48 protein-coding genes and 2 pseudogenes (1 of these 50 running past the window's edge) are annotated in these 57296 nt (G+C 70.0%); 28 read left to right on the top strand and 22 right to left on the bottom strand.

The annotated features are described in order from the left end of the window. On the bottom strand, window positions 1–63 hold the 5' portion of the coding sequence (locus E0500_RS30830) for an MFS transporter (protein ID WP_131563359.1). The gene continues 1557 nt to the left of window position 1, outside the view; only the first 63 of its 1620 coding nucleotides appear in the window; its start codon is at window positions 61–63; the stop codon falls past the left edge of the window. A 173-nt stretch (window positions 64–236) separates the two neighbouring features. Here E0500_RS30830 and E0500_RS30825 point away from each other — a divergent pair, with 173 nt between their 5' ends. The 5 genes from E0500_RS30825 to E0500_RS30805 all read left to right on the top strand — a co-directional run bounded on the left by E0500_RS30825 (window position 237) and on the right by E0500_RS30805 (window position 5269). Beyond that, window positions 237–878 carry a TetR family transcriptional regulator gene (locus E0500_RS30825; RefSeq protein ID WP_131563360.1) on the top strand — a complete coding sequence of 214 codons (642 nt, stop codon included), beginning with the start codon at window positions 237–239 and terminating at the stop codon, window positions 876–878. A gap of 115 nt (window positions 879–993) precedes the next feature. Beyond that, on the top strand, window positions 994–2211 hold the full coding sequence (locus tag E0500_RS30820; protein WP_131563361.1) for an alpha/beta hydrolase: 1218 nt from the start codon (window positions 994–996) through the stop codon (window positions 2209–2211). A 67-nt stretch (window positions 2212–2278) separates the two neighbouring features. Further along, complete coding sequence (locus E0500_RS30815) at window positions 2279–3142, top strand: DUF4429 domain-containing protein (RefSeq protein ID WP_131563362.1); 864 nt, start codon at window positions 2279–2281, stop codon at window positions 3140–3142. Between the two features lie 100 nt (window positions 3143–3242). Next, window positions 3243–4586: a sensor histidine kinase gene (locus E0500_RS30810; RefSeq protein WP_131563363.1), complete on the top strand. Its 1344-nt coding sequence runs from the start codon at window positions 3243–3245 to the stop codon at window positions 4584–4586. After that, window positions 4583–5269, top strand: a complete 687-nt coding sequence (locus E0500_RS30805; RefSeq protein ID WP_131563364.1) for a response regulator transcription factor — start codon at window positions 4583–4585, stop codon at window positions 5267–5269. The genes E0500_RS30810 and E0500_RS30805 overlap by 4 nt, the downstream gene beginning before the upstream one ends. A 240-nt stretch (window positions 5270–5509) precedes the next feature. Here E0500_RS30805 and E0500_RS30800 read toward each other — a convergent pair whose 3' ends face one another. After that, entirely contained in the window at window positions 5510–6526 is a 1017-nt protein-coding gene (locus E0500_RS30800) for an aldo/keto reductase (RefSeq protein ID WP_131563365.1), read from the bottom strand. After that, on the bottom strand, window positions 6523–6987 hold the full coding sequence (locus E0500_RS30795; RefSeq protein ID WP_131563366.1) for a MerR family transcriptional regulator: 465 nt from the start codon (window positions 6985–6987) through the stop codon (window positions 6523–6525). Before E0500_RS30795 ends, E0500_RS30800 begins: the two co-directional genes overlap by 4 nt. A gap of 108 nt (window positions 6988–7095) precedes the next feature. Between E0500_RS30795 and E0500_RS30790 the strand changes: the two genes are divergently transcribed. Together E0500_RS30790 and E0500_RS30785 are read left to right on the top strand one after the other, a co-directional pair. Beyond that, window positions 7096–7566 (top strand): GNAT family N-acetyltransferase, encoded by a 471-nt coding sequence (locus E0500_RS30790; RefSeq protein ID WP_131563367.1) that lies wholly within the window; start codon window positions 7096–7098, stop codon window positions 7564–7566. A gap of 19 nt (window positions 7567–7585) precedes the next feature. Then, complete coding sequence (locus tag E0500_RS30785; RefSeq protein WP_131563368.1) at window positions 7586–8407, top strand: serine hydrolase; 822 nt, start codon at window positions 7586–7588, stop codon at window positions 8405–8407. A 168-nt stretch (window positions 8408–8575) separates the two neighbouring features. On the opposite strand, the gene E0500_RS30780 is transcribed toward E0500_RS30785, so the two are convergent. The 5 genes from E0500_RS30780 to E0500_RS30760 all read right to left on the bottom strand — a co-directional run bounded on the left by E0500_RS30780 (window position 8576) and on the right by E0500_RS30760 (window position 16825). Next, complete coding sequence (locus tag E0500_RS30780) at window positions 8576–11326, bottom strand: bifunctional YncE family protein/alkaline phosphatase family protein (RefSeq protein WP_131563369.1); 2751 nt, start codon at window positions 11324–11326, stop codon at window positions 8576–8578. Between the two features lie 6 nt (window positions 11327–11332). Further along, a complete protein-coding gene (locus E0500_RS30775; protein ID WP_131563370.1) occupies window positions 11333–12709 on the bottom strand; it encodes an ABC transporter permease in 1377 nt (458 codons plus the stop codon). Continuing rightward, window positions 12706–13647 (bottom strand): ABC transporter ATP-binding protein, encoded by a 942-nt coding sequence (locus E0500_RS30770; protein WP_131563371.1) that lies wholly within the window; start codon window positions 13645–13647, stop codon window positions 12706–12708. The genes E0500_RS30775 and E0500_RS30770 overlap by 4 nt, the downstream gene beginning before the upstream one ends. 1221 nt (window positions 13648–14868) lie before the next feature. Further along, a complete protein-coding gene (locus tag E0500_RS30765) occupies window positions 14869–15525 on the bottom strand; it encodes a pirin family protein (RefSeq protein ID WP_131563383.1) in 657 nt (218 codons plus the stop codon). Further along, window positions 15503–16825 carry an RNA-guided endonuclease TnpB family protein gene (locus tag E0500_RS30760; RefSeq protein ID WP_131563384.1) on the bottom strand — a complete coding sequence of 441 codons (1323 nt, stop codon included), beginning with the start codon at window positions 16823–16825 and terminating at the stop codon, window positions 15503–15505. The genes E0500_RS30765 and E0500_RS30760 overlap by 23 nt, the downstream gene beginning before the upstream one ends. 198 nt (window positions 16826–17023) lie before the next feature. On the opposite strand from E0500_RS30760, the gene E0500_RS30755 reads away from it, so the two are divergent. From E0500_RS30755 to E0500_RS30735, 5 genes are all read left to right on the top strand, one after another. Next, the gene (locus tag E0500_RS30755) at window positions 17024–18226 is read left to right on the top strand and encodes a CdaR family transcriptional regulator (RefSeq protein WP_131563372.1); all 1203 of its coding nucleotides are present in this window, start codon (window positions 17024–17026) and stop codon (window positions 18224–18226) included. Window positions 18227–18315: 89 nt separating this feature from the next. Next, the gene (locus E0500_RS30750; protein WP_131563373.1) at window positions 18316–19278 is read left to right on the top strand and encodes an ACP S-malonyltransferase; all 963 of its coding nucleotides are present in this window, start codon (window positions 18316–18318) and stop codon (window positions 19276–19278) included. Between the two features lie 19 nt (window positions 19279–19297). Then, the gene (locus E0500_RS30745; protein ID WP_131563374.1) at window positions 19298–20365 is read left to right on the top strand and encodes a ketoacyl-ACP synthase III; all 1068 of its coding nucleotides are present in this window, start codon (window positions 19298–19300) and stop codon (window positions 20363–20365) included. A 101-nt stretch (window positions 20366–20466) separates the two neighbouring features. Further along, window positions 20467–20715 carry an acyl carrier protein gene (locus E0500_RS30740; RefSeq protein WP_045557916.1) on the top strand — a complete coding sequence of 83 codons (249 nt, stop codon included), beginning with the start codon at window positions 20467–20469 and terminating at the stop codon, window positions 20713–20715. Window positions 20716–20831: 116 nt separating this feature from the next. Beyond that, window positions 20832–22106: a beta-ketoacyl synthase gene (locus tag E0500_RS30735; protein WP_131563375.1), complete on the top strand. Its 1275-nt coding sequence runs from the start codon at window positions 20832–20834 to the stop codon at window positions 22104–22106. An 86-nt stretch (window positions 22107–22192) separates the two neighbouring features. On the opposite strand, the gene E0500_RS30730 is transcribed toward E0500_RS30735, so the two are convergent. Then, window positions 22193–22687 carry a DUF3145 domain-containing protein gene (locus E0500_RS30730; protein WP_131563376.1) on the bottom strand — a complete coding sequence of 165 codons (495 nt, stop codon included), beginning with the start codon at window positions 22685–22687 and terminating at the stop codon, window positions 22193–22195. Between the two features lie 417 nt (window positions 22688–23104). Between E0500_RS30730 and E0500_RS30725 the strand changes: the two genes are divergently transcribed. After that, window positions 23105–24001, top strand: a complete 897-nt coding sequence (locus tag E0500_RS30725; RefSeq protein WP_131563377.1) for an SGNH/GDSL hydrolase family protein — start codon at window positions 23105–23107, stop codon at window positions 23999–24001. Window positions 24002–24021: 20 nt separating this feature from the next. Here the strand turns inward: E0500_RS30725 and E0500_RS30720 are convergent, their stop codons facing one another. After that, a complete protein-coding gene (locus E0500_RS30720; RefSeq protein WP_131563385.1) occupies window positions 24022–26469 on the bottom strand; it encodes a glycoside hydrolase family 3 protein in 2448 nt (815 codons plus the stop codon). Window positions 26470–26632: 163 nt separating this feature from the next. Here E0500_RS30720 and E0500_RS30715 point away from each other — a divergent pair, with 163 nt between their 5' ends. Continuing rightward, on the top strand, window positions 26633–27217 hold the full coding sequence (locus E0500_RS30715) for a TetR/AcrR family transcriptional regulator (RefSeq protein WP_131563378.1): 585 nt from the start codon (window positions 26633–26635) through the stop codon (window positions 27215–27217). Window positions 27218–27377: 160 nt separating this feature from the next. Beyond that, window positions 27378–28661, top strand: coding sequence for a pyroglutamyl peptidase (locus E0500_RS30710; RefSeq protein ID WP_131563379.1), 1284 nt, complete (start codon window positions 27378–27380; stop codon window positions 28659–28661). Here the strand turns inward: E0500_RS30710 and E0500_RS30705 are convergent. Next, entirely contained in the window at window positions 28637–29443 is an 807-nt protein-coding gene (locus E0500_RS30705) for an EI24 domain-containing protein (RefSeq protein ID WP_131563380.1), read from the bottom strand. The two genes, E0500_RS30710 and E0500_RS30705, sit on opposite strands and share 25 nt — an antisense overlap. A 149-nt stretch (window positions 29444–29592) precedes the next feature. Beyond that, window positions 29593–30030, bottom strand: coding sequence for a MarR family winged helix-turn-helix transcriptional regulator (locus E0500_RS30700; RefSeq protein ID WP_131563381.1), 438 nt, complete (start codon window positions 30028–30030; stop codon window positions 29593–29595). Window positions 30031–30183: 153 nt separating this feature from the next. On the opposite strand from E0500_RS30700, the gene E0500_RS30695 reads away from it, so the two are divergent. Next, complete coding sequence (locus tag E0500_RS30695; RefSeq protein ID WP_131563382.1) at window positions 30184–31206, top strand: NADP-dependent oxidoreductase; 1023 nt, start codon at window positions 30184–30186, stop codon at window positions 31204–31206. A gap of 182 nt (window positions 31207–31388) precedes the next feature. On the opposite strand, the gene E0500_RS30690 is transcribed toward E0500_RS30695, so the two are convergent. Further along, window positions 31389–33965: a M14 family zinc carboxypeptidase gene (locus E0500_RS30690; protein WP_399121017.1), complete on the bottom strand. Its 2577-nt coding sequence runs from the start codon at window positions 33963–33965 to the stop codon at window positions 31389–31391. 867 nt (window positions 33966–34832) lie between these two features. Next, complete coding sequence (locus E0500_RS30685; RefSeq protein ID WP_220141416.1) at window positions 34833–35594, bottom strand: hypothetical protein; 762 nt, start codon at window positions 35592–35594, stop codon at window positions 34833–34835. 307 nt (window positions 35595–35901) lie between these two features. On the opposite strand from E0500_RS30685, the gene E0500_RS30680 reads away from it, so the two are divergent. The 8 genes from E0500_RS30680 (at window position 35902) to E0500_RS30645 (ending at window position 46398) form a co-directional block, all read left to right on the top strand. Then, on the top strand, window positions 35902–37065 hold the full coding sequence (locus E0500_RS30680; RefSeq protein WP_131570559.1) for a mandelate racemase/muconate lactonizing enzyme family protein: 1164 nt from the start codon (window positions 35902–35904) through the stop codon (window positions 37063–37065). A 31-nt stretch (window positions 37066–37096) separates the two neighbouring features. Continuing rightward, window positions 37097–38116: an alcohol dehydrogenase catalytic domain-containing protein gene (locus E0500_RS30675; RefSeq protein ID WP_131570561.1), complete on the top strand. Its 1020-nt coding sequence runs from the start codon at window positions 37097–37099 to the stop codon at window positions 38114–38116. Window positions 38117–38224: 108 nt separating this feature from the next. Beyond that, window positions 38225–39193 (top strand): hypothetical protein, encoded by a 969-nt coding sequence (locus E0500_RS30670; protein WP_131570563.1) that lies wholly within the window; start codon window positions 38225–38227, stop codon window positions 39191–39193. A 143-nt stretch (window positions 39194–39336) separates the two neighbouring features. Beyond that, entirely contained in the window at window positions 39337–40449 is a 1113-nt protein-coding gene (chvE, locus tag E0500_RS30665; protein ID WP_131570565.1) for a multiple monosaccharide ABC transporter substrate-binding protein, read from the top strand. Window positions 40450–40495: 46 nt separating this feature from the next. Continuing rightward, entirely contained in the window at window positions 40496–42046 is a 1551-nt protein-coding gene (mmsA, locus tag E0500_RS30660) for a multiple monosaccharide ABC transporter ATP-binding protein (protein ID WP_131570567.1), read from the top strand. Continuing rightward, window positions 42043–43287, top strand: a complete 1245-nt coding sequence (mmsB, locus tag E0500_RS30655) for a multiple monosaccharide ABC transporter permease (protein WP_131570568.1) — start codon at window positions 42043–42045, stop codon at window positions 43285–43287. The genes mmsA and mmsB overlap by 4 nt, the downstream gene beginning before the upstream one ends. A gap of 166 nt (window positions 43288–43453) precedes the next feature. Next, entirely contained in the window at window positions 43454–44608 is a 1155-nt protein-coding gene (locus tag E0500_RS30650) for an aldose epimerase family protein (RefSeq protein WP_131570570.1), read from the top strand. Window positions 44609–44787: 179 nt separating this feature from the next. Beyond that, a complete protein-coding gene (locus tag E0500_RS30645) occupies window positions 44788–46398 on the top strand; it encodes a histidinol-phosphate transaminase (protein ID WP_181587291.1) in 1611 nt (536 codons plus the stop codon). A gap of 51 nt (window positions 46399–46449) precedes the next feature. On the opposite strand, the pseudogene E0500_RS30640 reads toward E0500_RS30645, so the two are convergent. Further along, window positions 46450–47522, bottom strand: a pseudogene (locus E0500_RS30640) (arabinan endo-1,5-alpha-L-arabinosidase). Between the two features lie 243 nt (window positions 47523–47765). Between E0500_RS30640 and E0500_RS30635 the strand changes: the two are divergent. Further along, entirely contained in the window at window positions 47766–48176 is a 411-nt protein-coding gene (locus tag E0500_RS30635) for an ATP-binding protein (RefSeq protein ID WP_131569961.1), read from the top strand. A 94-nt stretch (window positions 48177–48270) separates the two neighbouring features. On the opposite strand, the gene E0500_RS30630 is transcribed toward E0500_RS30635, so the two are convergent. Further along, complete coding sequence (locus E0500_RS30630; RefSeq protein WP_131569963.1) at window positions 48271–49179, bottom strand: sulfite exporter TauE/SafE family protein; 909 nt, start codon at window positions 49177–49179, stop codon at window positions 48271–48273. Window positions 49180–49381: 202 nt separating this feature from the next. Next, entirely contained in the window at window positions 49382–50896 is a 1515-nt protein-coding gene (locus E0500_RS30625) for an alpha-N-arabinofuranosidase (RefSeq protein WP_131569965.1), read from the bottom strand. A gap of 237 nt (window positions 50897–51133) precedes the next feature. Between E0500_RS30625 and E0500_RS30620 the strand changes: the two genes are divergently transcribed. From E0500_RS30620 to E0500_RS30610, 3 genes are all read left to right on the top strand, one after another. After that, window positions 51134–51310, top strand: a complete 177-nt coding sequence (locus E0500_RS30620; RefSeq protein ID WP_165935189.1) for a hypothetical protein — start codon at window positions 51134–51136, stop codon at window positions 51308–51310. Between the two features lie 119 nt (window positions 51311–51429). After that, a complete protein-coding gene (locus E0500_RS30615; protein WP_131569979.1) occupies window positions 51430–51993 on the top strand; it encodes a toxin-antitoxin system, toxin component family protein in 564 nt (187 codons plus the stop codon). Next, window positions 51990–53264, top strand: a complete 1275-nt coding sequence (locus E0500_RS30610) for an MAB_1171c family putative transporter (RefSeq protein WP_131569967.1) — start codon at window positions 51990–51992, stop codon at window positions 53262–53264. Before E0500_RS30615 ends, E0500_RS30610 begins: the two co-directional genes overlap by 4 nt. Window positions 53265–53346: 82 nt before the next feature. Here E0500_RS30610 and E0500_RS30605 read toward each other — a convergent pair whose 3' ends face one another. From E0500_RS30605 to E0500_RS30590, 5 genes and pseudogenes are all read right to left on the bottom strand, one after another. Next, complete coding sequence (locus E0500_RS30605; protein WP_131569969.1) at window positions 53347–54225, bottom strand: SMP-30/gluconolactonase/LRE family protein; 879 nt, start codon at window positions 54223–54225, stop codon at window positions 53347–53349. Then, window positions 54222–54995 carry an IclR family transcriptional regulator gene (locus tag E0500_RS30600; protein ID WP_131569971.1) on the bottom strand — a complete coding sequence of 258 codons (774 nt, stop codon included), beginning with the start codon at window positions 54993–54995 and terminating at the stop codon, window positions 54222–54224. Before E0500_RS30600 ends, E0500_RS30605 begins: the two co-directional genes overlap by 4 nt. 190 nt (window positions 54996–55185) lie before the next feature. Beyond that, a complete protein-coding gene (locus E0500_RS30595) occupies window positions 55186–55614 on the bottom strand; it encodes a hypothetical protein (RefSeq protein WP_258573825.1) in 429 nt (142 codons plus the stop codon). A 76-nt stretch (window positions 55615–55690) separates the two neighbouring features. Next, entirely contained in the window at window positions 55691–55822 is a 132-nt protein-coding gene (locus E0500_RS44435; protein WP_258573674.1) for a hypothetical protein, read from the bottom strand. Beyond that, window positions 55819–57053: pseudogene (locus E0500_RS30590) on the bottom strand (glycosyltransferase). The gene E0500_RS44435 and the pseudogene E0500_RS30590 overlap by 4 nt, the downstream one beginning before the upstream one ends. Window positions 57054–57296 lie beyond the last annotated feature (243 nt).

Genomic DNA, 57296 nt, shown 5'->3' with positions numbered 1-57296 from the left:
CGACGGGGCGACCGGGATCCCGTCCCCCGGCCCCGTCGTGTCGATGGTGGTCTGACTAGTCATGTGGCCGAGATTAATGACAGCTACTGACATTTGACAAACCAATTCACAATTCGGTAACTGTCACGTCACTTACAAATAGGCTGAGCTCGGGAAACGTCCACCTGAGCCGCCCGGACAGACCGACCGGACAGACCATCCGGACAGACTGACCGAACCGTCGGAGAAGAGGGCTCATGAACACGGTGACCCGACCGGGGCTGCGCGAGCGCAAGAAACAGCGCACCCGGGACGCGCTGCTGCGGGCCGCCCTGGAACTGTTCACCACTCAGGGGTACGAGCACACGACCGTCGACGAGATCACCGAGGCCGTCGACGTCTCGCAGCGCACCTTCTTCCGGTACTTCGCGGGCAAGGAGGACGCGGCGTTCGCCGTCCAGGACCTCGCGCACACACGGTTCGCCGCGGCCGTACGCGAACGCCCGGTCGACGAGGCCCCGTTGGAGGCGCTGCGCAACGCCGTCCTGAAGGACTGGGACACCATCGCCGAGGCCGTCGAACAGGTCGTGCCGATCGAGCTCTACCTGCGCATGTGCCGACTGACCGAGTCGACGCCCGCACTCCTCGCCGCCCATCTGCGCCGTAGCGACGAGGTGGGCGAGGAGGTCGCGCGGGTCATCGCCGAACGCGAGGGACTCGACGTGGACACCGATCCACGGCCACGCGTGGCCGTGGCCGTGTTCGCCGGTGTGATCCGTGTCATGGAGCGGCGCTGGGGGCTGAGCGAGGACCTCGGCCCCACCGAGACCCGCGCGCTGACGGTCAGGTATCTCGACGCGGTGGGGCCCGTGTTGACGGAGAAGTGGCGTACGGACTGAGGAGCGGCCGACACGCCGGTGAACGCAAGGGGTCCGCGAAACACCTGAGTCCGAAACGTGATCCCCCTCACTTGGTTAACGCGAGACCCTTCCGTTCTCCTAGTGTGTCCTTTCAGTGACTTCCTTCGACACCTCTCCCCAACTCAACGTCTGGCGCGCAGTCCTCGCACTCGCCGTCGTGTTCGTCATGCTGGCGACCACCGGCTGGACCGCGATCCGCGACCACCGGGGGGCATCGCCGCTTCAGGCCTCGCTCTCCGCGTGGAACCACGGGCACATCGACGGCCACGCGCTGCCGGACGCCGACTCCTCCCCAGGTCGGCTCGCCCGCTTCTTCGCCTCGCTCACCGAACGGCAGCGCACCGACCTCGCCGACCGCTACCCGCTCGCGGTCGGCAACATGAACGGCGCTCCCGTCGAGCTGCGCTACCGCGCGAACCACGCCGCGCTGGAGAAGCAGCGCGACATCGAGCTCGAACGTACGCACGACAAGCGGCTCTCCTCCCACGGTCAGTACGACGCGGGTCGCCGTATGAACCGCTTCGAGGACCTGATGCAGCCGGGCCGACGGATCCTCGCCTTCGACCCCGAGGGCTCGGGCCGGGTCGCCGAGGTGTTCGGCGACCTCACCACGGCCGAGCGGGTCTCGGTGGTCGTGCCCGGCGTCGACACCGACGTGCTCACCTTCCAGCGCACGGTCCGCAGGTACTCGGCGCCCGCCGGCATGGCGAGCGCCCTGTACACGGCCGAGCGCGCGATCGCCCCCGCGACCCGTACGGCGGTGATCGCCTGGGCCGACTACACGGCACCCAACGGGCTCGGCATGGAGGCGGCCACCGCGCTGCGCGCCGAGCAGGGCGCGGTCCGGCTCAACGCGCTGGTGCGCGCGCTGCCCGGCCGCTCGCCCGTCGCGCTGTACTGCCACAGCTACGGCTCGGTGCTGTGCGGGGTCGCCGCGCGCCGGCTGCCCGCCCGGGTCTCCGACATCGCGGTGGCGGGCAGCCCCGGCATGCGCGTCGAGAAGGCGTCCCAGCTGCGCACCTCGGCCCAGGTCTGGGCGACCCGGGACGCCGACGACTGGATCCAGGACGTGCCGTACCTGGAGGTCGGCGGCCTCGGCCACGGCGCCGACCCGGTGTCCGCGGCGTTCGGGGCACGGGTACTGTCGGCGGACGGCGCGAGGGGCCACGCGGGCTACTTCGAGCCCGGCACCGAGAGCCTGCGCAACTTCGCCGAGATCGGTGTTGGCGCGTATCGCGCGGTGCACTGCGCACAGCAGGGACGCCAGGAAAACGCGTGTCAGGAGGGACTGCCCGCCGCCGTTGCGGCCTGACGCGCGTAGAGGACGAAGGAATCACCGGCTGCCGGAGGAGGGGACGAAGACGCGCCTCACGCATACGATGAGCCGCATGGGTGACGTTCTGGCTGGATTTCATGCCGCCTGGGAGTTCGAGTCGGACTCCGTGCTCATCCGCTTCGAACGGGGGATCCGCACGCCGAAGCTGTTCCAGGCACTCGGCGAGCGGCGCATCCCGCTGGAAGCGATCGCGGCGGTGACGCTGACACCGGGGAAGCGCGGGACCGTCGTCCTGCACGCCGTGCCACGACCGGGCGCCGACCCCCTGATGGAGGCGGCCGCGGGCCAGCTCAAGGAGGCCGGCGATCCGTACCGGCTCGTCCTGCCCGCCGAGCGCGAGACCCTCGCCGAGTACTACGCGGACGAGCTGCGCGCACGGATCACCGAGGACGAGAGCCCGGCGGAACGGCACCTCGTGGCCCCGCCCAAGGCGCCGCTGCAGTTCAAGGCGTACGACGCGAAGGCCTCCTTCGACGGGAAGTCCGTGTCGTTCCGGTGGTTCTGGACGGGGGCCTCCTCGGCGAAGTGGAAGGCCGGCGACCAGAGATTTCCCGTCGCCGATCTGAGCGGGGTCGAGTGGCGCTCCCCCGAGCTCTTCGAGGGGCATCTGCGACTGATCGGCCGCGACGGGGACGGGGCTCCGCCCCTTCAGGCCGACCAGGATCCCGCTTCCGTCGTGTTCGGGCTCGGGTACGGGCCGGTGCACGAGTCGCTGCCGTTCGCGGCCGCGGTCCTGGCGGCGGTGCGCTCCGCGGTACCGGCCGGTGCGGTACCCGCGGCGGGGCCGCGGCGTGACCCCGCCGACATAGCCGACCGCATTCGGCACCTGGGCGAGCTGCACGAGGCGGGGCTGGTGACGGACGAGGAGTTCAGCACGAAGAAGGCGGAGCTGCTGGCGGAGCTCTAGCTGTCGTCGGCTGAGCCTGGGCTCATACCTGGGTATGACATGAAGCCCGGCTCCCAGGTATGACGGCACGGCGAGGACCGCTGCTTAGGCTGTTGAGGTCATGAGCGGCACGACTCCTCCTCCCGGCCGAAAGGTCCTCCGCACTCCGCCTGAGCCCCTGCCCGGGCCACAGCCCCGGCGGGCGCCCAGGCGGTGGGTGCGGCGGCTGCCGTACGTGATCGTGCTGGGGTTCACCGCCAGCCTGATCCCCGTCACCGCTCAGGTCCTCGGGAACGACTACGGCGTGAACGACGGGCTGGCCGGAGCGCTCGGGTTCGCCCAGGCCGGGCCGCTGCTGCTCGCCGTGAGACGCCCGCTGCAGGCGTGGTGGATCGTCATCGTGGCGGATGTCGTCGGGGCGGTTGCCGTGCTGCAGTCCGATGCCGTGGGCCGGCCCTCTCCCTGGACCCCCATGGTCATCGTGGGCTATCTGGTCCTGTGCGTCGCGCTGTCGCTGCGCGAGACGCGCCGTACGGTGCTCGGCGTCTGGCTGGTCACCACGGCCGCGTCTCTCGTGCTGAGCGCGGGCCGGGACCCGGGCACCTCTGACGGCGGCACGGACGGCCCGAACACCGGCATCCTGCTCATCGTCCTCAGCGGTGCCGTGCTGCTGCTCGGCTCGCTGGTGCGGGAGCGCGGCGAGACCCGGCGCCGGCTCGTCGAGCAGGAAGCCATCAGCGAGACCGAGCGGGCCCGGCGCACCCTGCTGGAGGAACGGGCACGGATCGCACGCGAGTTGCACGACGTCGTGGCCCACCACATGACCGTGATCGCGGTCCAGGCGGACTCCGCCCCGTACCGGCTCTCCGGCGTGTCCGACGACGTGCGCGGGGAGTTCGAGTCGATAGCCGCCGGCGCCCGCGACTCGCTCGGGGAGATGCGGCGGCTGCTCCAGGTGCTGCGCAGCGAGGACGCACAACAGGAACGGGCCCCGCAGCCTGGCCTGGACAAGCTGCACCAGCTCGTCGAGGCGACCACACGCGGCGGCGTCCCGGTGGAACTGTCCCTCCCCGAACCCGGCTTCCTCACGGCGCCGCCGAAACTGTCGCCGGCCGTCGACCTGTCCGCGTACCGCATCGTCCAGGAGGCCCTGTCGAACGTCGTACGGCACGCCCCGGGCGCCACCACCCAGGTGTCGCTCTCCGCCGACGAGCACCACTTGACGGTGCTCGTCGTCAACGGGCCCGCCGCGAAGCCCGTTTCGCGGCTGGAGTGGAGCGGCACCGGGCACGGCCTCGTCGGCATGGGCGAGCGCGTACGGTTGGTCGGCGGCACCCTCGATGCCGGGCCGCTGCCCGACGGGGGGTTCCGTGTGGCGGCGCGGCTCCCGATGACCATGCCCGACGAGCCCGACGACCCCGCCGAGCCTGACGAGCCCGACAAAAGGAGTCCGTCCTCCCCATGACCATCCGGGTGATCATCGTCGACGACCAGGCCATGGTGCGCGCCGGATTCGCCGCCCTGCTGGCCGCGCAGAGCGACATCGACGTCGTGGGCGAGGCCCCGGACGGCAGGCAGGGCGTCGAGCTGGCACGCCGAGCGCACCCCGATGTCGTCCTCATGGACGTACGGATGCCCGAGATGGACGGTCTGGCGGCGGCCCGCGAACTGCTCGACCCGCCAGACCCTCAGGAAGCCGAGTCGCACCGCCCGAAGGTGCTGATGCTGACCACCTTCGACGTGGACGACTACGTGTACGAGGCGCTGCGCGCCGGAGCGTCGGGGTTCCTCCTCAAGGACGCGCCCCCGGCCGACCTGATCGCGGCGGTGCGCGTGGTGGCGGCGGGGGACGCGCTGCTCGCCCCGAAGGTGACGCGCCGTCTGATCGCCGACTTCGCGCAGACGCGGCCCGCCCCGCGCAGGAAACGGGCGGTGCGGCTGAAGGGCCTGACCCCGCGCGAGACCGAGGTGCTGGAGCTGATCGCCCGCGGTCTGTCCAACCAGGAGATCGCGGACCATCTGGTGCTGGCCGAGCAGACGGTGAAGACCCACATCGGCCGTGTCCTCGCGAAGCTGGACCTGCGCGACCGCGCCCAGGCCGTGATCTTCGCCTATGAGTCGGGGCTGGTCACGCCCGGCGACCGGTAGCCGCCGGGCGTGGTGGCACGGCCGGGGCGCCCTAGGGCCTGTTCTGAGTTCCCCGCCTGCGCAGCGACGCCCGGCACGCACTCCCCCACTCTCGGCTTCGCTCGACCGGGGGGACCCCCACGCCGCACGGCGCCGCAGGACAGGTGGCTCCGCCACATGACCTGCGACACCGCACGCCGATCGCACGCTCCCCCACCCTCGAACCGCTTCGCACGGACGACGGGGAACTCAGAACAGGCCCTACTCCCGGCCCGCCGAGGTGAACGACATGTCCGGGTAGCGCTCGCCCGCCACCTTGGCCGCGATCGGCTCCAGGAGGGCCAGCTCGTCGTCGGTGAGGACGATGCGCGTCGCGGCCACGTTCTCCTCCACCCTGCTGGCCTTGCGGGTGCCCGGAATGGGGACGACCGGCAGGCCGTGCACCCTCGCCTGCTGCTGGACCCAGGCCAGGGCGATCTGGCCGGGTGGGGCTCCGTGGGACTCGGCGACCGTGCGGACCGGCTCCAGGAGCGCCGCGTTGGCGGCCGCGTTGTCGCCGGTGAAGCGGGGCATGAAACGGCGGAGGTCCTGGTCGGTCAGGTCCTTCTCGGCGTTCGAGAAGGAGCCCGTCAGGAAGCCCCGGCCGAGCGGTGAGTACGGCACGAGGGCCACGCCCAGCTCGCTCGCGGCCGGGACGACGCCCGCCTCGATGTCACGGCTGAAGAGGGACCACTCCGACTGCACGGCCGCGATGGGGTGCACGGCCTGGGCGGCCCGCAACTCGCTGCCGGTGACCTCGCTCAGTCCGAGGTGCTTCACCTTGCCCTCGCGGACCAGCTCGGCCATGGTGCCGACGCTCTCCTCGATCGGCACCTCCTGGTTCAGCCGGTGCATGTAGTAGAGGTCGATCGCCTCGACGTCCAGGCGCTTGAGGCTGGCCTCCACGGCCGCACGGATGTACGGCGGGTCGTTGCGGATGATCCGCCGCGTGGGGTCGTCCGCCGGGATCGACAGGGCGAACTTCGTGGCGATGACCACCTCGTCCCGGTGCGCCTTGAAGAAGGGGGACAGGAACTTCTCGTTCTCCCCCGCGCCGTACGCATCGGCCGTGTCGTAGAGCGTGACACCCAGTTCCAGCGCCCGTTCCAGGGTGGCCCGCGACTCCCCGGCGTCCGAGGGGCCGTAGGCGAAACTCATGCCCATGCAGCCGAGGCCCTGTACGCCGACCTGGGGCCCGCCGTCGCCGAGCGCCACCTTCATGATCCTGTCGTTCGTCATCGGGAACCCTCCAACGCCAAGGCACGCTCGGCGTCCGCGTAGAAATCGATCTTCCGGTCGAGCACCGCGAGCGTGCCCTGGAGTTCGGCGATCCTGGCCAGTACGTCCTCCCGGGTGGCCTTCAGCAACGCGAAGCGCTCCCCGTAGGTGTGGTCGCCCTCACGGACCAGTTCCGCGTACCGCACCATGTCCGCGACCGGCATACCGGTGAGCCGGAGCTTGCCGACGAGGTCCAGCCAGTCCAGGTCGCGGTTGCTGTAGCGGCGCTGGCCGGTGTGGGAGCGGTCGATGTGCGGCATCAGCCCGATGCGCTCGTACCAGCGCAGGGTGTGCGCCGTCAGGCCGGTGAAGGCGGCGACCTCGCTGATCGTGTACTTGTCCTGACCGTCCGGCCGCCGGTCGGCGTGCCATGCGGTGGCACAGCTGGCGTTCCGGGTGCCTGTTGTCTCCATCACCGTCATGACCTCAACGCTAGAACCCTGGAGTGAACTCGAAGCAAGCGGAACCGGGGGAAACAACCGGGGAAATTCCGACGACGGCGTGCGGCTCCACTGGCTACCGTTCACCTCATGAGCCTCGTACGCCGTGCCGCCGCCGAGGACGCGGAGGAAGTCCTGCGTCTGCGGCAGGTGATGATCGATGCGGTGGGCGGGGCGGACACGTCCGCCGACTGGCAGACGGAGTCCCTGCCGACGATTCGCGCCAAGCTCGCCGACGCGGACGGGACCTTCGCGGCCTTCGTGGTCGACCATCCCGAGAAGCCCGGGGCACTCGCCGCGCTGGTGGCCGGGACGATCGAGTACCGGATCGGGCGGACCCGGAACCCGCACGGCACGATCGGGTACGTGTTCAGCGTCGCCACCGACCCGGACCAGCGCCGCCGGGGCCACGCCCGCGCCTGCATGGAGGTTCTCCTCGACTGGTTCCGCGAGAAGGGCGCAGGTCAGGTCGATCTCACCGCGTCTGCCGAGGCCCGGCCGCTGTACGCCTCGCTCGGTTTCCAGGTCACACCGGACCCCTTGATGAGGATACGTTTCTGAGCCGCATACGCTCGTACGCATGTCCCTTCACAGCCTGACGTTGATCGAGAACTGGCCGGTGTCCACGGCCGCGGCGGCCGTCGTGCGCGCGGACGGCACCGTACTCGGGTCGTACGGCCCCACCGGGCACCGTTTCCCGTTGGCCTCGGTCACGAAGCCGCTCGCCGCGTACGCCGTACTGGTCGCGTACGAGGAGGGGGCCGTCGAGCTGGACGAGCCGGCGGGGCCGCCCGGCTCCACGGTCCGGCATCTCCTCGCCCACACCTCCGGGCTGGCGTTCGACGAGCACCGGGTGACGTCCGCGCCCGGGGAGCGGCGGCTGTACTCGAACGCCGGATTCGAGGTGCTGGGGGACCATGTGGCGAAGGCGACGGACATCCCCTTCGCCGAGTATCTGCGGCAGGCGGTGCTGGAGCCGCTCGGGATGACGTCCACGACGCTCGACGGCTCGCCCGCGAAGGACGGGGTCTCGACGGTGGACGATCTGGTGCGGTTCGCGGCGGAGGTGCAGGCGCCGCGGCTGCTCGACCCGAGGACGGTGGCCGACGCGATGACCGTCCACTACCCGGGCACGAAGGGCGTCCTGCCGGGCTACGGCCACCAGAACCCCAACGACTGGGGCCTGGGCTTCGAGATCCGCGACTCCAAGTCCCCGCACTGGACGGGCACTTCGTCCTCGCCGCGCACCTTCGGTCACTTCGGCCAGTCGGGCACGTTCCTGTGGATCGACCCGGTGGCGGGTGAGGCGTGCGTGGCTCTGACCGACCGTGCGTTCGGGCCGTGGGCGATTGAGGCGTGGACGCCGTTCACTGATGCGGTGCTGGCCGAGATGCGCAGCTGACGCCATCCCCTGGCCGACTGCACCAGTTGCGTGATTCATGCCACCAGAGTGCAACCGGCTGATTACGCTCGGCTACGGATCCTGCCCGGGACGGCGCCTCGCGTGTCGCAAGTGGGCCCCTGACCGGCGATGATGCCGACCAGGGGCCACCCGGCACGTGAGCCTGTGTCAGCCGTCGTTCTCCGCCGACGGTATGGCGGCGCCCGGCACGTCCTGCGGAGCGTAGATCTTCTTCTCACCCGGGTACGGCTTCGCCCAGTTGTGGGTCTCGTACCACGTGAGATGGTTCATCTGGGCGGGGGGAGCGTAGTCCGGAACGGCATTGGGACCGGTCAGCCGCTGCTTCGGCTTCCACTCGTCCCACTGGGCGGCGATGTCCTTCATGTCCGCCGGCACCGAGGGCGACGGCACGGCCGCTGCCTTCAGGTCCTGCGCCGCGGGGGTGTCCAGACCACAGGATGGCGCAGTCTTCACACCGGCGGTCAGCGAGGTCCGGTTGGGCAGCACCTTGAACGGTGTGAAGTCCGGGCTCTGGGTGAACGCCGAGGCCATCGGGGTGGCCGCGGTGTCCTTCTGGTTCATCGGCTGGATCCCGAGGATCTGCTCGATGGTCCGCATCATCGTGATCTGGGAGTAGTAGTGGCTGTCCACCGTGGAGTGCTTGGCCCAGGGGCTGATGATCTGGACCGGGGCACGGTGGCCGTCGACGTGGTCGAGACCCGCCTGGGAGTCGTCCTCGACGACGAAGATCGCCGAGTCCTTCCAGTACTTGCTGTGCGAGATCTCGTCGACGATCTGGCCCACGGCGAGGTCGTTGTCCGCGACCTGCGAGGCAGCGCTCACCGGGCCACCGGTGTGGTCGCTGGAGAGCCAGAACATGTTCAGGTTCGCCGGTCCGTTCTTCTCGAAGTCCTTCTTCCAGATCTGTGCCCGGTAGACGTCGGGGACGCTGGTGTCGAACTTCGGGAAGCCGTGCACCGACACGTCGTTGAGCGACGGGATCGGCGAGGTCGAGTTCAGCGGGTAGGCGGTGTCCTGACCGGTCGCCGCCATGTTCTTGCTGTCGCAGTACAGGTTCTGCCAGCTGGCGCCCGACGGCTTGGTCAGGAACTGCTGGAACTCACCGAAGTTCCGGACGGACTTGCCGGCCGCCTGGGCACCGGTCCAGATGAAGCCGGTCTTCTGGTGGCCGAGGGCGTCGTCCTCGGTGTCGTAGCTGCGGGTGTACTCACCGGCCGATGACTCGGTGTACTCCGGGTCGTCGGCCTGCATCAGCCAGTTGTGACCCTCGGCGGAGTTGGTGCCGATGTCGTACGTGTTGTCGTACAGGCCGAACTGCTTGGCCAGGGCGTGCTGGTTCGGCGTCACGTTGTCACCGAACTCGGTCAGCGACGGGTCGCCGTTGCCCTGCGGCATGTCACCGAAGACCTGGTCGTAGGTCCGGTTCTCCTTGACGAGCAGGAAGACGTGCTTGATCGTCGAGGGGTCGCCGAGCTTGACCGGGACCGGCACCGGCTTGGCCGGGGAGCCGTCGGACTTCTTGAGCGACTCGCCGTTCCAGCCGTTCTGCTTGAAGACCTTGCCGGTGTAGGACTTGATCACGCTGTCGTCGGGCAGCGTGAACTTCTGCACGCTCGACGTCGTGTCGTGGGTGCCGCGACCGCCGGTGGCCTTCCGGCGGGCGTCGATGCCACGGGTGTTGGAGACGTACACCTCGTTGCCGGAGGTGGTGATCTCCGAGGGGAAGTAGTCCGTGGGCAGCAGGCCGACGTAGCTGACCGGCTCCTGCGCGGAGGTGTACTTGTAGACGGCGACGGCGTTGGCGCGGCCGAGGGTCACCAGCAGATGACCGTCGTCGGTGAGGGTCACCGCGTCGGGCTCGTAGCCCACCTGAGCCTTGGCCCACGGCTGGGTGGAGATGGTCTGGACGACCTCGTCCTTCGCCGTGTCGATGACCGAGACGTTGTTGTCGGCGGTGTTGGTGACGAACACCACGCCGTTCTTGGCGTACACGGCGGTCGGGTGCAGACCGACGTCGATGCTGGAGACCGCGGCGTCCTGGTTCGCCAGGTCGATGACGCTGACCGTGCCGCTGGTGGTGGCAGCGGTCTTCTGGTCGGCGAGTACCTGCGTGCCGTACGAGTTGATCGTGGGTTCGCCGGGCCTGGCCGGGCGACCGCCCTCGTTGCTCACGTAGAGCTTGTCGCCGACGACGACCATGCCGCGCGGGGCGTTGCCCACGTTCCAGCTCTGCTTGATGGTCCCGGTCGCGGCGTCGATGGCGACGACCCGGTTCTGGCCGTTGACCGCGGAGTACACGGTATTGCCGTCGGCCGAGAACGTCGCCGCGCCCACCAGGGCGTGCTTGGACCCCTGCGCCGGGATGCTGACGGTCCTCGGGCCGGCGACGCTGCCGTCCGCGTTCACGGTGAACACGGTGTAACCGTCCGGCTGGCCCAGCCACAGCTGCTTGCCGTCGGGCGAGTACGTCGGGCCTTCCTGGCCCACGTTGTTGCTGCTGATGCGGGGGTTCGACGACGCGGCCTTGCTGACCAGCTGCTGCGTCGTCCAGTTCTTCAGGTCCACGATGGCCAGGGCCGCGCCACCGTCGGTGACCGAGGCGGCCATGTGCGTGCCGTCCGGGCTGACCGAGGACGACATGATCTTGCCCTGGTTGATGACAAGACGGTCGCCGTACGGGGCGATGTACTGGTCGCTGGAGACGACCTGGCCGTCCTCGGTGACCTGGCCTACCTGGTCCGTGTCGAACTGGTGGGTCTGCGCGAGCGCCGTGCCGGCGGCCACGAGGGCGACAGCGGTGGTGCCCGCCGTCAACAGCGGCATCCGGCGGCCGATGCGTCTGGCGATGAGGTTGATCCGCGCTTCCTCGACGAGCTTGCGGCGGCGAGTTACCTGCATGGAGTGCTATCCCTTCGGGGTGGTGTCGAGCAGTTCGACGTTGCCGTCGAACTGCCACAGCGGGTTCGGTGCGTCCCCGTCGGGGGTCCGCACCAGGAAGTAGCCGTTCACTTCCTTCGGTCCATCGCCATCGGCCATGAACCGCCCGTCCGGAGTGACGTCGAGTTGGTAGATGGCCTGTCCTGTGGCCTCGACGCCGGGAAGATGCCAGGTCACGACGCAGCGCCAGTCGTTGCCCGGGCCTTGTGCCGCGACCCTGGTGCTTCCCTTGTTGCACGACGCCGTGGCCTTCAACTGGGCCTCGGTGACGGCGGGCCGGTTGAGCTGGCCGGTCTGCATCCGGTACAGGTGCGCGAACGCCGTGGCGAGCGAGCGCTGCACCTTGTCCTGCTCGATCCCGGAGCCCGTCGCCGAGGTCGTCGCGGCGACCACCGCGAACGACGCGGCGGCCACCCCGACGAGCGGCAGGACTCCGACGGTGATCGCGCGGCGGCCCGAACCGTCGTGGGTCAGGTTGGTGAAGTCGCGCCGTACGAAGAGCACATACGCCAGCGCCGTCGCGACCACGGCCCACACGAGGCTGACACCGATGCCGATCAGCAGCGGGCCGAGTTGCCGAGGGCTGGTGAACAGGCCGTTCCAGGAGATGAAGGCGTAGCTCGGAAGGGCGACGCGCACGGCCACCGGAAGCGGCAGCATCTGGGCGACCGCCATCGCGAGCGAGACGAACACGGGCACCAGCAGCCCCATCGGGGACCGTCCCAGCGTGACCGATCCGAGGAGGCCGAGTGCGGCGAGCGCCAGGGTCGGAGCGAGGACGCAGACCCAGGCGAGCACGACCGAGACGGCGGCGTCCGACGGTGCCAGGAAATGGCCGTCGAGACCGACCAGCGGCTGGTCGCCGACCACGAGGAGGCCGCCGACGGTGCTGGAGACCGCGAGCCCGGCCACGAGCAGCAGCAGGACGGTGAGACTGGCCACCGCCTTCGCCACGAAGATCCGCCGGGGCGAGCGGACCGCCACGAGCAGATGGCGCCAGGTGCCGAGTCGGTCCTCGGAGGCGAACACGTCACCGGCCACGACCGAGGTCAGCAGCGGGAGCGCCCAGGTCCCCGCGAAACCGAGCATCACCAGCGGCCCGGCCCACCCGGAGGCGAGCATCCAGCGCCCGAAGAGGGTGTCGACAGGAAGTGTGCTCTGCTGACTCACCCCGGCGACGAAGAGGGCGGGAGCGATCCAGCAGGCGAGGACCAGCAGACGGATTCGCCACTGGGAGACCAGCTTGACGAGCTCGAAGCGGCAGGCGCGGGTGACGGGGACGCGACGGCCCTCGGTCACCTGCTCGTGTTCCTGTTCCCCGCTCCGGGTGAGGGTCGTGGTCATCTGCTCGCCTCCTGCTGCTCGGTGAGGGCCAGAAACGCGGCTTCGAGCGGCGAGACCACGGGAGTGAGCTCGCGCGGCGCGACGCCCTTCTCCACGAGCCGCACCACGAGTTGGTCGAGGGCGGGCACCAGGGCGCGTACGACGAGCAGTTCGGCGTCCTGCCGCGTCCCGGCGTCGTCGATGACCTGGATCCCCGGCGCGTCGTCCGCCAGCCGGCGCGCGGCCTGCGGGTCGGAGGTGAGCAGCCGGTAGTCGAGTTCACGGTTCTCTGTGGCCAACTCGCGCAGCGGGCCGGAGAAGACGACGCGCCCGGCGGCGAGGATGGTCACCTCGGAGCACAGCGTCTCGAGGTCGTCCATGTTGTGGCTGGAGAGCACGACGGCGGTTCCGTCGGCCACGAGCCGGTTGAGGACACCGTGCACATGCTTCTTGCCCGCCGGGTCGAGGCCGTTGGACGGTTCGTCGAGCACGAGCAGCCGGGGCTTGGTCAGCAGGGCGGCGGCAAGCCCGAGCCGCTGGCGCATGCCGAGGGAGAAGCCGCGGGTACGGTCGTCGGCGACGTCGGTGAGACCGACCTCGGCGAGTACGTCGTCGATCCCCGCCGTGCGCGCGTCGTGGCCGCGGATCGCGGCCAGCGCGGCGAGGTTCTGCCGTGGGGTGAGCGAGGGGTAGAGAGCGGGGCCGTCCACGAAGCCGGCGACACCGTGGGGAGCGTCGAGTGTCCGCTCGACCGGTGTACCCAGGACCTCCAGGCGACCGCCGTCGGCCACCGCGAGCCCCAGCAGAAGGCCGAGCAACGTCGTCTTTCCGGCGCCGTTCGGTCCGACCAGGCCGTGGATCTGACCCTGCGTTACATCGAGATCGATGCCGTCCAGGGCGACGACATTACCGAAGCTCTTCGTGATACCGCGAGCCCGGATTGCGCGGAGTTCTTCCATGGGTCCCTTCCTTCAAATGCCTCAAGGACCCTATGGATTGATCATGCTGCTCATGGGGATGGAGAGTTGAATCTACGTAGAACAAGAAACGACTTGGCATTATCGACGTCGCCGCCGAGCGGAAACCGTCCGCGTTCCGGCCAGAATGTTTGCCATTACTTGGGCAAAGTCAGGGGCTTTCATGAATGAGTTGCAAGGGTGGATGTCGCGCTGAATGCCAACTGGGCACGGAACGGAATTGAGCTGCGCCCTCGTTGCGGGCCGTGGTCTCCTGCACGGCCCGCGGGCCCACCGAAGCCCTGGTCTACGAGCGCCCGACGACGACCTGAACGTCATCCCCCTGCCGGCTGGCGGTCAGGTGCCGCCAGTTGCCCAACGGGAAGAGGGGGCGAACCGGTGTCGTCGATGGGACTGGCGGAACCGCCGGTGAGACGCGTGCCGAAGTCCGAGGCCAGACCTGCCGGCCCTGTATCCCATCCTTGGCCTACCGCTCTTGTCTTCCGACTGTCTGCGCGTCGGTAGAGCTCGATGAGGATCGCCACCGTCTCCCGATGCGTGAGAGGCGGCGGCTCGAAGGTGATCCGAGCATTTCCGCGTTCGATGACCGCGTGGGGGGGTGTTGCTCGCGTCGAAGTGAGTGGCCCGCGGTACGGGGTCGAGGGTGACGTGGCACACCGCCGCGGGCAAGACGGCATTGCCGCCTCTGGCAAGAGTCGTAGTCATGCAAGGCCTCTCACCGTGGTTCGTACGCAGTGGTCTCCCTGGCCGATCCGTGTAGGGCAAACGCTGATGTCGTGCAGTAAGCACGTCCGCGACGAGCATGTCCTGAGGTGCCACGATGCGCACCACCGGAATCATTCACGCCACCCCATGCCGCTTCCCCTTCACACGGACACGACTGACTCATGCTCCACCTGGGAGTCGTGGGCCGCCTCGACGCAGGGACGAAGACCGGCGGGACTGTCAGAACGGTCGCTGGTGGAGTGCCGCAGCCGTGCGTTGATCGACGCAGTCTTCGGGCCACAGCAATACACAGAGCTTCCCGCAGACCCGCTGCCTGCCGGCGCCGCTGCGGCCCGGGATGCTGCTGGCCGACCGCGGCCTCGAAGCGCTCGGGGACTGCTGTGGCGGCTGCAGGGCGAGCGGGCGTTCGTCTGGACGCCACCGGAGATCTTCAGCCACGGCGCCAAGAGAAGCCGGTGAGTACACCCTCACACTCGCTCACCCGGCGGCCATCTCCCAGATCAGCAACTCCGCCGCCGTGACCGCCAACGCGTCCATCTCCTCCGCGTCCGCGATCCGGGCGGCGTCCCCGGCCGCCAGCTCCTCGCCGTCGAGTCGCACCTCACCCCGCACCACGTGCACGTACACGAACGCCGCGTCCGGAAGCGCCGTACGCTCGCCCCCGGCCAACCGCCGCACGTGCAGCATCGCGCCCGCCCCCGGCACCGCGTACGGTGTGGAGTCGGCGATGCCGCGGACGATCTCGTACGCGGGCTCGCCGCCGGGCTCCAGCGGCGCCAGCCACATCTGGACGAAGGTCAACGGAACGTCCCCGTCGTTGCGCTCCACATGCCGCACCCCGCCCGCCGAGCTGAGGCGCTGCACATCCCCGGGTCGTACGACCGTCTCGTGGCCGGCGGAGTCACGGTGCGTCAGCTCGCCCTCCACCACCCACGTCACGATCTCCGTGTGGCTGTGCGGATGCTCGTCGAAACCGGCACCCGGCGCGAGCCACTCCTCGTTGCAGGCGAGCAACGGGCCGAAGCGGAGGTTGTCGGGGTCGTAGTGGGGGCCGAAGGAGAAGGCGTGCGACGAGGAGATCCCCGCTGCCGCGTCCCCGCCGCTGTAGCGCTCACCAGCGCGTCGTATGTCCATCACGTACCCAACGTTGACTTGCTCCTCGGGCTGAAGCCCAAGGATTCTGGCCTTCCGGTCCGGTGCTGTGCCGCTGCGAGGCATGGGCTCCGGTTCGGATTCCTTGGCTTCCTGCTTCACCGCGCGGTGCCGGAACACGTTCCGGTCTTACCTGCGCTCCACAGGCTGAAACCGCCAGTCCGGCGGCCTTGATGTTCTTCGCGGCATTGTGGTCCCGGTCGTGGAGGGTGCCGCAGGCAGGGCATGTCCATTCCCGCACTTCAAGGGGTTTGGGGCCCTCGCGGTAGCCGCAGGTGGAGCACACCTGGCTGGTGGGCTCGAACCGGCCGATCCTGACAAAGGTCCGCCCGTACCGTTGCGCCTTGTACTGCAGCATACGCAGGAACTGGGACCAGCCCGCGTCGTGCACACTCTTGGCCAGCTTGGTGCGCGCCAGTCCCGAGACCGCCAGATCCTCCACCGCCACCGCTTGGTTCTCGCGGATCAGCTGGGTGGAGAGCTGGTGGTGGAACTCACGGCGCGCGTCAGTAACTTTGACGTAGGCACGGGCGACCTTCAGGCGGGCCTTGGCCCGGTTCCTGGATCCTTTCTGCTTGCGGGACAGCTCCCGCTGGGCCTTCTTCAGCTTCTTCTCCGCACGGCGCAGGAACCGCGGAGAGGCGATCTTCGTGCCGTCGGAGAGCACTGCGAAGTGGGTCAGGCCCAGGTCGATACCCACGGCAGTGTCGGAATCCTGCTCGCTGAAGCGGGTCCGGTCCTGCTCCCGGTCGGTTTCGATGACGAAGCTGGCGAAGTACCGTCCGGCCGCGTCCTTAATCACCGTGACGCTGGAGGGGGTGGTGGGCAACGTACGCGACCAGCGCACCTTCACCTCGCCGATCTTCGGCAGCAACAGCTTCCCAGACCTGGTGATCTTCCAGCGGGCGTTCGCGGTGAACCGGACCGACTGCCTATCGTCCTTACGGGACTTCAAACGGGGCGCTCCCACCCGCGCCCCTTTCCGGGCTCCCTTCAGTGCGGCGAAGAAGTTGCGGTAGGCGCTCTCGGCATCCCGCAGCGACTGCTGCAGCACCACCGCCGACACCTCGCCCAGCCAGCGCCGCTCACGGGTCTTCTTCGCCTCGGTGATCAGGGTCTTCGACAGCACCGCTGCGGTGGGAAACGTCTCACCCGCCGCACGCGCCCGCTCCCGCGCCGCGATCGCGTCGTTGTACACCACCCGCGCGCACCCGAACGCCCGGGCCAGCGCGTTGCACTGGCCCGGTGTCGGGTCGAGGCGGAAGGCATACCGAAGCTGCATGATCCGGACGCTAACACCAGCCACTGACAATCCTGGACGGATCAGTCGAATCCAGCTCTGCTGGAACGATTCGGCGACGCGACGCGTCGCCGCGTTCAGCTTCGCTTCACCACCGGCGTGAACGCCGGTGCACTGCGAATGCACCCCGGTAGCGACCCACCGCCTCACCCCGGCGTCCTGATAAGGCAGTCTTGTCCCGTGCCCGATGCCAGTAATTCCTCGCCCCACGACGCCCCTCGCATCCACCCGCATGCCGGAACGCTGAAGCGGCTGGAGAAGTCGTCCGGAAGTCTCGCAGCCCAGGCCATCGCGCGCATGGACGAGACGCTGCCGTGGTACCGGGCGATGCCCCCGGAGAACCGGTCGTGGATCGGGCTGGTCGCCCAGGCCGGTATCGCCGCCTTCACCGAGTGGTTCCGGCATCCGGATGCCCCGCAGGCCATCTCCACCGATGTCTTCGGGACCGCGCCCCGCGAGCTGACCCGGGCCATCACCCTGCGGCAGACCGTCGAGATGGTGCGGACCACCATCGAGGTGATGGAGAGCGCCATTGATGAAGTGGCTGCTCCCGGTGACGAGTCCGTGTTGCGCGAGGCGCTCCTCGTTTACGCGCGCGAGATCGCCTTCGCCACCGCCCAGGTGTACGCCCAGGCCGCCGAGGCGCGCGGCGCGTGGGACGCCCGGCTGGAGTCGCTCGTCGTGAACGCCGTGCTGTCGGGCGAGGCCGACGAAGGGGCCGTGTCGCGGGCCGCCGCGCTCGGCTGGAACGCGCCGGACAACGTGTGCGTGGTCCTCGGGACCGCCCCCGACGGTGACAGTGAGCTGACCGTCGAGGCGATCCGGCGCGCGGCCCGGCACGCCAAGCTGCAGGTGCTCACGGGCGTTCTGGGCGACCGGCTGGTCGTCATCGCCGGTGGCAGCAGTGATCCGCTGCAGGTGGCCAAGTCGCTGATCGGTCCGTATGCCGCGGGACCCGTGGTGGCCGGGCCGATCGTGCCCGATCTGCTGGCCGCCACCCGGTCCGCGCAGGCCGCCGCGGCCGGGCTCAAGGCGTGTTCCGCCTGGCAGGACGCGCCCCGGCCCGTGCTGGCGGACGATCTGCTTCCGGAGCGCGCGATCGCCGGGGATCCGAGCGCTCGCGAGCAGTTGGTGGAGGAGATCTACAGACCACTGGAGGAGGCCGGTTCGGCGCTCCTGGAGACCCTCAGTGTGTATCTGGAGCAGGCGTCAAGTCTGGAGGGGGCCGCACGGATGCTTTTCGTTCACCCCAATACCGTGCGCTACCGGCTTCGACGTGTGACTGACGTCACCGGATGGTCACCGTCTGATGTACGCTCCGCGTTCACCCTACGCATCGCACTGATCCTGGGGCGCCTGGTCGACGGGGACCCCCCGGCCTAGGGTTTTGTCGAGGGCCCACAAAACGCTCTCGTGTTCTTCGTCCCTGTCCCCACGGGCGGCCCCGGCCGTCCCCAAGAGAGAGTGTGAGAGTGCTCGTACTCGTCGCTCCCGGCCAGGGCGCCCAGACGCCCGGCTTCCTGACCCCCTGGCTCGAACTGCCCGGCGCCGCCGACCGAATCGGCATGTGGTCGGACGCCATCGGGCTGGACCTCGCCCACTACGGCACGCAGGCCGATGCGGATGCCATCCGTGACACCGCCGTGGCCCAGCCGCTGCTGGTCGCGGCCGGCATCCTGTCCGCCGCGGCACTGGGTACGGCATCATCTGCCGCTGCCGCGGCGGGCACGCCCGACGCGGTCGCCGGCCACAGCGTCGGCGAGATCACCGCGGCCGCGTTCGCGGGCGTCCTCGACGACACCGCTGCCCTGACCCTCGTACGCAAGCGGGGTCTGGCCATGGCCGAGGCCGCCGCGATCACCGAGACCGGCATGTCGGCGCTGCTCGGCGGCGACCCCGAGACCACGGTCCCGCACCTGGAGAAGCTGGGCCTGACCCCGGCGAATGTGAACGGCGCGGGACAGATCGTGGCCGCCGGCACCCTGGAGCAGCTCGCCGCGCTGGAGGCGGACAAGCCGGAGGGTGTGCGCCGGGTCGTTCCCCTCAAGGTCGCGGGGGCCTTCCACACGCATCACATGGCGCCCGCGGTCGACGCGCTCGCCGAGGCCGCCGAGGCCCTGACGCCGGCCGAGCCCAAGGTCGCCTACGTGTCGAACAAGGACGGGCAGACCGTCGCCACCGGCGCCGAGGTACTGTCCCGTCTGGTCGGCCAGGTCGCCAACCCGGTGCGCTGGGACCTGTGCATGGAGACGTTCAAGGAGCTGGGCGTGACCGCGCTCGTCGAGGTGTGCCCCGGCGGCACGCTCACCGGTCTCGCCAAGCGTGGGCTGCCCGGCGTGCGGACGCTGGCGCTGAAGACCCCAGACGACCTCGACGCTGCTCGCGAGCTCATCGCGGAGGCGTCGACATCTGCCGCTGCCGCGGCGGGTGCCTGAGCAAGGAGCCCCCAGAGCAATGTCGAAGATCAAGACACGCAAGGGCGCACCCTACGCACGCATCCTCGGTGTCGGCGGCTACCGTCCGGTCCGGGTGGTGCCCAACGAGGTGATCCTGGAGACGATCGACTCGTCCGACGAATGGATCCGTTCACGTTCCGGCATCGAGACCCGGCACTGGGCGAGCGACGAGGAGACCGTCGCCGCGATGTCGGTCGAGGCGTCCGGCAAGGCCATCGCCGACGCGGGGATCAGGGCCGAGCAGATCGGCGCCGTGGTCGTCTCGACCGTCTCGCACTTCAGCCAGACCCCGGCCGTCGCCACGGAGATCGCCGACAAGCTGGGCACGAACAAGGCCGCGGCCTTCGACGTCTCGGCGGGCTGCGCGGGCTTCGGGTACGCGCTCACGCTCGCCAAGGGCATGGTCGTCGATGGCTCGGCGGAGTACGTACTCGTCATCGGTGTCGAGCGGCTGTCCGACCTGACCGACCTGGAGGACCGAGCCACGGCCTTCCTGTTCGGTGACGGCGCGGGCGCCGTGATCGTCGGCCCCTCCGAGGAACCGCACATCGGCCCGACCGTGTGGGGCTCCGAGGGCGACAAGTCCGACACGATCAAGCAGACGGTGCCATGGAACGAGTTCATCCCCCACTCTCGGCTTCGCTCGAGCGGGGGGACCCCCACCGGCGACGTCTCCAAGCTCCCGCTGGACAGCAAGGGCAACGTCAAGTTCCCCGCGATCACGCAGGAGGGCCAGGCGGTGTTCCGCTGGGCCGTGTTCGAGATGGCGAAGGTCGCCCAGCAGGCGCTGGACGCGGCCGGGATCACCCCGGACGAACTGGATGTCTTCATCCCGCACCAGGCCAATGTGCGGATCATCGACTCGATGGTGAAGACCCTCAAACTGCCGGAGCATGTCACGGTCGCCCGTGACATCCGCACCACCGGCAACACCTCGGCCGCCTCGATCCCGCTCGCGATGGAGCGGCTCCTGGCGACCGGCGAGGCGAAGAGCGGCGACACCGCGCTCGTCATCGGCTTCGGGGCGGGTCTCGTGTACGCCGCGACGGTCGTTACCCTCCCCTAGGCACTCCGTGCCGGATCATGCTTCCGGTGCGGGAATGCACCAACCTGCCGCTCACGCGGCGGGGGCCACACCCTCTGGATACCAACGAAGGAGCGCCTGACATGGCCGCCACTCAGGAAGAGATCGTCGCCGGTCTCGCCGACATCGTGAACGAGATCGCCGGCATCCCGGTTGAGGACGTCCAGCTGGACAAGTCCTTCACCGACGACCTGGACGTCGACTCGCTGTCCATGGTCGAGGTCGTCGTCGCCGCCGAAGAGCGCTTCGACGTCAAGATCCCCGACGACGACGTCAAGAACCTCAAGACCGTCGGCGACGCGACCGACTACATCCTCAAGCACCAGGGCTGATCGACCGATCACCCGGGCCGGCCGCCCCGTTCCTGATGGCAGGTCCGTGGGCTGACTGCCCCGCCACCCGGCGGTGGCGCCGCTGAATCCTCGTATCCGTTGGAGAAAGAATTCCCGTGAGCTCGACCAATCGCACCGTGGTCGTCACCGGTATCGGCGCAACCACACCGCTGGGTGGCGACGCGGCCTCTACCTGGGAGGGCCTGATCGCCGGACGTTCCGGCGCCGGCCCGCTGGAGCAGGAGTGGGCCGCCGACCAGGCGGTCCGCATCGCCGCGCAGATCGCCGTGGAACCGACCGAGGTCATTCCCCGGCCGCAGGCCCGCCGTCTGGACCGCTCGGCGCAGTTCGCGCTGATCGCGGCCCAGGAGGCATGGGCGGACGCCGGTTTCACCGAGAAGGCCGGCGCCGAGGGCTCGGACGTCGACCCCGACCGGCTGGGCACGGTCATCGCCTCCGGCATCGGCGGCGTCACGACCCTGCTCGACCAGTACGACGTGCTGAAGGACAAGGGCGTCCGCCGTGTCTCCCCGCACACCGTGCCGATGCTGATGCCGAACAGCCCGTCCGCCAACGTGGGTCTGCTGGTCGGCGCCCGCGCCGGTGTGCACACCCCTGTCTCGGCCTGCGCGTCGGGCGCCGAGGCCATCGGCTACGCCATTGAGATGATTCGCTCCGGCCGCGCCGACATCGTCGTCGCCGGCGGTACCGAGGCGGCCATCCACCCGCTGCCGATCGCCGCGTTCGGCAACATGATGGCGATGTCCAAGAACAACGACGACCCGCAGGGCGCCTCGCGTCCCTACGACGTCGCCCGCGACGGCTTCCTCCTCGGTGAGGGCGCCGGCGTGATCGTCCTGGAGTCCGCCGAGCACGCCGCCAGGCGCGGTGCGCGGGCGTACGCCGAGGCGGTCGGCCAGGGCATCTCCGCGGACAGTCACGACATCGTGCAGCCCGAGCCGGAGGGGCGCGGCATCGCCCACGCCCTGCAGAACCTGCTCGACAACAACGACCTGGACCCGGCCGAGATCGTGCACGTCAACGCGCACGCGACCTCGACCCCGGCCGGCGACGTGGCCGAACTGAAGGCCCTGCGCAAGGTCTTCGGCGACGACACGGACCACTTCGCGGTCTCCGCCACGAAGTCCATGACCGGGCATCTGCTGGGCGGCGCGGGTGGCGTGGAGTCCGTGGCCACGGTCCTCGCGCTGTACCACCGGGTGGCTCCGCCGACGATCAACCTGGAGAACCTCGACCCCGAGGCCGAGGCCAACGCGGACATCGTGCGCGGGGAGGCCCGGAAGCTGCCCGTCGAGGGGCGGATCGCGGCGCTGAACGACTCGTTCGGGTTCGGCGGGCACAACGTGGTGCTGGCCTTCCGCACGATCTGAGCAACGCCTGTACGTGTACGAAGGGCGCCCACCGGCCGGTGGGCGCCCTTCGTGCGTGCCGAGCGGAAGGCTCGTCCGGGATTCGGTCAGACCACCTGGTGGAGCCAGCGGACCGGGGCGCCCTCGCCCGCGTACCGGAACGGCTCCAGTTCGTCGTCCCAGGGCTTGCCGAGGAGCTTGGCGAGTTCGGCCTCCAGGTCGGTCTCGCCGTGCTGGGAGCGGGCCAGGGCGGCGCGCAGCCGGTCCTCGGGGATCAGGATGTCGCCGTGGATGCCGGTGACCGCGTGGAAGATGCCCAGGTCGGGCGTGCAGCTGTAGCGCTCGCCCTCGGCGGTCGGGCACGGTTCGGCGGTGACCTCGAAGCGCAGCAGGTCCCAGCCGCGCAGTGCGGAGGCGAGCTTGGACGCGGTGCCGACCTGACCCTGCCAGGAGAACTCGGATCTCCAGGTGCCAGGTGATGCCGGCTGTCTGATCCAGTCGAGGTTCACGCGCGTACCGAGGACGCTCGCGACGGCCCACTCGACGTGCGGGCACAGCGCGCGCGGCGCGGAGTGCACGTACAGAACTCCACGTGTCGTCACCGGGGCCTCCACAGAGCAGGACATCTGTAACTTAACGGAACGGGAGCGGCGGGGCAGCCACGGGGCGAGGCTATCGTGCGGCGGGGCAGGGAGTGTGACGTACCGTCGGAGCCAACACCGGGAAAAGGCGAGGTTTCACCCGTGGAGACGCGCTTTCGACCTCCGATCAGGTGGCCCTCGGCCGGGGGTCCGGGGGTTGCCCCCGGGACAACACAGCCACCCGTGGAGACGCGCATTCGGCATCCGATCAGGTGCCCCTCGGCCGGGGGTCCGGGGGTTGCCCCCGGGACAACACAGCCACCCGGTCACTCAAGGGGACGCGTGTAACGGGCCCCACAGTTGCAGGTGCCGCACATGGGAACCTTCGCACGTTGTTATGGGAGGGGGCCATCGCACGACCGACGAGGGGACCGACGCATGCGGCACCGACGCCACCGATCACGGGCGGTTCTCTCCGTCGTGGCGGCGACCCTGCTGGGAGTGACCGCCTGTGACGCCGGCGGTGGCGACGGGCCCGGCCCCTCGGGCACCAAGGCGAAGGCGCAGCCCTCCCCGACGCCCAGCTGGGACCGCACGCCGCGTTCGATCGCTGCCGTCGGGGACTCCATCACCCGCGGTTTCGACGCGTGCTCGGTGCTGTCCGACTGCCCGGAGGTCTCGTGGGCGACCGGCACGGACAGCAAGGTCAAGAGCCTCGCCGTACGGCTTCTGGGTGCGGCCGGAGCCGCCGAGCGCAGTTGGAACTACGCCGTGTCCGGGGCCCGGATGGCCGATCTGGCGGACCAGATGACCGAGGCGGCGGCGAAGCGGCCGGAGTTGGTGACGGTGATGGCCGGGGCGAACGACGCGTGCCGTCCGACCCCCGACGCCATGACGTCCGTCGACGGCTTCCGCACCTCCTTCGAGGACGCCATGAGGGTGCTCCGTAAGACCTCGGCCAAGGTCCAGGTGTATGTGACGAGCGTGCCCGACCTGAAGCGGCTGTGGTCCCAGGGCCGTACCAACCCGCTCGGCAAGCAGGTGTGGAAGCTGGGCATCTGCCCGTCGATGCTGGGCGACCCGGACGCCCTGGACGCGGCGGCGACACAGCGGCGCGACACGGTGCAGGACCGCGTGGAGGCGTACAACAAGGTGCTGAAGGACGTGTGCGCTAAGGACCGGTACTGCCGCTTCGACGGGGGCGCCGTCTTCGAGTACCGCTTCGGGACCACGCAGTTGAGCAAGTGGGACTGGTTCCACCCGAGCAGGAACGGTCAGGCGAGGCTCGCGGAAATGGCGTACCGCAATGTGACGGCCCGTGAGGACCCCTCCTGACCGTCCCCCTTCACACGGTTTCACACGGTGACGGTCGCCGTGACGCGCGGATCTGCGATCGACCGGCCGGCCTGGATCTCGTACGAACCCGCGACATGGGTCCATGAGTTGGTGCTCTCGTCCCAGATCTCGAAGGCCCGGCGGGGTAGTTCGACGACCGCCTCGACGGCCTCGCCCGGGGCCGCCTCGACCGTCGCGAAACCCGCCAGCCAGCGGGCCGGGCGGTCGGGGGCGGTCTCGCCTCCGACCGGGGCGAGGTAGAGCTGGACGGTCTCGCGGCCGGGGCGGGTGCCGGTGTTGCGGACGCGGATCGTCGCCGTCGTGCCGGTGGTCTCGATGGCGTCGTACGTCCAGTCGGTGTAGCCGAGGCCGTGGCCGAAGGGGTAGGACGGGGTCCTGCCCTCCTTCTCCCAGGCGCGGTAGCCGATGAACACGTCCTCGCTGTAAGGGAGTTCGCCATTCGTGGGGACGACCTGGGTGACCGGGACGTCCGGGAGCGAGCCCCAGGTGGTGGGCAGGCGTCCCCCCGGTTCGTGGGTGCCCGTGAGGACGTCGGCGAGGGCGGCTCCGCCCTCCTGGCCGGGGAACCAGGTGAGGAGGACGGCGGCCACGTCGTCGCGCCAGGGGAGCTCCACCGGGGAGCCGGAGTTGACCACCACGACCGTGTTCGGGTTGGCGGCGGCGACCGCGCGGACCAGGTCGTCCTGGCGGCCGGGGAGTCCGAGGTCCTTGCGGTCGAAGCCCTCGGACTCGACGCGGTCGGTGGTGGCGACGACGACCACGGCGGTGTCGGCGGCGCGGGCCGCCTCGACGGCCCCTGCGATCAGCTCGTCGGGGTCGCGCTGCGGCTCCTGGTGGCAGAGCGAGAAGCCGACGACCTTCAGAGGGGCGTCCTCGGGGAACTGGACGACCTGGGTCAGGGAGACCTCGATCGTCTCGCCCGCGGTCAGTTCTGCGTGGGCGCGGGGTACGGGGGCGGCGAAGAACGCCGCGAAGGGGTCGTCCTTCTCGGGACGCTGGACGTCGTCGTAGTGCGTGGTGCCGTCGATGGTGAGTGTGAAGGCGCCCAGTCCCTTGATGCCGAAGGTGTGCTGCCCGCTCTCGCGCGGGGTGAACGCGCCGGTCAGCTCGACGGTGTGCAGGCGGTCGTGGGTGACGCCGTCGGGGAGGTCCGAACCCATCCACTGGATCTGGCCGCCCGGGGCCGAGCCCGTGCCGATGACCGTGCCGTCGGCGTCGCGGCAGACCGCCCGGAGGTGGAATCCCCTGTCGGCCGCGGCGAGTTCCTCGTTCGGGTCGGCGCCGACGGCGTAGGTGAGGGTGCCTTCGGGGAGGGCGGCGGTGAGGCCGTCGAGCGGGGAGACGATCCGGGCGGGGAAGACGAGGGCGGAGCCGCCGCCGAGGACACGGGCGTCGCGGGCGGCGGCGCCGATGAGGGCGACGGAGCCGCCCGGCTTCAGGGGTAGGGCCCCGCGTTCGTTGCGTACCAGGACGAAGGAGCGGCGGGCGATCTCACGGGCCAGGGCCTCGCCGTCGACGGTGGCGGGAAGGTCCGTCACCACGGGCTCGGCGCCCTCCAGGATGCCGACGCGGGCGGCGAGGCGGAGGACCCGCCGCACCGCCTCGTCGACGTCGGCCTCCGTCGCCTCGCCGTCGCGTACGGCTCGGGCCAGGGCCTCACCGTAGATGGTGACGGGGCCGGGCATGGCGACGTCGAGGCCGCCCTGGATGGCGTCCGTGGTGGAGCGGGCGGCCATCCAGTCGGAGACGGTGAAGCCGTCGAAGCCCCACTCGCCGCGCAGGACCTCGTTCACGAGGTAGCGGTGCTCGGTCATCGTCGTGCCGTTGACCGAGTTGTAGGCGAGCATGATGCCCCAGGGGTGGGCGTTCTCGACGATGGCCTCGAAGGGGGCCAGGTAGAGCTCGCGCAGGGCGCGTGCGGAGACCAGGTTGTTCGCGGTGAAGCGGTCGGTCTCGGCGTCGTTGGCGACGAAGTGCTTGACGGTGGTGCCGATGCCGCCGGACTGCACACCGCGCACGAAGCCGGCGCCGATCCGCCCCGTCAGGTACGGGTCCTCGCTGTACGCCTCGAAGTGGCGGCCGCCCAGCGGGGAGCGGTGCAGGTTGACCGTGGGCGCGAGGACGACGTGAACGCTCTTGCGGCGGGCCTCCTGGGCGAGCAGCACCCCTGCCCTGTGGGCGAGTTCGGGGTCCCAGGCGGCGGCGAGCGCGGTCGGGGAGGGCAGTGCGACGGACGGGTCGTCGGCGGTCCAGCGCACGCCCCGGACGCCGATCGGGCCGTCGGACACGACCAGGGACGGCAGACCGATCTCGGGGAGCGCGGGCAGCGACCACATGTCCTGTCCGGCGAGCAGCCGTGCCTTGGCGTCGAGGTCGAGTTTCGCGAGGGCCGCCTCGACGGCTGCCTCGCGGGCCGCGTCGGCCGGGGTGGGGTCGGTGCTCGCCATCGCCATCGCGGCGCCTCCTCGTTGAAGCGGTGAAGTCCGGTGAAGTCTGGTGAAGTCGGTGCGAGGTCTGTCCTGCTCCTTTCCTCATCCTGCACCCGCCACCTGTAGACCGGTAGGTCTCGTTATCTTGTCGTTATTTGAAGGAGGGTGCGGCTTCCCGCGGGTGCCGTACGGTGACGCCATGAGCAGCAGGGCCAGAACGGAGGAGCGGCGCGCCGAGATCGTACGGGCCGCGCTTGAGGTGATCGCCGAGCGCGGCTACCGGGGCGCGAGCATGGCCGCCATCGCCGAGCGGGTCGGGCTCACCCAGCAGGGCCTGCTGCACTACTTCCCCACCAAGGACGCGCTCCTCGTCGCCGTACTCAAGGAGCGCGACCAGTGGGACGCCGTGCCCGACAGCCAGTGGCGGCTCGATCTGCTGGGCTCGCTCGTCGAGTACAACGCGATGCGGCCCGGCATCGTGCAGACCTTCTCCGCGCTGCTCGGCGAGAGCGTGACCGAGGGCCATCCGACGCGGGAGTTCTTCACCGAGCGGTATGTCAGGGTGCGGGCCACCATGGCGGAGGCGTTGCGGGCCGCGTACGGGGAAAGGCTGCCGAGCGGCCTCACACCGGAGCGGGCCGCCCCCCTGCTGGTGGCCGCGATGGACGGGTTGCAGTACCAGTGGCTGCTGGACCCGGAGTCGGTGGACATGCCGGGGGCGTTCCGGGACTTCCTCGCACTGCTGGGCGAGGCCGACGCGAGCTGAGGGCACGGGCCGCGGGAACGGGCCGAGGGGACGGGCCGAGGGGGACGGGCCGAGGACCCCGGGCGGCACCTGAGTCACACGACAGTGCGTGCGCCCCCTCCGTCACGGGCATACTGCCGCCGTCCGGCAGACCCACGGCGACGGAAGGAACCGAACTCCCTTGACCTCCCTGAATGTTCGGATCGGCATACTCGGCTTCGCTCTCCTGGCGGGCCTGGCCGCACCAGCGACCGCCTCGGCCACCGAGACCTCGGCGGCGCCCCCGACCGTCGAGGAGCAACGGCTCGACAGAGCCGCCCCCCAGGAGATCCTGCGGCGCTCCGGATTCGACTCGGTGGCACCGGAGTTCGCGCGGGCCCTCGCCGGGGCGCGCTCCTACGCGCAGGCCGAGCGGATCGTGGCACGTGAGGGGTCACAGCTGTGGCGGCGTGCCGTTGACCGGGCGCAGGGGCGGGGCCCCGCGGTCGGTGATCTGAGCCGGGACGACGACCGGCCGCTGTACTGGGCGCGGTTGGGGATGACGCGTGAAGTACGGGGCTGGGAGCCGGAGTTCGGGCTGACCGCGGCGGAGCGGGCCCGGCTGCTGGACGAGCTGGAGCAGACCTCGCGCGGCCAGAACTCCATCCGTTACCCGCACGGCAAGGACATGAAGCGCGTCCTGCTGACCGGCTTCGACCCGTTCACGCTGGACCGGGACGTCCGCATCTCGAACCCCTCCGGCGCCACCGCGCTCGCCCTCGACGGCACGGTGATCGAGACCGCGGACGGCCCGGCGCGCGTCGAGACCGCCGTCTTCCCGGTCCGCTGGCAGGACTTCGCTGGGGGCACGGTGGAACGGGCGCTGCGCCCGCATCTGCCGAAGGTGGACCTGGTGACGACGGTGAGCCAGGGCCGGGTCGGCCGCATCGACATCGAGCGGACCAACGGGGCCTGGCGCGGCGGCTTCGCCGACAACGAGAACCTCTCGCGGACGGAGACCGTCCCGGTCACCGACCCGGCCTCCCAACCGCAGTGGACGTCGACGACCCTGCCGTACGCGCGGATCGTGGCCGCGAGCACGGGGCGTTTCCCGGTGTACGACAACACGAGCGTGACCGAGATCCCGGCGGGCGGGACGGCCCCGGTCGTCCGGCCTGGCGGACCGACGCCCGGCTCCACGGCCCGTGCCGGAGGCGGCGGCGACTACCTCTCCAACGAGATCGCCTACCGCGCGACGCTGCTGCGCGACCGGCTGGGGCTACACGACAGGCTGCCCGCCGGGCATGTGCACACGCCGGTGCTGCAGTTCGGGGCGGGCAACACGGACCCGGCGACGGGGGCGGTGACCGATCCCGAGTTCGTACGGAACCGGCTGGACATCATCGCGCAGGTGCGGGCGATCGTGACGGTGGCGGTGGAGGCGAAGGACTCCGGTCCAGGTCAGGACGCGGGCGCCGCTTCCTGATCTCCCGCGTCCTCCCGGTCGCGGTCGCCGTCCCGTGTCTCCTCGCCCATCAGGTCGCGGGCCATGAGGGTGGCGCCCGCGACCGCGCCGGGCATCAGGAAGACGGCGACGACCGGGACCAGGAAGGCGATGCCCAGGGGGGTGCCGAAGCCCCACACCAGCGTCTTGCGGCCACGGAGCAGGGCGAGGCGCTCGCGGAGTTCGACGCGGCGGCGCTGGAGGGCGACGGCGGTGAGCTCCTCGGTGAGGAAGAAGCCGGTGACGAAGAAGCCGATCACCGGGACGACGGTCTGTCCGGCGACGGGGATGAAGCCGAGCGCGAAGAGGATGATGCCCCAGATGGCGGCCCGTACGACGATACGGAGGCTGTCCCTGGCCGAGATCCACAGGTCCCGGGCGAGGGACAGGCCGGACTCGGGTGCCGTGCCGTCCGGGGAGACGTCGCGGTCGACCTTCTCCGAGAGGCTCTCGTAGAACGGCTGGCCGATGACGAGGGTCATGGCGGTGAAGGTGACCACCGCGAGGAGAAGGCCGAGGCCGAACAGGACGGCGGTCAGGAAGCCGCGGAAGAGGCCCTGCCAGGGGCTGGACCAGTCGTCGGCGAAGGGGGTCGACCAGGCGACGAAGTCGGCGCCCCACAGAGCCAGGGCGATGATCGCCGCCGCGTACAGCACGAGCGTGATCAGCCCGGGCAGCAGCCCGAACCCGTACTGTCTGCCGTGCCGGGCCACCCATCGCTGACCCTGCACCAAGTACGTGAAACCAACCCCGAGATCGCGCATGAGGCAACTCTATCGGCGCGGTACCGCCGGTGGCGTGCCGGGAGTCGCCCTCGCCACACCGGTGAACGCGAAGGCTGTGCGAGGGTTACGCGGGACTGTGCCAGGGCTGCGCGAGGGTTACGCGGGACTGTGCCAGGGTTGCGCGAGGGCTATGCGCCGAGCATCCGCCGCAGCAGGTCCCGCAGCGACTCCCGTTCCTCGCGGGACAGCCCCGCCAGCGGCTCACGCGCGAAGTCCAGCGACTCCCGGAGCCCCCGGGCCAGCCGGCGGCCCTCCGGTGTCGCGGCGGCCAGCTTCACGCGCCGGTCCTTGGGATCCGGTCGGCGTTCCACCAGCCCCCGCGCCTCCAGGCGGTCCACTATCCCGGTCACGTTCGACGGCTCGCACCTCAGCTTCTGGGCCAGCCGCCGCATGGGCAGCGGCTCCAGGGACAGCAGGCTCAGCAGCCGGGCCTGGGCGCCCGTCAGGGCGTGCTCGGCGGCGGCCTCCTCGTACTCGTCGTAGTAGCGGGCCACGACCGTGCCGATGAGGTCGACGACCTCCAGGGTCAGCGGGTCGGTGGGTCTGGTCGTCCTGTGCGTGGCCATGGGCTCCAGGCTACCCCGATACTTGACATCATGAAATATTCAGGCGCATGATTGTTTCAGGTAGTGAACTAACCGCATGGTATGAAGCACCCGCCCGTCGGTAAGTACCGGTGAGAAGCACCCGCACAGACGTCCGTCCGCAGGAAGGTCCCCATGTCCGACACGCCCGCCCTCCCCACCGCCGGCCGCGAATGGCACCTGCTCAGCCGCCCTGTCGGCTGGCCGAAGCCGGAGGACTTCGCCCTGGTCGAGGCGGAGGTCCGCCGGCCCGGCCCGGACGAGGTCCTCGTACGGAACGAGTACGTCTCCGTCGACCCGTACATGCGCGGCCGTATGAGCGCCGCCAAGTCGTACGCCGCCCCCTTCGAGCTGGGCAAGGTCATGCAGGGCGGCGCCGTGGGCGAGGTGATCGCCTCGAACGTCGACGGCATCGTGCCGGGCGACCACGTGCTCCACTTCGGCGCCTGGCGCGAGTACGCCACGGTCGACGCCAAGCAGACCGTCAAGGTCGACCCCGAGGCCGCGCCGCTCAGCACCTACCTCGGCGTGCTGGGGATGACCGGGCTCACCGCCTACGCCGGGCTCCTGCGCACCGCCTCCTTCAAGGAGGGCGACTCCGTCTTCGTCTCCGGGGCCGCCGGTGCGGTCGGCAGCCAGGTCGGCCAGATCGCGAAGCTCAAGGGCGCCTCCCGGGTCATCGGCTCCGCCGGGTCCGACGACAAGGTGAAGCTGCTCGTCGAGGAGTACGGCTTCGACGCCGCCTTCAACTACAAGAGCGGACCGGTCTCCGAGCAGCTGCGCGAGGCCGCCCCCGACGGCGTCGACGTGTACTTCGACAACGTCGGCGGCGAGCACCTGGAGGCCGCGATCGGCTCCCTCAACCGCGGCGGCCGTATCGCCGTCTGCGGAATGATCTCCGTCTACAACAACACCGAACCGGCTCCCGGACCGAAGAACCTCGTCCGGCTGATCCAGACCCGCGGCCGTATCGAGGGCTTCCTCGTCGGCGACCACTACGACCTCCAGCCGCAGTTCGTCCAGGAGGTCGGCCCCTGGGTCCGCTCCGGCGAGCTCAAGTACCGCGAGACGGTCGTCGAGGGCATCGAGAACAACCTGGAGGCGTTCTTCGGGGTCCTGCGCGGCGACAACATCGGCAAGATGATCGTCAAGCTCTGAGCAGGGGTCGGCCCGAGCGGCCGAGCTGGTGAGCGGCCGAGGTGGTGAGCGGCCGAGGTGGTGAGCGGCCGAGGTGTCCGGGCCGGCGCCCGTGACGTCCGCCCGGCCCCGTTCGTTGCACACGGCAGAGTCCGCACCCTTGGACGTGGGGTGCGGACTCTGTCATGCGTTGGCGCGTGCGGTCAGGACGTGGTCAGCAATGCCCTTCCCACTTGCGCGAACGCGCCCTTCGGATGGTCACGGAAGAGCGGCTCCGTGCCGAAGAGGACGACGTTCGCCCCGCTGACGACGGATGCCCGGCCCGCCGCCGCTGCCGGTCCGCCCGAACCGTCCTCCAGGGACCGCCAGTGGCCGGAGACGAGCGGATTGCCGGTCGCGTACGACTGCTCGACGGTGGCCTCCGGGCCTAGATCGGTGAACCAGACGGGCGCGTAGACGAAGCTGTGGTCGGGCGCCCCGGCCGTGACCCGGCCCGAGTTCACCACGCGGACCACGCCGTTGGCGTCCCCGTTGCCCTCCACCGCCGTCGCCTTCAGCAGCCCGGCGGCGGTGTTGAGCGCGGCCCCGGTGGCGCCCCGGCCGACGAGACCATGGGTGTCGAGGAAGCCGTCGAGGGCCGTCCGCGCGGCCGTGTTCAGCCGGTCGTACGAGAGTCCCGACGACACGAACAGCACGTCCGCCGCCGACCAGTCGAAGCCGTCGTTGAGGACGGCCGTCGACACCGGGACGACGTCGAAGTTCATCTCCCGCAACGCGAACAGCTCACCCGGGGTGACGGCGGCGGCGACGCGCACCTGGCGCAGCGGGGTGCCCCCGCGCGTGTTCGTCGCGTCGAAGGCCACGTCGTACGCCGTAGCCAGCGCCTGGGCGCTCCGGCGCGCCGAGGAGGGCACGATCGCGCTGCCGTCGGCCGCCTGCCGTACCGGAACGCCCTGCCGGAGCAGCGAGTTGAGCGCGGCGATCTCCTGCGGGCCGTCGAGCCGCAGCCGCAGGTCGCCGCGCGGGGCGACGTACCCGACGCGCGAGGCGGCCTGGACCGGCCGTGCCGGGACGTCCGCGAGCCGGCCGCTCTTCACCTCGTCCACCGTGGCGCCCCACAGCCGCCCCAGGCTCCACCCCGAGATGTCGTACATCACCGACACCTTGTCGCTGATGTCCCGCCCGTCGGCCAGCAGCACGTTGGCGAGTCCGCGCTTGGGCTGCCGCATGTCGACGACGTACGAACCCTTCGCGTACGAACGGCCGCCGAGCCGGAAGTCGTGCGTCGCGCGGGTGACGCGTACGTCGTTGGCGAGCAGATGCTCGACCAGCCGGGCCGCGGCGGTGGCGGATCTCCCCCACGCTCGGCTTCGCTCGCGCGGGGGAACCCCCAGTCCGCCGCCGGCCGGGACGACGTACGCGCTCGGGAACTCGGTGGTGTAGACGTCCTCCGGTCCGATGCCCGGCACGCCCGGGACGGTCTCCTCCGAGACCGGGACCTGGGCGGCGCCTGCGGCTCCACGCCGGAAGACCTCGATCTGGTCGGCGACGAGGGAGGTGCGGTTCTCCCGCACGAACGCGAGGGTCGCGTTCATGGCCGCCCCCGCGACGTCCACGTTGACGGCGGACCGGCGGCGGAGTTCGGTGACCGGAAGCGAGTCGTACGACGCGTTGTTCACCCGCAACGGGATCTCGATCGTGTGCGCGACGACCGTGCCCTGGAACGCCGCGTACTGCGGAGTGAAGATCGGCGGCCAGTCGTCCCAGCCCTCCTCCTGGTCGCGGAACGGGATCTGGGCGGGCTCCACACCGTCCTTGTCGGGCGTGTAGCCGAGGCCGTTGACGGCGGCCTCCATGCCGAGGGCGTTGGCGTAGGTGTTCTTCAGGAAGAGGTCGTACTCGTAGTTCTCGCCGTGCGGCGGGGTGGTCGGCTCGATCAGCGTGCCGTTGACGTACCCGTGCAGGTCCAGCATCACGGCCGGCTGCTTGTCGATCTCGATCTGCCGGATCGCCCGCGCCTCGGGCTGTGAGGCGGTGACGAGGTCGCGGTTGAGGTCGAAGCCGTTCGCGTTGGCGCGGGTGCCCGCGATACGGCCGTCGGGGTTGGCCGTGATGTTGAAGTAGAGCCGGTTGCGGGCGAGGAGGTCGGTGGTGTCCTTGTCCTTGGCGGTGGCGAGCCGTTCGATCAGCTTGAGGGCGGCGTCCGTGCCCTCCCATTCGTTGCCGTGGATGTTGTTGTTGAAGAAGACGGGCATCTTGTAGGTCTTCTTGACGGCCGGGTCCTTCGCCGCCGTCCGGGGTGCGTTCTCGATGAGTTCGCGCATACGGTCCTGGGCGCGGGACTGCTGTGCGGTCTCCGGGGCGGTGACGGTGACGAGGTAGAGCCGGTGCCCGCCGGCCGACCGTCCGGCGACCTCGACGCTCACCCGGTCGCCGAGCTGCTGCAGGGCGTTCAGCTTCGGGGCGATGCCGTGGTACGGGGTGAGGCCCAGCTTGATGGACTTGTCGGCGGGGTTCTCCGGGTCCGGGGTGAGGACCTGTTCTCGGGGGTAGCCGCGAGTGGCGCCGGTGGCTTTGGTGCCGTCGGTGCCGTCGGTGCCGTTGCCGGACAGATCGGTCACAGGGGCGGTGAGGGCCCTTTCCGTCGTGCCCTCGGGGGCCATGGCGGCGCCCCGGGTGAGGGCGGAGCCCTCGCGGACGGGCGGGGTGTCGGAGTCGTCCGCGCCGGCGGGGAGCGGGGTGAGCAGCAGGGAACCGGCCGCGGTGGCGGCGACGGTCACGGTGGCGATCAGGGCGGTTCTCGGGGTGGAGCGCGGGGTGGAGCGCGGGGTGCTGGTGCTGGTGCTGCGTCTCGGCAGGAGCACGCGGTACCTCCAGGGGCCTGGCCTGATGTGATCGATACAGCTCGGTACGGCGAGGTGTACCTGTTCGAATCTCGTGCAACAAGAGGGCCTCGGCGCCGCGAATGCCCCGATCGGCGTGCGGCGGTCGCTCCTGGGGGCATGTCGGGTGGGGTCGGCGTGAGAGGGATGTCGCCCCCGCCGCCCCTACCCGTCCCATCCCCAGGGGCTGCCGCCCCTTCGACCCCGGCCAGCGGGGCTGCGCCCCTGGACCCCCAGAGCTTTGGGACTGCACCCCGGACCCCTCTTCGGGGCTCCGCCCCGGACCCTGCTTCGGGGGCCGGCCCCCGGACCCCCGCTCCTCAAACGCCGGAGAGGCTGGAATGTGCGGGCGGGCTGGAATGCGCGGGCGGGCTGGAATGCGCACGGCGGGACTGGAGTATGCGAGCGGGCTGGAATGCGCAGGGCGGGACTGGAGTGTGCGGGCGGGCTGGAATGCGCAGGGTGGGGCTGGGTTTTTACCGGCCAGGGCCGGGTGTCTGCCAGCCAGGGCCGGGAGCTTCCAGCCGGGGGCTGGCACCCTCCGACTGAGGGCTGGGACCCTCCGGCCGGGGCTGGGGCCCTCCGGCTGGGGATTTTCAGCCGAGGCCAGGCACCACCCAGCCCGTCCGGCGTTTGAGGACGAGGCCATTCAGGCCGACCAGCGGGGGTCTGGGGCGGCAGCCCCCAGGGAAGGGATGGGACGGGTAGGGGCGGCGGGGGCGAGGAACCCGTCTGAGGCGCCCCGTTACGAACCCGAGCGGAGCGTCACGCGCACCACCACAGGAAGCGTTCACACGTTTCCGTGGGCGAAGGGGCCGGGGGCGGTTCCTCCGCCGTCGGGCCGGGGCTCGGGGCCGTCGACGTCTCCGGGGCCGAGGTGGCCCCGGGGGCCGAGGGGGTGCGGTCGGGGACGCTGCCGCCCGACGAGGGGTCGTCGCTCTCGTCGTCCTTGTTCTCGGCGCTCGCGTCGTCGCCCTTGGGCTTCTTGTCCTTGGGGGACTTCGACGCCGACGGGGACACCGAGTCCTCGGGAGAGGTCGACGGGGAGCTGGAGCCGGAGTCGCCCTCGGCGCGGTCCGCCTCGGTGGACGAGTCCGCGGAGGCGGAGCCGCCCGCCGCCGCTCCCTCGTCCGACGCCGTCGTGGCCGGGTTCGACCCCGGGGCCTCTATGCCGAGTTCGGCCAGGCTCAGACCGCCCGCCGCGAGGAGAAGCCCCGCACCGATGAACAGGATCCTGCGACGGCGCCTGCGGTGCGCGGCGGCTTTGCGGTCGCGGCGACTCGACCGTGTGCCACCGGCACTCCGGCCGCCGCGATCACTCCGGCCACCGCGGTCGCTCCGGTCGGCCCGACGGCGCGAGCGGGGACCCTCGGCATCGCCCCCGTGCGGCGGTTCCTCGACCGTGTCCTCGTCCGGGCGCACGTCGGTGTCGTCCGCGTACGCGCGGAGCACTTCGACAGATGTGCCGCACCCCGGGCAGGCGAGGGCGCCGTTGAGGTGCCGTCGGCACGGGTGGCAGTAGTCCATGACGCGGGAAGACTAAGGTTTTACCTGGCGGTGTTCCTAGACGTTGCTGTGAAAGTTCTGTAGGGAACTGCCTGTTCCGGTTTGGCGAGTTGGGGGCAGGCGCCACGATGCGCCGCCGCGCGCGCCACGCTCGCCGAACGCCCCGCCCCCACACACGTCGAACCCTTGTCGAAACCGTTATGCGTTCGACCCATTGACACCCCCCTCACGCCGTCCTTACTGTCACGCCAGCATTTCGAACGAGTGACGAAATCTCGAACAGCGACAGCGCTGAAGCGGCGCTGACAATCCACCGAGGGGCACTGCCGTGCGCATCACCGGAATCAGCACACACGTGGTCGGTACGCCGTGGCGCAACCTGACCTACGTTCAGGTGCACACCGACGAGGGTCTGACCGGAGTGGGCGAGACCCGGATGCTGGGACACACGGACGCGCTGATCGGCTATCTGCGGGAGGCGGAGGCCAACCACATTCTCGGCTCGGATCCGTTCGCTGTCGAGGATCTGGTCCGGAGGATGAAGTACGGCGACTTCGGGCGCGCGGGCGAGATCGTGATGTCCGGCATCGCGGTCATCGAGATGGCCTGCTGGGACATCAAGGGCAAGGCCCTCGGGGTACCGGTGTGGCAGTTGCTCGGCGGCAAGGTCACCGACAAGGTCAAGGCGTACGCCAACGGCTGGTACACGACGGAGCGGACGCCCGAGGCGTACCACAAGGCCGCCCAGGCCGTGATGGAGCGCGGCTACAAGGCGCTCAAGATCGACCCCTTCGGTACCGGGCATTTCGAACTCGACCACGAGCAGAGCCTGTACGCCGTCTCGCTGATCGAGGCCGTGCGCGACGCCATCGGCCCCGAGGCCGAGCTGATGCTGGAGATGCACGGCCGTTTCTCCCCCGCCACCGCCGTACGGCTCGCCAAGGAGCTCGCCCCCTTCAAGCCTGCCTGGCTGGAGGAGCCGGTGCCGCCGGAGAACCTGAAGGCGCTGGAGAAGGTGGCCGCGAAGGTCGACATGCCCGTCGCCACGGGTGAGCGCATCCATGACCGGATCGAGTTCCGCGAGCTCTTCGAGAGCCAGGCCGTGGACATCATCCAGCCGGATGTGGGCCACATCGGCGGTATCTGGGAGACCAGGAAGCTGGCCGCCACCGCCGAGACCCACTACGTGCTCGTCGCGCCGCACAACGTGGGCGGGCCGGTCCTGACCGCGGCCTCGCTCCAAGTCGGCTTCACCGCACCGAACTTCAAGATCCTTGAGCACTTCAACGACTTCGCGGACGCGGAGATCAAGAAGGTGGTCAAGGGGGCGCCCCAGGTGAACCCGGAGGACGGCTGCTTCCACCTCTCCGACGCCCCCGGACTCGGCGTCGAGCTGGACGTGGACGCGGCGGCCGAGTTCCCGCAGCAGCAGGCCCGGTTCGACCTCTGGGCCGAGGGCTGGGAGCAGCGCAAGCCCAAGGGCACCAAGTGAGCACCCGCGGGCCCTACAGGGAGGTGGCGCAGTGAGTACAGCCGTCGCCGTCGTCGTCGAAGCGCCGGGTGAGCACCGGCTCGTTCCGCACGAGCCGCGGCAGCCGGAGGCCGGTGAGGCACTGGTCCGCGTGCACGCCTCGGGGATCTGCGGCAGTGACCGCGAGCTCTACCAGGGCAACCGGCCGGAGGGGTATGTCCGGTATCCGCTCACTCCGGGTCATGAGTGGTCCGGGACGGTCGAGGCGGTCGGTGCGGGTGTGCCTTCGACTCTTGTAGGCCGCAAGGTCGTTGGCGAGGGCTTCCGGAACTGCCAGGTCTGCGACCGGTGTCATGCGGGCGAGACCACGCTGTGCACGGCCGGGTACGAGGAGACCGGGTTCACCCAGCCCGGTGCGATGGCCACCACGCTGACGCTTCCCGCCCGTCTGCTGCACGTCCTGCCGGACGACTGCGATCTGACGGCCGCCGCCCTGCTGGAGCCGGCCGCCTGCATCGCGGCCGCGGCGCTCAAGGCGAACGCCCGGCCCGGCGAGCGGGTGGCCGTCGTGGGCACCGGAACGCTCGGGATGTTCGCCGTTCAGTTCCTGAAGGCGGGGTCGCCGGCCGAACTGCTCGTCGTCGGTACGCGTCCGGACCGTGCGGGCATGTCACGGGACTTCGGTGCCACGGACTTCCGTACCAAGGACCAGCAACTGCCTGACGACTTCGATGTCGTGATCGAGACGGCCGGGTCCGCGGACGCGGCGCGCACCGCTGCCGCCCTGCTGCGGCGCGGCGGGCGGCTGGTCCTCACCGGGATTCCGGCGCCGGGCGCCGACGGACTCGACCCGACCGACCTCGTCGTACGGCAGCTGGAGGTGCACACCGTCTTCGGGGCACCGCCGGACGCCTGGGCACACACGGTGCGGGTCTTCGGGGCGGGTCTGCTCGATCCGCTGCCGCTGGTGACGCATGAGCTGCCGCTCGACGGGTTCCCGCACGCCATCGAGCTGGTGGGATCCGGTGACCCGAAGGTCGGGAAGGTCCTGCTGCGGCCGTCCCTCCCCTGAGCCGTACGCCGGTACGGGGATCCTGACGCCCCGTGCCGGCGTACATCCAACGCCTTGTGCACCCCGAGCCGCGAACCCCGTCCGATATACCGAACCTGAAGGACAATTGTGACCGACGCTTCCGCCACGACAGCCCGTCGACCCGGCGAGCAGGCGCTCGCCACGCTCGGCCTGGGCGCGCCCGACCTGTCCCCCGCCGACGCCTCGCCGCACACCTTCCCCGGAGGTGGCCGCTGGCGCACCGAGATCCCCTCGTGCGAGGGGCCCGAGGCACTGGCCGTCGTCCTCAAGGAGGCCTCGCGGCTCGATGTGCCGATCCACCGGATCAGCCAGGGCTCCGGCGTGTGGATGCTGACCGACGCCGAGATCACCGAGATGGTCGAGGCCACCGGTGAACGCGACATCGAGCTCTGTCTGTTCACGGGCCCGCGCGGCACGTGGGACATCGGCGGCTCGACCCGTACCGACTCGCGCGGGGCGGGCCTGCGCGCCCGTGGCCACGACGCGGTGGCCGGGTGCGTGGAGGACGCGATCCGCGCGGCGGAGCTGGGCGTCAAGTGCCTGCTCGTCGCCGACGAGGGGGTGCTGTGGACCCTGCACCGGGCGCGTGTCGCCGGGATCCTCCCCGCCGACACGACCCTGAAGGTGTCCGCGCTGATCGGCCCGGTGAACCCGGCCGCGTACGCCGTGTACGAGAACCTCGGCGCCGACTCGGTCAACGTGCCGAGCGATCTGACGCTCGATCACCTCACCGAGATCCGCCGGGTGTCCGGCGCCCCCATGGACATGTACATCGAGGCCCCCGACGATCTCGGAGGCTATGTGCGGATGTACGAGGTCGCCGAGCTGATCCGGCGCGGCGCACCGCTCTACCTGAAGTTCGGTCTGTCCAAGACCCCCGGGATCTACCCGTACGGGCACCACATGCGCGAACTGACCCTGGCCACGGCCAAGGAACGTGTGCGGCGCGGCCGGCTCGCCCTGGACCTGCTCGCGCGGCACGGCGCGGACGGCGACATGGCTCCGCTCGGGTCGCGACTGCCCGGAACGCTGCAGCGGTTTGACACACCCTCATAACGTTCCACCCCACCCCCCTTCACAAAAGACGACGTAGCCGCACACAATCCCACACATCTCTTCTCGGTCTTTCCCCTGCACAGCACTACGGAGCACCTGCGCATCGCAGACCGAGCCCGGTCCACACATCAAGGAAGATGACCATGCGCACTCGCAAAACAACACTCGCCGCCATCGCCACGGCAGCCTCCCTCGCCCTCACCCTGTCCGCCTGCGGCCAGGACAGCGAGGGCGGCAGCGAGGAGAACTCGGGCAGCACCAAGGGCGCCACCATCGGTATCTCGATGCCGACCAAGTCCTCCGAGCGCTGGATCGCGGACGGAAACAACGTTGTCAAGGACCTGGAGGCGAAGGGCTACAAGACCAAGCTGGTCTACGGCGAGGACGACCCGGACCAGCAGGTCTCGCAGATCGAGAACATGATCACGCAGGGCGTGAAGGCCCTGATCATCGCGGCCATCGACAACAAGTCGATGAACAACGTGCTCCAGCAGGCCAAGGACGCCGACATCCCGGTCATCTCCTACGACCGCCTCATCCTCGGCACCGAGAACGTCGACTACTACGCGTCGTTCGACAACGAGAAGGTCGGCGAGCTCCAGGGCAGCTACATCGTCGAGAAGCTCGGCCTGAAGGACGGTTCTGAGAAGGGCCCGTTCAACATCGAGCTCTTCGCCGGCTCCAACGACGACAACAACACGCGCTACTTCTTCGGCGGCGCGATGAAGGTCCTGCAGCCGTACATCGACAAGAAGCAGCTCGTCGTGAAGTCCGGCCAGACCAAGCTGACCCAGGTCACCACCCTGCGCTGGGACGGCGGCCAGGCCCAGAAGCGCATGGACGACATCCTGACCGGCTCGTACAAGAGCGACAGGGTCGACGCGGTGCTCTCGCCGTACGACGGCATCTCCATCGGCATCCTCTCGGCGCTGAAGTCGGACGACTACGGCTCCAAGAGCAAGCCGCTGCCGGTCGTCACCGGTCAGGACGCCGAGGTCGCCTCGGTGAAGTCGATCATCAACGACGAGCAGACGCAGACCGTCTTCAAGGACATCCGCGAGCTGGCCAAGGTCGCCACGAACATGGTCGACGCGGTCCTCAACGACAAGAAGCCCGAGGTCAACGACACCAAGACGTATGAAAACGGCGTCAAGGTCGTCCCCGCCTACCTGCTGCAGCCGGTGAGCGTCGACAAGTCCAGCTACAAGAAGGAACTGATCGACAGCGGCTTCTACACCGAGGCCGCCCTCAAGTAACCGCCGCCACCGACCGACGATTCACCACTGACTGGAAGGCAAGACCATGGCGGGACCCGTCCTGGAAATGCGCTCGATCGTCAAGACCTTTCCCGGCGTCAAGGCGCTGTCGGACGTCACGCTGACCGTCCAGCAGGGCGAGGTCCACGCCATCTGCGGGGAGAACGGCGCCGGCAAGTCGACCCTGATGAAGGTCCTCTCCGGCGTCCACCCGCACGGCACCTACGAGGGCGAGATCCTCTTCGAGGGAGAGGTCTGCCACTTCAAGGGCATCCGGGCGAGCGAGCAGCACGGCATCGTGATCATCCACCAGGAACTGGCACTGGTGCCCTACCTCTCCCTCGCGGAGAACATCTTCCTCGGCAACGAGCACGCCACGCGCGGGATCATCAGCTGGACCGAGACGCTCAGGCACGCCACCGAACTGCTGCGCCGGGTCGGTCTCTCCGACCACCCGGACACCCGCGTAGCCGACATCGGCGTGGGCAAGCAGCAGCTGGTGGAGATCGCGAAGGCGCTGTCGAAGAAGGTGAAGCTGCTCATCCTGGACGAGCCGACCGCCGCGCTGAACGACGAGGACAGCGGCAAGCTCCTGGACCTGATCCTGGAGCTGAAGAAGCAGGGCATCACCTCGATCATCATCTCCCACAAGCTCAACGAGATCCGCCGGGTCGCCGACTCGGTGACGATCCTCCGCGACGGGCGCACCATCGAGACACTCGACGTGAAGGCCGCGGAGACCACCGAGGACCGGATCATCAGCGGGATGGTCGGCCGCGACCTGGAGCACCGCTTCCCCGAGCGGACGCCGCACGAGCCCGAGGAGGGCGCGGCCCCGGCCCTGGAGATCCGCAACTGGACCGTGCACCACCCGATCGACCAGCAGCGCAAGGTCGTCGACGATGTGTCGATCCAGGTGCGGCGCGGGGAGATCGTCGGCATCGCGGGCCTCATGGGCGCCGGGCGCACCGAGCTCGCGATGAGCGTCTTCGGCCGCACCTACGGCCGCTACGCGGGCGGCACGGTCCTCAAGGACGGCAAGGAGATCCGTACGAAGTCCGTGCCCGAGGCGGTCAAGCACGGCATCGCCTACGTCACCGAGGACCGCAAGCACTACGGCCTGAACCTCATCGACACCATCAACCGCAACATCTCGCTCAGCGCCCTGGGGAGGGTGGCCAAGCGCGGTGTCGTGGACGAGCACGAGGAGCGGCAGGTCGCCGAGGGCTTCCGCAAGTCGATGAACATCAAGGCCCCGACCGTCTTCGAGCCGGTGGGCAAGCTGTCCGGCGGCAACCAGCAGAAGGTCGTCCTCAGCAAGTGGATCTTCGCGGGTCCGGATGTGCTGATCCTGGACGAGCCGACGCGCGGTATCGACGTGGGCGCCAAGTACGAGATCTACACGGTCATCGACCAACTGGCGGCCGAGGGCAAGGCGGTCGTCTTCATCTCCTCCGAGCTGCCGGAACTGCTCGGTATGTGTGACCGCATCTACACCATGGCCGCCGGGCGGCTGACCGGTGAGTTCCAGCGGGCCGAGGCCTCGCAGGAGTCGCTGATGCGCCAGATGACGAAGGACAAAGAGGTAACCCGATGAGCACGGATGTGACCGCCAAGACGCCGGCCCCGGCGCCGCCCGGCAAGAGCGGGTCGGCCGCGGGCGAGGGACTGCTGCAGCTGATGCTGGAGGGCATGCGCCGCAACATGCGGCAGTACGGCATGCTGATCGCCCTCGGCCTGATCGTCGTGCTGTTCGCCGTGTGGACCGACGGCGACCTGCTGCTGCCGCGCAACGTCTCCAACCTGGTGCTGCAGAACAGCTACATCCTGATCCTCGCGATCGGCATGATGCTCGTCATCATCGCGGGCCACATCGACCTGTCGGTCGGCTCGCTGACGGCGTTCGTGGGCGCGGTGGGAGCCGTGCTGATGGTCAACCACGACGTGGCCTGGCCGCTCGCCCTGCTGCTGTGCCTGGCCATCGGCGCGGCCGCGGGAGCCGCGCAGGGCTTCCTCATCGCGTACTTCGGCATACCGTCGTTCATCGTGACCCTCGCGGGCATGCTGCTGTTCCGCGGTCTGACCGAGATCTTCCTGGAGGGCCAGACGATCGGCCCGTTCCCCGAGGGTCTGCAGAAGGTCGCCAACGGCTTCCTGCCCGAGGCCGGCCCGGAGACCAACTACCACAACCTCACCCTGCTGCTCGGCCTCGTCGTGATCGCGTTCGTGGTGCTGCAGGAGGTCCGCGACCGCAAGCGGCAGCAGGAGTTCGCTCTGGACGTGCTGCCCGGCAAGCTGTTCCTGCTCAAGCTGGTCGCGCTGGTCGCCGCCGTCCTCACCGTCACGATGCTGCTCGCCAGCTACAAGGGCGCCCCGATCGTGCTGTTGATCCTCGGCGTGCTGGTTGTCGGCTTCGGCTACGTGATGCGCAACGCGGTCATCGGCAGGCACATCTACGCGATCGGCGGCAACCTGCCCGCGGCCAAGCTGTCGGGTGTGAAGGACAAGAAGGTCACCTTCCTGGTCTTCCTGAACATGGGCATGCTCGCGGCCCTGGCGGGTCTGGTCTTCGCCGCCCGCTTCAACGCGGCCTCGCCCAAGGCCGGCCTCAACTTCGAGCTGGAGGCGATCGCGGCCTCGTTCATCGGCGGGGCGTCGATGAGCGGCGGTGTCGGCACCGTCCTCGGCGCGATCATCGGTGGCCTGGTCCTGGGCGTGCTGAACAACGGTATGAACCTCGTCGGCATCGGCACCGACTGGCAGCAGGTCATCAAGGGCCTGGTGCTCCTGGCGGCGGTCGGGTTCGACGTGTGGAACAAGCGCAGGGTCGGTTCGTAAGTCCATGGGCCCCGCCTTCCGGCGGGGCTCTACCACTTCAACTCCATTGGGCGAGTGAGCCGAAGGGGCGCGCCTGGCCGGGCTCTCGGCACAGCCACGCGCCGGCAGGCGCATAGCGACACAGCAGCGCCCCCGAGGCGAACCGAGCCAAAAAAGGGAGCCGCACATGGACATGAGCAGACGTACGGTCATCGCCGGAGCCACCGCCGCGGGCATCGCCGCCGCCACGGTCGGCGCGGCCGGCCCGGCACAGGCCAAGGGAGGCAGTCAGAAGCCCGTGAAGAAGCTCTTCGGCAAGCTCGCCGACGGCACCAGGGTCCACAGCTGGTCGCTGGCGAACGGCGGCACACGTATGAAGGTCCTGTCGTACGGCGGAATCGTGCAGTCCCTGGAGATCCCGGACCGCAGGGGCCGGTACGCGAACGTCTCCCTGGGCTTCGACAACATCGAGGACTACGTCGCCAAGAGCCCGTACTTCGGCGCCCTGATCGGCCGGTACGGCAACCGCATCGACAAGGGCCGCTTCACCCTCGACGGCACCAGCCACCAGCTCTCCGTCAACGACGGCGCGAACAGCCTGCACGGCGGCGCCCAGGGCTTCGACAAGCGCGTCTGGGACGTCGAGCCGTTCACCAAGGGCTCCGACGTCGGGCTGCATCTGTACTACACGAGCGTCGACGGCGAGATGGGCTACCCCGGCACTCTCAAGGCCAAGGTCACGTACACCCTCACCGCGCACGGCGACTGGCGCATCGACTACGAGGCCACCACCGACAAGGCCACGGTCGTCAACCTCACCAGCCACGTCTACTGGAACCTCGCCGGCGAGGGCAACGGCACGGTCTACGACCACGAGCTGAAGATCGCCGCCTCCCGGTACACCCCCGTGGACTCCGGCCTGATCCCCACCGGTGAGCTGGAGCCCGTCACGGGGTCCCCCTTCGACTTCCGCCGGACCAAGACGGTCGGCGAGGACATCCGCGAGGCGCACCAGCAGCTGCTGTACGGCCAGGGATTCGACCACAACTGGGTGCTCGACAAAGGCATCACGGCGGCGCCCGAGCAGATCGCGTCGCTGAAGGACCCGTCCTCCGGCCGTTCTCTGCAGATCGCGACCACCGAGCCGGGCGTGCAGTTCTACTCGGGCAACTTCCTCGACGGCACGTTCGCCGGCTCCGGCGGCCACATCTACCGCCAGGGCGACGCCCTCTGCCTGGAGACGCAGCACTTCCCGGACTCGCCGAACCAGCCGGGTTTCCCGTCGACGGTGCTCCGGCCGGGGCAGGTGTACCGCTCGACGACGGTCCACTCCTTCAACTGATAGCCTTCGCCAACTGATCAATCTTCACAGGTGACTCACAAGTTCTCACCAATTTCTTAGCGGTTGAACAGCGTCACCGAAGCCCGCGTATCTATGGGTGGCCCGTGCTCCCCCGCACGGGCCACCCATAGTTGTCGGGCCCGGTCGTCCCCAACGGGCCCGCCCCCAACGGAGGTTTCATGGCCGGGAACGTCGCCTCTCTCTTCCGCAGCACGGCAGCGCACAGCCCGTCGATGGCTGCGCTGACGCGCGAGGGCGGTGAAGGCGTCGGGCCGATCGACTTCTGCATCCCGTGCAACCCCTACTTCCCCACACCCGCCATGTTCGACGACCTGGCGGGCCGGCTGCGCGAGATCATCACGTACTACCCGAGCAGCGCCGACACCATCACCTCCGAGCTCTGCAACCTCCTCCAACTGCCGCCGCAGTGCGTGGCGATGGGCAACGGCTCGACCGAGCTCATCACCTGGATCGACCACCTGCTGGTCCGCGAGTCCCTCGCCATCCCCGTCCCCACCTTCGGCCGCTGGACCGACCAGCCGATGGAGACCGGCAAGCGCGTCGACATGTTCCCGCTCCAGGAGTCGAGCGGCTTCGCTCTGGACCTCGCGCAGTACGCCGAGTTCATCCGCCAGCGCGGCACGAAGGTCGCCGTCATCTGCAACCCGAACAACCCGGACGGCGGCTTCCTCCACCGCCACGCGCTGGTGCAGTTCATGGACGCGATGGCGGACCTGGACCTGGTCGTCATCGACGAGTCGTTCCTGGAGTTCGCCGACGCCGAGGCCGACCCGAGCACGGTCGCGGACGCGGTGATGCGGCCCAACGTCGTCGTGCTGCGCAGCCTCGGCAAGAACTTCGGTCTGCACGGCATCCGCTTCGGCTACATGGTCGCCAACCCGGCACTCGCCGGGAAGGTCCGCTCGATGCTGCCCAAGTGGAACCTCAACTCCTTCGCGGAGACCGTGGTGTTCATGCTCAAGGACCACGGCGCCGAATACATGGAGAGCCTCCACCAGGTGCGCAGAGACCGCCTGGAGATGGCCCGGCTGCTCTCCAACCTGCCCGGTCTGACGGTCTACCCGTCGCAGGGCAACTTCCTCTTCGTGCGCCTTCCCGTAGGCGCCGAGGGCACCGTGGTCCGGGACCGGCTGCTCACCGAGCACCGGATCCTGGTCCGTGAGTGCGGCAACAAGATCGGCTCATCCAGTCGCTTCCTGCGGCTCGTGGTCCGACCCGAGGTGGATGTGCGTCGCCTGGTGTCCGGCCTGGAGTCGGTGCTGTACGGGTCCAGGAGGGGAGCCGCCGTACCCGAGCTGAGCACCGGGACCAGCTACAGCTCGGGTACGGCGGCCGTGGACCGACTGATGAGTGAGACCAACGGCGCGGGCATGCAGGGCCTGGCCGCCCAGGCGATGGGAATGCCGAACCTGGCCTCGACCCCGGCACCCGCCCCCGCCCCTGCCCCGATGCCGACACCGGCGCCCGCTCCGGTCCCCGCACCCGCGCCGATACCCGCACCGATACCCACTCCGGTCCCGGCTCCGGCCGCCGCATCGATGCCCCAGATGCCCTCGTTGCCGAACGTGGCCGCCATGCCCGGCATGGCCCCCGCTCCGGCCGCCGGCCTCCAGCCGGTCGCACAGACCGGCATGCCCGGTATGGCCGCCGCCGCCAACCGCCGGGCGATGGGCGCCGCCCAGGGCCTCACAGCGGCCCAGGTCCGCGGCCGCACGGCCCCGGAGGGCCAGCCCGAGCCGCTGGGCTGGCCGGCTGCGGGCGCGATCTGAGCGAGGGGTGCGGCACCGGGATTCCGGGGGTTCCGGGGTTCAGTGCCGGGTTCAGTAGGCAACGGGCCAACCGCTGCTCCAGTCCAGGAGGTTGATACCGAGTTTGGGCGTCCCGTTGTCGGTGCCGTCGTAGTAGTGGTAGACGATCAGGTCGCCGTCGGCGTCGCCCAGGATCGACTGGCCGCCGGGGCCGATGACGCTGCCGTGCGACTCTAGTACGGGCGTGCCGCCGTTGTCGGTCATCGCGACGCCGTTCTTGTCGCGGTACGGGCCGGTGACACTGCCCGCACGGCCGACCTTGACCTTGTAGGTGGAGCTGGTGCCGGCGCAGCAGGTGTCGTACGAGGCGAAGAGGTAGTAGGAGCCGCCCCGTTTGACGATGAACGGGGCCTCGACGGCCTTGGTGCCGGTCGGACGGGACGCGAGCGAGTAGCGCGTGGTGTTGGACGAGAGCTGTTTTCCGGTCGACGGGTTGATCTGAATCATCTTGATCCCGGACCACCAGCTGCCGAAGGACAGCCACCACTTGCCGTCGTCGTCGACGAAGAGGTTGGGGTCGATGGCGTTGTAGTCGGTGGCGGAGCTGGACGTGTGGACGATGCCGTTGTCGGTCCAGCTGCCGGGCTGTCCCGTGGCCGAGGTGGCCAGCCCGATGGCCGAGTTCTGCGAACCGAAGGACGAGACCGAGTAGTACATCAGGTATCTGCCGCCGTGGTACGAGATGTCCGGCGCCCATGCCTCCGGTACGGAGGAGTAGGTGGACCACCAGCCCGGTTTCGTGCGGAACGCGTCCGCGCCCGCGCTGAAGGCGATGCGGTCGGTGGACGTCTTGTTGCGAGGCCGCCGCCGGTGGCGTACAGCAGGTACTGGCCGGACGAGGTGCGGACCATCGTCGGGTCGTGGACGACCGTCGATCCGGTGACACGCCCGGGGTTCGGGTACGCGTTCGCCGTACCGGGGACGAGGGCGAGCAGGACGGCAGCGGGGAAGCCGAGGAGAGCGGTTCTTCGGGGGGTGCGGGAGGTGCGGCGGGCGCCGGGGTGCGGGAGGTGCGGCTCATACGGAACCTCCTGGGGAGTTGGGGGGTTACCTGACTCCGCCGCCCGGCATGGGGCGTCCGGCATCGAGCGTCCGGCATGACGAACGGCGGCCGCTCGGTCGGACAACTGGTGCGCCCGAACCGTAGAGTCGAAGCGCTTGCGCGTCAACGCTTCTCACCCGGGCAACTCCGGCAACTCGCGTCAGGCGAGCGACGACCGTCGACCGGAAGAGGTCATTTCGCGATCACGAACGCACAACTCCGGCCGGTCTCTGCCCCCCGCCGGTAGTTCGCGCATGGATGCCCGTGGCCCGGCTAGCGTGGATTTATGCGGTTGAGTGGCCTTGAGGGCTCCGAAACGGTCCTGTTGAAACGGAACTTCACAGGAGCGAACCTGTCCGTGCTGCGCGCCCTGGTGGAGGACACAGCGGCCGCCGAGGGCCTGGCGGGGGTGCGGCTGGGTGAGTTCACCCTCGCCATCAGCGAGATCGCCGACAACGCCGTCGAGCACGCGGGCGGGCGCGGCCACCTCGAACTCCGCCGCCTGACCGGCGAGCTGGAGTGCCGGATCACGGACAACGGCCCCGGCTTCACGCCCGCCATCCCCGAGCTCCTCCCCGGCCTCGACAACACCCGCTCCGGCCGCGGCCTCTGGCTCGCCCGCCTGGTCACCGACCGCCTCACCATCGCGGCGGGCGCGACGGGGGCCGCGGTGACGCTGGCGATGCGCCTGCGCTGACGGCCACGCGGGCGTACGGACGCACTTCCGCACGGGCGCGCGGCCGCATGAGCGTACGGGCGCACGTCCGCAGCCGGAGTTCCTGCGGGGCCGCTCAGGCGCCCACCGTCTGCGGCTCCTCGACCGCCGGCTCCGTGGCCTTCTCTTTCCGATACGCCCGGATCGAGTAGGCCAGCCCCGCGGCCCACAGCGCATACAGCAGCACGTACACGGCCGTACTCACGGCGCCCGTCGCCCCGACCCAGTCACTCCTGAGCAGCGTACGGACGTTGGTGACGATGATGACCCCGCCGACCGCGGACCCGAGTACCCGCGGCGGCACCAACCGCACGAGCCACGCCGCGATCGGCGCGGCGATCAGCCCGCCCAGCAGGAACGCCAGGACCCATGTGAAGTCGACGCCCTGGGAGCCGAGCGAGAACAGGAATCCGAGGCTGGCCGCGATTGCGACCAGGAACTCACTCGTGTCGATGGAGCCGATCACCTTGCGCGGCTCCATCCGGCCGCTGGCGAGCAACGCCGGCGTACCGACCGGACCCCAGCCGCCCCCGCCCGTCGCGTCCAGGAACCCGGCGACCAGCCCGAGCGGCGACAGGAACCGTTTCCGCAGCGGCTTGCCCAGCCGGTCCTTGGGCAGACCACGGAAGGTGAAGCGGGTCATGACATACAGCCCGAGCCCCAGCAGGATCAGCGACATGACCGGCTCGGCGACCTCGGTGGACAGGGTGGACAGCACGGTCGCCCCCAGGAACGCGCCGACCGCGCCCGGCACACCGATCTTCGCCACGACCTTCCAGTCCACGTTGCCGAACCGCCAGTGCGAGGCGCCCGACATCAGCGCGGTGCCGATCTCGGCGAGGTGGACCGTGGCCGAGGCCGCCGCCGGGTTGGTGCCCATCGCGAGCAGCAGAGTGGTGGAGGTCACTCCGTAGGCCATGCCCAGACTGCCGTCCACGAGTTGGGCGCCGAGGCCCGCGAGTGCGAGCAGTACCAGCGTCCGCATGTACGTCCGCCTCCCCTTTTCCTGGTTTTCCCACCGGGTAGGTAGGGATTGATGGGCCGGGCCGACGATAAGGGGAGAAACTGAGGAACGCATTAGGACGATGTGACGATCCTGTGGGGGAGCGCCCGCGCGCCACGGCTATGGGATATGGGCTACCGGGCTACGGGCACTCCCCGACCGCTGTACGGCTGCGGCTGTGCGGCTAACGGAGTCGGATCACATTCCAGGACAGCGGCTCCAGGACGGCGTGCAGCGCGCCGTCGCGGAGGGTCGCGCCCTCGACGGGGTGCGGTGTGACACGTTCCGGCTCGTCGAGGGTGTTCCGGGCGTCCGGGTCGGCGTCCGCGAGCGCGCTGTGCTCGACGACCGAGGCCAGCTCCAGCCCGTTCAGGGCGACTTCCAGCGGGAGCGACTCGGTGCGGCTGCGGTTGACGGCGAAGACGGTGACCGAGCCGTCCTCCCCGCGCACGGCCGTGGCGTGCAGCAGGTCCGTCTCGCCGTACTTCTCCGTCTCGTACGTCGGTGAGTCGACCCGTACGTCGAGGACCTGGCCGCGCCCGTACCGGGAGGCCTGCGCGAACGGGAAGAACGTGGTCTGCCGCCAGGCGGGGCCGCCCGGCTCGGTCATGATCGGCGCGATGACGTTGACGAGCTGGGCGAGGCAGGCGACGGTTACGCGGTCGGCGTGCCGGAGCAGCGCGATGAGCAGGGAGCCGAAGACGACGGCGTCCGTGACGCTGTAGTTGTCCTCCAGCAGGCGCGGGGCCTCCGGCCAGTCGCTGGGGTCGGCGGTCCTGGCGTGCTCCTCCCAGCGGGGGAGGTACCAGACGTTCCACTCGTCGAAGGAGAGGTTGATCTTCTTCTTGGACTTGAGCCGGGCGCCCATGTGGTCGCAGGTGGCGACGACGTTGTCGATGAAGGACTCCATGTCGACGGCGGAGGCGAGGAAGGAGTCGAGGTCGCCGTCGGTGGGCCAGTAGTAGGCGTGCAGCGAGACGTAGTCGACGAGGTCGTACGTCTCCGCCAGGACCGTCGCCTCCCACTCGGCGAAGGTGGGCATGGACTGGTTGGAGGAGCCGCAGGCGACGAGTTCGACTTCAGGGTCGATCTGGCGCATGGCGCGGGCGGTCTCGGCGGCGAGGCGGCCGTACTCCTGGGCGGTCTTGTGCCCGGTCTGCCACGGGCCGTCCATCTCGTTCCCGAGGCACCACAGCCTGATGCCGAAGGGGTCCTTGTCGCCGTGCGAGACACGGAGGTCCGAAAGGGCCGTGCCGGAGGGGTGGTTGGCGTATTCCTGGAGTTCCAGGGCCTCGGCCACGCCTCGGGTGCCGAGGTTGAGGGCCATCATGGGCTCGGCCTGCGGGCCGATCTTCCTGAGGAAGGCGATGTACTCCGAGAGCCCGAACTGGTTCGTCTCCGTGGAGCGCCAGGCGAGGTCGAGGCGTCGGGGGCGGTCCTCCGCCGGGCCCACCGAGTCCTCCCACTTGTAGCCGGAGACGAAGTTGCCGCCGGGGTAGCGGATCGTGGTGACGCCGAGTTCGCGGACGAGGTCCAGCACGTCGGTGCGGAGGCCCGCCTCGTCGGCCGACGGGTGGTCCGGCTCGTGCACACCGGTGTAGACGCAGCGGCCGAGGTGCTCGACGAACGAACCGAAGATACGGGGGTTGACCTCGCCGACAGTGAAGGCGGGGTCGAGGGTGAAGCGGGCGGGGCGCATGGTGTCCCTTCGGGGTGCGGTGCTTTGGGGCAACGGCCTGGCGCATACTGTTCGACATATCGAATCATGACCGTAAGTTCGGACGGGACCGTAAATTCGATACGCCTGCACGTCAATGGGGCGGGCGCGACTCTCGTGTGCGGTGGTGAGGGTTTCGGCGGCGACGATCGTTCCGCCCCGGACAACGAACGTTGAATTTTCATGGTGTCGACAAACGCGGGCGCGTACTGTCGGGCCGTGCTTGCTCTGTCACTGTCACTCGCGCGCATCGAGACGCGGATCGCCGGGACCGGACTCGACCGGGCCGAACTCCTCGACGTACGGGACCTGTCCAGGAGAACGGCGCCGCGAGAGAGCGAGGTCGGGGCGCTGCCAAGCAGGGGCGGCGAGGACGAAGCGGTGGAGACCCGATGAGCGCCGGCTCCGGTTCGCGTGCCCGTGGGGCCGTCACCCGGACCGTCACCTCACTCGTGGGCACCAGTGCCGGCGCCCGGATCGCGGCAGCCCTGGCCGCCTCGCGGGCCGGGGCCGGGATGCGGGACCTCGCGGGCGAGCTCACCGCCGGGCTCCAGGCACGCCTCGAAGCGCCGGTCGGTGTACGGGAGTTGTGCGGCGCCCTGTGTGAGGCGATGAGCGAGCGCAGGGGCGGGCGTCGGGTCGAGTTGCGGTTCGAGCGGTTCCCCGACGAGATCGAGGTCACCGGGCTCTGGCTGGAGTTCCAGGACTTCGACCTGGTCATCGTCGAGGAGCGGGCCGAGGCGGTGCAGCAACTCGTCATCCTGGGCCACGAGTTGTGGCACATGCACGCCGGGCACGGTCACCACCACGCGGCCGGCGCGACCGCCGTCCGCGCACTGACCGACGAGCCCGGCTGGCGGGAGCACGCCCTGGCAATTGCCGCCCGCAACGGCTCCCACGAGGCCGACGAGCGCGAGGCCGAGGACTTCGGCCACCGGCTCGCCACCAATCTCCGCATGTGGATGGCCGGTTCGGAACAGGACGGTCACCGGCCCGACGACCCGGTCGGGAAAGCTCTCCAGACCTACCTCGGTTACGGCGGGCCACAGAGCGGGCCGCAGAGCAGGTCGCGGAGATGACCTCCGAGACGGGCCCGGCAGCGGGCCTTCCGGCGAGCGCCGTGGCACAGCACCTGGCATGGGATCCCGCGGGCTTCCTCGGTGAGCTGTACATCTCGTTCTGGATACCGACGGCGGTACTCACCGCCGCCCTGGTCATCAAGCTGCCGAGCATCGTCAAACTGTGGAGGGACCCGCTGCTGCGCGCCGTCGGCGGACTGCTGGTGCTCGCCTGCGCGGTCTTCACCTTCGCGGTGCCGGCGACCATCGCCTGGGTGAACCGGATCACGGGCGTGCCGAACTTCTCGGCGCCCTGGGTGTACTCCCTGATCACCGCGTTCTGCGCGTCCTGTCTGCTGCTGATCATCGCGTGGCGGGGCGGGCTCTCCGACCGCTCGGCGGCGACCCGGCGCGCCATGCGGTGGGTGGTCGGTGTCTACAGCGCGGTGATCGTCGTCCTGTGGGTGCTGTTCGCGCTGGCGGACACCCCCGTGGAACGGCTGCGCGACCTCGACACGTACTACGCCACCACGCCCTTCATGCGCGAGGAGATCGTCCTCTACCTCCTCGCGCACACCGTGGCCGTCCTGATCACCTACCGGCTGGTGCGCAACTGGGTCCGCACGGACGGACTCGACGCCTGGCTGCGCTGGGGCCTGAAGTCCCTCGGCGTCGGATACGCGCTGAACCTGGTCTACGACGCCGCCAAGATCTCCGCCGTCGTCGCCCGCTGGACCGGCCACGACCTGGACTGGCTGTCCACGGACCTGGCGCCGCCCGTGGCCGCCCTCTCCGCCATCCTCGTCGCGATCGGCTTCATCCTTCCGCACGCCGGCCAGTACCTCCACGGCCGCTGGCGGGTACGGCTGAGCCACTGGCGGCTGCGGCCCCTGTACCTCCTGCTGCGCACGGTCACCGGCTCCGCTGTGCCCCTCACCGTTCGGGGCGGTCCGGAGTTGCGCCTGACGCGCCGCGAGACCTTCATCCGCGACGTCCTGCTGCAACTGGCCCGCCACTTCGACGAGGACCTGCGACGCCGGTCGTACGCGGCGGCCGTCTCGCTCGGCCACACGCCGGGCCGGGCGCGGGCGCTCGCCGCCGCCGTGACGGTCCAGGACGCCGTGGCCGCGCGGAAGCGCCCGGTCGACCGTGACGCGACGGCCTCCCCGGACACCGCCGCCCCCCTGCGGGAGATCGAGGCCGTGTCCCAGGTCCTCCGCCACATCGACGAGATCGAGGCCGTCCGCAGCCTGGCGGCCACAGCGGCAGAGAGCGTGCCCGCACATGACTGACCGTCAGGGAGGAGGCGCGCCGCTGACGGACGCGGGCCCCGCCCCTGAGGGCGGCGCCCGCGATGGATCAGCCCGCGCGTGATCAGCCCCCGAACGCCGGCTGCTCCACACCCTTGCCCGCGCCCGGGATCACCAGCAGCGAACCCGACAGGGGCGGAGGTGCCGTCAGGCCCGTGGCGGCCGTGGTGATGTAGAGGTCCGTCAGGTCGGGCCCGCCGAAGGCGCAGGCCGTGGGGCGGGGGACGGGGAGGGGGATGACGCGGTCGAGGGTGCCGTCGGGGGTGTAGCGGCGGACCGCTCCGCCGTCCCAGAGGGCCACCCAGACGCAGCCGTCGGCGTCGACCGTGAGGCCGTCGGGGAAGCCGGCACCGTCCTCGATGGCCGCCAACGGCCGCCGGTGGGAGATCTGCTGCCCCTCTCCCTCTGCCCCCTCTCCCACTCCCACGTCGAAGACGTCGACGCGGCGGGTCGGGGAGTCGATGTAGTACATCAGGCGGCCGTCCGGACTCCAGCCGATGCCGTTGCTCACGGCGACGTCGTCGAGGACCGTACGGACCGTGCCGTCGGGCGTGAGGTGGGACAGGGTGCCGCCGCCCGGGGCCTCGTCGTAGCGCATGGTGCCCGACCAGAGGGAACCGTCGGGGGCCACGGCGGCGTCGTTGGCGCGGCGGCCCGGCACCGGGTCGTGGTGCAGCCAGCGGAAACCGCCGTCGGTGTCGCGCAGACCCACGCCGTCCCGCAGGTTGAGCACCAGCCCGCCGCCCGCGCGCGGCTTCGCGGCGCCCACGTGCTGTTCAGTGACCATGACCGTGCGGCGGCCGGAGACGGGGTCGTAGGTGTGGACGCGGGAGCCGAGGATGTCGACCCAGATCAGCCGCTGGGCGGCGGTGTCCCAGGTGGGGCCCTCGCCGAGGGCCGCGTGGTCCCGTACCGCGATCTCGTAACCCTTTGCGCCCGTCATGCCATGCTCCGGTACCCGAGGCGCTCCGACAGTTCCGCCGCGCCTTTGGCCGCGAGTTCCTCCAGCTCGGCGCGGCGCTCGTCGCTCCAGCGGATCATGGGCACCGAGATGGAGAGCGCGGCGACGACGCGGCCGGTGCGGTCGTGGACCGGGGCGGCCACGCAGGAGACGTCCGGGTTGGACTCGCGGCTCTCGACCGCGATCCCGCGCCGGCGGATCTCGGTCAGGGCCTCGCGCAGGGCGGCCGGGTCGGTGATGCTGTTGGGCGTCATCCGGACCAGGTCCGCGTCGTCCGGGATGCGGGCGGTGAGCTCGTGCTCGGGAAGGGAGGCGAGGAGCATCTTGCCGACCGAGGTGCAGTGCGCGGGCAGCCGGCGCCCGGCGGCGGACACCATGCGGACGGCGTGCGTGGAGTCGACCTTGGCGATGTAGATGACGTCCGCGCCCTCCAGGATCGCCACGTGCACCGTCTCGTCACAGGTTTCGGCGACGGACCGGGCGACCTGCTGGCCCTCGGCGGCGAGGTCGAGATGCTCGGCGTAACGGCTCCCGAGCTGGTAGGGACGTACGCCGAGCCGGTAACGTCCCGGTTGTCCCGGTACCGGGACGATGTACGACCGGGCGGCGAGCGTGGTGACCAGCTCGTGCACGGTGGTGCGCGGCAGTTGCAGCTTGCGCACGATGTCGGGGGCGGACAGCGTGCCGTCCCCGTCCAGGAAGAGCTCCATTATGTCGAGAGCCCTGGTCACGGCAGGTACTAGGCGTCCCACGACAGGCCCCCTCCCTTGCGTCCTTGGTGACTGCGTTCGAGATTTCAACAGTCGATCGGCATGACGAACACAGGCTAGTCATAGTGAGCTCGACCGGGCAATGGTCGGGCACCCGGGGTATGAGGTGCGTGTGTTGCGCGGGGCCGCACGCGTGGACGGCCACGCGGCGGCACCCCGCACACATCCGCCCTCAGGCGACTTCCTGCCGGACCCGCCCGTGCAGAAGCAGGTAGAAGGTCTGCAACGACTCCTCCCGCCCCACCTCGAAGCGGTTCACCACCTTGCCAAGCGGATTCCACACCCGCCCGTCCGGCATCCGCACCCCGGCCGGCTGCCCGAAGTACGCGCGCTGCTCGGCGTCGAAGTCCACCCAGACCGCTCCGGCCCGGCGCACCAGCACCTCACCGACGTACGCCCCGAGTCCGAACAGCGCCCCGGCCACCCGCTCCCGGTCCACCCCGCCCTTACGCAGACCGTCGACAAGGAAGTCGACGACCCTCAGGCTCGCGACCGAGTAGTCCAGCGGCAGCCGGTTCCTCTCCGTCAGCCGCACGACGAAACCGGCGGCGTACCGCCGCATGCCACCCGCAGTCGACCCCTGCCCCTCGTACCCGGACATTCCCCCGCCCTTCGGTCGCTTCACGGAAAGCGGTCTCCGCTCCCCCACCGACCAAGCGCAATTCCGGACCGAAACGTCACACGTTCCCCACGAGTGACCGCTCACCTGTCAGCACCACGCGGCGGCCACCAGGCACGGCCACGGTGGAGATCTCCCAGCAGCCCGGCACCCGCCGGCGACCCACCGGCGCGGCGTCGTTGTGGTTCACGCGGACACGGGCGGCCCTTCCCGGCCGGCTCCGTCGAGGAGCAGTTGCGCGGCCACCGTCGCCCCGTCGGTGCGGATCGTGCCGGCCAAGGCCCTCGCCCGTGCTCGGGTCTCGGGGGTCAGGGCCGTGGTGAGCGCGGCCGACAGGGAGTCGGAGGTCGGCGTCGGGCCGTCGTGTGCCGCGCCGATGCCCAGCTCGGCCACCCGGGCGGCCCAGTACGGCTGGTCCGCGACCTGGGGCACCACCAGCTGGGGCGCACCGGCCAGGGCGGCCGCCGTCGTGGTGCCGGCGCCGCCGTGGTGCACGACGGCGGCCACTCGGCCGAACAGTGCCTGATGGTTGACCTCGCCGACGACGAAGCAGTCGTCCCGGTCGTCGATCAGGGCCAGGTCGGCCCAGCCACGGGCGAGGAGGACGCGGCGGCCGTGCGCGCGGATCGCCTCGATGGCGACCCGGGCGGGGTCGGTCGAGTTGCGCAGGGCCATGCTGCCGAAGCCCACGTACACCGGCGGCTCCCCGGCGTCCAGGAACGCCTCCAGCCCTTCCGGGAGCGGGCGTTCGTCCGGCAGGATCCACGGTCCGGTCTGCACGAGGTCGAGATCCGTCATGTCCTGCCATGGGACCAGGTTCGGGTCCGCCGCCAGCCACGGCCGGTCGGTGAGGACGTAGTCACGGACGTTGTCCACCGGTGGCAGGCCGATCGCCGCCCGGTGGCTGTTCTCCGCCTCGCCGTACAGCTCGTTCACACGCTGGGCGTCCTGCTCCCACAGCGTCTTGATGTCGGTCTCCTCCGGTGAGGACTGCTTGCCCGGCCGCCGCCCCGGAGGAAGTGACTCGACGGCAGTCCCAGCGTGTGAAAGCACGCGAGCACGTAGGGGATGCCCAGCTTCTCGGCCACCGAGCGTGCGCCGACCGGCATCAGGCCGGTCGCCAGCAGCGCGTCACAGCCCTCGGCCACCGTGGAGAGCGTGTCGAACCGCGCGGCGACCAGCTCGGGCGCGAGCCGGAACGCGGCCTCCGCCGACGGCGGCTTCTCGCCGGCCACCACCGAGCGCACCGTCGGGCCGAGCGGCACCAACGGGAGGCCGACACGGTCCAGCAGCGCCACGAACTCCTGATCCGGCGGCGCGCACACGCGCACCTCCGCACCGAGTTCCCGCAATCGCACCGCGAGGGCCACCACCGGTTCGACGTCCCCGCGCGACCCCCACGTCGACAACACCACACGCATATCGCAAATCCCCTAATTCCGCAGGTTCCGGCCTCGGCCGACCATCCTGCGGCACGACCGGGGCCTTGCCGCAAGCCCCCCGGTGCGCTATAGGTTGAGAGTGGCAGGGAGTGGGGTCTCTCTGCCTTTGCTTTTGCCTTTTGCCTTTCGCCTTTGGGATCTCGTGAGCCTTTACGGCACGTGCGTGCAGCCAGGGCCAGGCTTGCGTGCTATGGCGATCACGTCGTCGAGCCGGTCGCGCAC

Source organism: Streptomyces sp. KM273126, from assembly GCF_004337435.2.
In the GTDB taxonomy this organism is placed as follows: Bacteria; Actinomycetota; Actinomycetes; order Streptomycetales; family Streptomycetaceae; genus Streptomyces; species Streptomyces acidicola.
This window is presented reverse-complemented; position numbering and strand designations above follow the sequence as displayed.

Coding starts and splice junctions, on each gene's coding strand:
- E0500_RS30825 (WP_131563360.1), top strand. CDS start 237: ATGAACACGGTGACCCGACCGGGGCTGCGCGAGCGCAAGAAACAGCGC.
- E0500_RS30815 (WP_131563362.1), top strand. CDS start 2,279: ATGAGCCGCATGGGTGACGTTCTGGCTGGATTTCATGCCGCCTGGGAG.
- E0500_RS30810 (WP_131563363.1), top strand. CDS start 3,243: ATGAGCGGCACGACTCCTCCTCCCGGCCGAAAGGTCCTCCGCACTCCG.
- E0500_RS30805 (WP_131563364.1), top strand. CDS start 4,583: ATGACCATCCGGGTGATCATCGTCGACGACCAGGCCATGGTGCGCGCC.
- E0500_RS30800 (WP_131563365.1), bottom strand. CDS start 6,526: ATGACGAACGACAGGATCATGAAGGTGGCGCTCGGCGACGGCGGGCCC.
- E0500_RS30795 (WP_131563366.1), bottom strand. CDS start 6,987: ATGACGGTGATGGAGACAACAGGCACCCGGAACGCCAGCTGTGCCACC.
- E0500_RS30790 (WP_131563367.1), top strand. CDS start 7,096: ATGAGCCTCGTACGCCGTGCCGCCGCCGAGGACGCGGAGGAAGTCCTG.
- E0500_RS30785 (WP_131563368.1), top strand. CDS start 7,586: ATGTCCCTTCACAGCCTGACGTTGATCGAGAACTGGCCGGTGTCCACG.
- E0500_RS30780 (WP_131563369.1), bottom strand. CDS start 11,326: ATGCAGGTAACTCGCCGCCGCAAGCTCGTCGAGGAAGCGCGGATCAAC.
- E0500_RS30775 (WP_131563370.1), bottom strand. CDS start 12,709: ATGACCACGACCCTCACCCGGAGCGGGGAACAGGAACACGAGCAGGTG.
- E0500_RS30770 (WP_131563371.1), bottom strand. CDS start 13,647: ATGGAAGAACTCCGCGCAATCCGGGCTCGCGGTATCACGAAGAGCTTC.
- E0500_RS30765 (WP_131563383.1), bottom strand. CDS start 15,525: ATGGACATACGACGCGCTGGTGAGCGCTACAGCGGCGGGGACGCGGCA.
- E0500_RS30760 (WP_131563384.1), bottom strand. CDS start 16,825: ATGCAGCTTCGGTATGCCTTCCGCCTCGACCCGACACCGGGCCAGTGC.
- E0500_RS30745 (WP_131563374.1), top strand. CDS start 19,298: ATGTCGAAGATCAAGACACGCAAGGGCGCACCCTACGCACGCATCCTC.
- E0500_RS30740 (WP_045557916.1), top strand. CDS start 20,467: ATGGCCGCCACTCAGGAAGAGATCGTCGCCGGTCTCGCCGACATCGTG.
- E0500_RS30725 (WP_131563377.1), top strand. CDS start 23,105: ATGCGGCACCGACGCCACCGATCACGGGCGGTTCTCTCCGTCGTGGCG.
- E0500_RS30720 (WP_131563385.1), bottom strand. CDS start 26,469: ATGGCGAGCACCGACCCCACCCCGGCCGACGCGGCCCGCGAGGCAGCC.
- E0500_RS30705 (WP_131563380.1), bottom strand. CDS start 29,443: ATGCGCGATCTCGGGGTTGGTTTCACGTACTTGGTGCAGGGTCAGCGA.
- E0500_RS30700 (WP_131563381.1), bottom strand. CDS start 30,030: ATGGCCACGCACAGGACGACCAGACCCACCGACCCGCTGACCCTGGAG.
- E0500_RS30695 (WP_131563382.1), top strand. CDS start 30,184: ATGTCCGACACGCCCGCCCTCCCCACCGCCGGCCGCGAATGGCACCTG.
- E0500_RS30685 (WP_220141416.1), bottom strand. CDS start 35,594: ATGGACTACTGCCACCCGTGCCGACGGCACCTCAACGGCGCCCTCGCC.
- chvE (WP_131570565.1), top strand. CDS start 39,337: ATGCGCACTCGCAAAACAACACTCGCCGCCATCGCCACGGCAGCCTCC.
- mmsA (WP_131570567.1), top strand. CDS start 40,496: ATGGCGGGACCCGTCCTGGAAATGCGCTCGATCGTCAAGACCTTTCCC.
- mmsB (WP_131570568.1), top strand. CDS start 42,043: ATGAGCACGGATGTGACCGCCAAGACGCCGGCCCCGGCGCCGCCCGGC.
- E0500_RS30650 (WP_131570570.1), top strand. CDS start 43,454: ATGGACATGAGCAGACGTACGGTCATCGCCGGAGCCACCGCCGCGGGC.
- E0500_RS30645 (WP_181587291.1), top strand. CDS start 44,788: ATGGCCGGGAACGTCGCCTCTCTCTTCCGCAGCACGGCAGCGCACAGC.
- E0500_RS30635 (WP_131569961.1), top strand. CDS start 47,766: ATGCGGTTGAGTGGCCTTGAGGGCTCCGAAACGGTCCTGTTGAAACGG.
- E0500_RS30630 (WP_131569963.1), bottom strand. CDS start 49,179: ATGCGGACGCTGGTACTGCTCGCACTCGCGGGCCTCGGCGCCCAACTC.
- E0500_RS30625 (WP_131569965.1), bottom strand. CDS start 50,896: ATGCGCCCCGCCCGCTTCACCCTCGACCCCGCCTTCACTGTCGGCGAG.
- E0500_RS30615 (WP_131569979.1), top strand. CDS start 51,430: ATGCGGGACCTCGCGGGCGAGCTCACCGCCGGGCTCCAGGCACGCCTC.
- E0500_RS30610 (WP_131569967.1), top strand. CDS start 51,990: ATGACCTCCGAGACGGGCCCGGCAGCGGGCCTTCCGGCGAGCGCCGTG.
- E0500_RS30605 (WP_131569969.1), bottom strand. CDS start 54,225: ATGACGGGCGCAAAGGGTTACGAGATCGCGGTACGGGACCACGCGGCC.
- E0500_RS30595 (WP_258573825.1), bottom strand. CDS start 55,614: ATGTCCGGGTACGAGGGGCAGGGGTCGACTGCGGGTGGCATGCGGCGG.